General features: G+C 65.7%; 54 protein-coding genes (2 of these 54 running past the window's edge). 31 read left to right on the forward strand and 23 right to left on the reverse strand.

Annotation, left to right across the window (positions count from 1 at the left end; translation table 11 throughout):
* Positions 1-264 carry the 5' portion of a glycine cleavage system protein R gene (locus ACIPK7_RS13940; RefSeq protein WP_045212798.1) on the reverse strand. It extends 255 nt beyond the left edge of the window, so the window shows 264 of its 519 coding nt (coding positions 1-264); the start codon lies at positions 262-264; its stop codon lies beyond the left edge, outside the window.
* Between the two features lie 19 nt (positions 265-283).
* The gene (locus ACIPK7_RS13945) at positions 284-733 is read right to left on the reverse strand and encodes a GNAT family N-acetyltransferase (RefSeq protein WP_192436006.1); all 450 of its coding nucleotides are present in this window, start codon (positions 731-733) and stop codon (positions 284-286) included.
* 294 nt (positions 734-1,027) lie between these two features.
* Between ACIPK7_RS13945 and ACIPK7_RS13950 the strand changes: the two genes are divergently transcribed.
* Complete coding sequence (locus ACIPK7_RS13950) at positions 1,028-3,217, forward strand: malate synthase G (protein ID WP_401088347.1); 2,190 nt, start codon at positions 1,028-1,030, stop codon at positions 3,215-3,217.
* A gap of 456 nt (positions 3,218-3,673) precedes the next feature.
* Positions 3,674-5,203, forward strand: a complete 1,530-nt coding sequence (locus ACIPK7_RS13955) for an NCS1 family nucleobase:cation symporter-1 (RefSeq protein WP_401088349.1) — start codon at positions 3,674-3,676, stop codon at positions 5,201-5,203.
* 46 nt (positions 5,204-5,249) lie between these two features.
* On the opposite strand, the gene pcaD is transcribed toward ACIPK7_RS13955, so the two are convergent.
* On the reverse strand, positions 5,250-6,047 hold the full coding sequence (pcaD, locus tag ACIPK7_RS13960) for a 3-oxoadipate enol-lactonase (RefSeq protein ID WP_401088351.1): 798 nt from the start codon (positions 6,045-6,047) through the stop codon (positions 5,250-5,252).
* Positions 6,048-6,142: 95 nt separating this feature from the next.
* Between pcaD and ACIPK7_RS13965 the strand changes: the two genes are divergently transcribed.
* A complete protein-coding gene (locus ACIPK7_RS13965; RefSeq protein ID WP_192436011.1) occupies positions 6,143-7,018 on the forward strand; it encodes a LysR family transcriptional regulator in 876 nt (291 codons plus the stop codon).
* Here the strand turns inward: ACIPK7_RS13965 and ACIPK7_RS13970 are convergent, their stop codons facing one another.
* Positions 7,019-7,771, reverse strand: a complete 753-nt coding sequence (locus tag ACIPK7_RS13970) for a glutathione S-transferase family protein (RefSeq protein WP_192436012.1) — start codon at positions 7,769-7,771, stop codon at positions 7,019-7,021.
* Positions 7,772-7,958: 187 nt separating this feature from the next.
* Between ACIPK7_RS13970 and ACIPK7_RS13975 the strand changes: the two genes are divergently transcribed.
* From ACIPK7_RS13975 to ACIPK7_RS13985, 3 genes are all read left to right on the forward strand, one after another.
* Positions 7,959-8,462 (forward strand): RNA polymerase sigma factor, encoded by a 504-nt coding sequence (locus tag ACIPK7_RS13975; RefSeq protein WP_401088583.1) that lies wholly within the window; start codon positions 7,959-7,961, stop codon positions 8,460-8,462.
* Positions 8,459-9,421: a FecR domain-containing protein gene (locus tag ACIPK7_RS13980; RefSeq protein WP_192436014.1), complete on the forward strand. Its 963-nt coding sequence runs from the start codon at positions 8,459-8,461 to the stop codon at positions 9,419-9,421. Before ACIPK7_RS13975 ends, ACIPK7_RS13980 begins: the two co-directional genes overlap by 4 nt.
* 226 nt (positions 9,422-9,647) lie before the next feature.
* Positions 9,648-12,056, forward strand: coding sequence for a TonB-dependent siderophore receptor (locus ACIPK7_RS13985; RefSeq protein WP_401088353.1), 2,409 nt, complete (start codon positions 9,648-9,650; stop codon positions 12,054-12,056).
* A gap of 120 nt (positions 12,057-12,176) precedes the next feature.
* Here the strand turns inward: ACIPK7_RS13985 and ACIPK7_RS13990 are convergent, their stop codons facing one another.
* Positions 12,177-13,034: a protein phosphatase 2C domain-containing protein gene (locus ACIPK7_RS13990; RefSeq protein WP_401088355.1), complete on the reverse strand. Its 858-nt coding sequence runs from the start codon at positions 13,032-13,034 to the stop codon at positions 12,177-12,179.
* An 81-nt stretch (positions 13,035-13,115) separates the two neighbouring features.
* Between ACIPK7_RS13990 and ACIPK7_RS13995 the strand changes: the two genes are divergently transcribed.
* The gene (locus ACIPK7_RS13995; protein WP_401088357.1) at positions 13,116-14,066 is read left to right on the forward strand and encodes an SMP-30/gluconolactonase/LRE family protein; all 951 of its coding nucleotides are present in this window, start codon (positions 13,116-13,118) and stop codon (positions 14,064-14,066) included.
* Between the two features lie 31 nt (positions 14,067-14,097).
* On the forward strand, positions 14,098-14,721 hold the full coding sequence (locus ACIPK7_RS14000; RefSeq protein WP_192436018.1) for a glutathione S-transferase family protein: 624 nt from the start codon (positions 14,098-14,100) through the stop codon (positions 14,719-14,721).
* A gap of 291 nt (positions 14,722-15,012) precedes the next feature.
* On the opposite strand, the gene ACIPK7_RS14005 is transcribed toward ACIPK7_RS14000, so the two are convergent.
* The 5 genes from ACIPK7_RS14005 to ACIPK7_RS14025 form a co-directional block, all read right to left on the reverse strand.
* Positions 15,013-15,309: a hypothetical protein gene (locus tag ACIPK7_RS14005; protein ID WP_081519652.1), complete on the reverse strand. Its 297-nt coding sequence runs from the start codon at positions 15,307-15,309 to the stop codon at positions 15,013-15,015.
* Positions 15,310-15,320: 11 nt separating this feature from the next.
* Positions 15,321-16,763, reverse strand: coding sequence for a cell envelope integrity protein CreD (gene creD, locus ACIPK7_RS14010; protein WP_401088359.1), 1,443 nt, complete (start codon positions 16,761-16,763; stop codon positions 15,321-15,323).
* Positions 16,764-16,872: 109 nt separating this feature from the next.
* The gene (gene creC / locus ACIPK7_RS14015; RefSeq protein WP_401088361.1) at positions 16,873-18,288 is read right to left on the reverse strand and encodes a two-component system sensor histidine kinase CreC; all 1,416 of its coding nucleotides are present in this window, start codon (positions 18,286-18,288) and stop codon (positions 16,873-16,875) included.
* Positions 18,288-18,977, reverse strand: a complete 690-nt coding sequence (creB, locus tag ACIPK7_RS14020; protein WP_192436021.1) for a two-component system response regulator CreB — start codon at positions 18,975-18,977, stop codon at positions 18,288-18,290. The genes creC and creB overlap by 1 nt, the downstream gene beginning before the upstream one ends.
* Positions 18,978-19,043: 66 nt before the next feature.
* Positions 19,044-19,565 (reverse strand): ATP-dependent zinc protease, encoded by a 522-nt coding sequence (locus ACIPK7_RS14025; RefSeq protein ID WP_192436022.1) that lies wholly within the window; start codon positions 19,563-19,565, stop codon positions 19,044-19,046.
* A gap of 135 nt (positions 19,566-19,700) precedes the next feature.
* On the opposite strand from ACIPK7_RS14025, the gene ACIPK7_RS14030 reads away from it, so the two are divergent.
* Positions 19,701-20,585, forward strand: a complete 885-nt coding sequence (locus ACIPK7_RS14030) for an acyltransferase (protein WP_192436023.1) — start codon at positions 19,701-19,703, stop codon at positions 20,583-20,585.
* A gap of 6 nt (positions 20,586-20,591) precedes the next feature.
* Here the strand turns inward: ACIPK7_RS14030 and ACIPK7_RS14035 are convergent, their stop codons facing one another.
* Together ACIPK7_RS14035 and ACIPK7_RS14040 are read right to left on the reverse strand one after the other, a co-directional pair.
* Entirely contained in the window at positions 20,592-21,155 is a 564-nt protein-coding gene (locus ACIPK7_RS14035) for a DUF2780 domain-containing protein (protein ID WP_192436024.1), read from the reverse strand.
* A gap of 97 nt (positions 21,156-21,252) precedes the next feature.
* Positions 21,253-21,795, reverse strand: coding sequence for a DUF2780 domain-containing protein (locus ACIPK7_RS14040; RefSeq protein WP_192436025.1), 543 nt, complete (start codon positions 21,793-21,795; stop codon positions 21,253-21,255).
* Between the two features lie 291 nt (positions 21,796-22,086).
* Between ACIPK7_RS14040 and mdtD the strand changes: the two genes are divergently transcribed.
* Positions 22,087-23,523: a multidrug transporter subunit MdtD gene (gene mdtD / locus ACIPK7_RS14045; protein WP_192436026.1), complete on the forward strand. Its 1,437-nt coding sequence runs from the start codon at positions 22,087-22,089 to the stop codon at positions 23,521-23,523.
* On the opposite strand, the gene ACIPK7_RS14050 is transcribed toward mdtD, so the two are convergent.
* The gene (locus ACIPK7_RS14050) at positions 23,524-24,036 is read right to left on the reverse strand and encodes a RimK/LysX family protein (protein ID WP_192436027.1); all 513 of its coding nucleotides are present in this window, start codon (positions 24,034-24,036) and stop codon (positions 23,524-23,526) included.
* Between the two features lie 110 nt (positions 24,037-24,146).
* Complete coding sequence (locus ACIPK7_RS14055; RefSeq protein WP_138213067.1) at positions 24,147-24,356, reverse strand: cold-shock protein; 210 nt, start codon at positions 24,354-24,356, stop codon at positions 24,147-24,149.
* A 321-nt stretch (positions 24,357-24,677) separates the two neighbouring features.
* Between ACIPK7_RS14055 and dbpA the strand changes: the two genes are divergently transcribed.
* Both dbpA and yccS read left to right on the forward strand, forming a co-directional pair.
* Positions 24,678-26,054 carry an ATP-dependent RNA helicase DbpA gene (dbpA, locus tag ACIPK7_RS14060; RefSeq protein ID WP_401088365.1) on the forward strand — a complete coding sequence of 459 codons (1,377 nt, stop codon included), beginning with the start codon at positions 24,678-24,680 and terminating at the stop codon, positions 26,052-26,054.
* A 229-nt stretch (positions 26,055-26,283) separates the two neighbouring features.
* Complete coding sequence (yccS, locus tag ACIPK7_RS14065) at positions 26,284-28,479, forward strand: YccS family putative transporter (protein ID WP_401088367.1); 2,196 nt, start codon at positions 26,284-26,286, stop codon at positions 28,477-28,479.
* 29 nt (positions 28,480-28,508) lie between these two features.
* Here the strand turns inward: yccS and ACIPK7_RS14070 are convergent, their stop codons facing one another.
* The 6 genes from ACIPK7_RS14070 to rpmE all read right to left on the reverse strand — a co-directional run bounded on the left by ACIPK7_RS14070 (position 28,509) and on the right by rpmE (position 34,123).
* Positions 28,509-29,243 (reverse strand): ABC transporter substrate-binding protein, encoded by a 735-nt coding sequence (locus tag ACIPK7_RS14070; RefSeq protein ID WP_192436030.1) that lies wholly within the window; start codon positions 29,241-29,243, stop codon positions 28,509-28,511.
* Between the two features lie 62 nt (positions 29,244-29,305).
* On the reverse strand, positions 29,306-30,079 hold the full coding sequence (locus ACIPK7_RS14075; protein WP_401088369.1) for a phosphatase PAP2 family protein: 774 nt from the start codon (positions 30,077-30,079) through the stop codon (positions 29,306-29,308).
* Positions 30,080-30,258: 179 nt separating this feature from the next.
* Complete coding sequence (locus ACIPK7_RS14080) at positions 30,259-31,527, reverse strand: malic enzyme-like NAD(P)-binding protein (protein WP_401088371.1); 1,269 nt, start codon at positions 31,525-31,527, stop codon at positions 30,259-30,261.
* A 103-nt stretch (positions 31,528-31,630) separates the two neighbouring features.
* Complete coding sequence (locus tag ACIPK7_RS14085; RefSeq protein ID WP_401088373.1) at positions 31,631-33,082, reverse strand: M48 family metalloprotease; 1,452 nt, start codon at positions 33,080-33,082, stop codon at positions 31,631-31,633.
* Positions 33,079-33,831, reverse strand: coding sequence for a thermonuclease family protein (locus tag ACIPK7_RS14090; RefSeq protein WP_401088375.1), 753 nt, complete (start codon positions 33,829-33,831; stop codon positions 33,079-33,081). Before ACIPK7_RS14090 ends, ACIPK7_RS14085 begins: the two co-directional genes overlap by 4 nt.
* 76 nt (positions 33,832-33,907) lie before the next feature.
* Entirely contained in the window at positions 33,908-34,123 is a 216-nt protein-coding gene (rpmE, locus tag ACIPK7_RS14095; RefSeq protein ID WP_276231214.1) for a 50S ribosomal protein L31, read from the reverse strand.
* 175 nt (positions 34,124-34,298) lie between these two features.
* On the opposite strand from rpmE, the gene ACIPK7_RS14100 reads away from it, so the two are divergent.
* The 10 genes from ACIPK7_RS14100 to ACIPK7_RS14145 all read left to right on the forward strand — a co-directional run bounded on the left by ACIPK7_RS14100 (position 34,299) and on the right by ACIPK7_RS14145 (position 47,823).
* Complete coding sequence (locus ACIPK7_RS14100) at positions 34,299-36,560, forward strand: primosomal protein N' (RefSeq protein WP_401088377.1); 2,262 nt, start codon at positions 34,299-34,301, stop codon at positions 36,558-36,560.
* Positions 36,561-36,763: 203 nt separating this feature from the next.
* The gene (gene argS, locus ACIPK7_RS14105) at positions 36,764-38,503 is read left to right on the forward strand and encodes an arginine--tRNA ligase (protein ID WP_401088379.1); all 1,740 of its coding nucleotides are present in this window, start codon (positions 36,764-36,766) and stop codon (positions 38,501-38,503) included.
* 6 nt (positions 38,504-38,509) lie between these two features.
* Positions 38,510-39,322 carry an SPOR domain-containing protein gene (locus ACIPK7_RS14110; RefSeq protein WP_192436035.1) on the forward strand — a complete coding sequence of 271 codons (813 nt, stop codon included), beginning with the start codon at positions 38,510-38,512 and terminating at the stop codon, positions 39,320-39,322.
* 144 nt (positions 39,323-39,466) lie between these two features.
* Complete coding sequence (hslV, locus tag ACIPK7_RS14115) at positions 39,467-40,003, forward strand: ATP-dependent protease subunit HslV (RefSeq protein WP_017520170.1); 537 nt, start codon at positions 39,467-39,469, stop codon at positions 40,001-40,003.
* Between the two features lie 28 nt (positions 40,004-40,031).
* Entirely contained in the window at positions 40,032-41,372 is a 1,341-nt protein-coding gene (hslU, locus tag ACIPK7_RS14120) for an ATP-dependent protease ATPase subunit HslU (RefSeq protein ID WP_045212875.1), read from the forward strand.
* Between the two features lie 92 nt (positions 41,373-41,464).
* Positions 41,465-41,836 carry a gamma-butyrobetaine hydroxylase-like domain-containing protein gene (locus ACIPK7_RS14125; RefSeq protein ID WP_401088382.1) on the forward strand — a complete coding sequence of 124 codons (372 nt, stop codon included), beginning with the start codon at positions 41,465-41,467 and terminating at the stop codon, positions 41,834-41,836.
* Between the two features lie 497 nt (positions 41,837-42,333).
* Complete coding sequence (gene phaC, locus ACIPK7_RS14130) at positions 42,334-44,013, forward strand: class II poly(R)-hydroxyalkanoic acid synthase (protein WP_401088384.1); 1,680 nt, start codon at positions 42,334-42,336, stop codon at positions 44,011-44,013.
* Positions 44,010-45,014 (forward strand): poly(3-hydroxyalkanoate) depolymerase, encoded by a 1,005-nt coding sequence (gene phaZ, locus ACIPK7_RS14135; protein ID WP_401088386.1) that lies wholly within the window; start codon positions 44,010-44,012, stop codon positions 45,012-45,014. Before phaC (ACIPK7_RS14130) ends, phaZ begins: the two co-directional genes overlap by 4 nt.
* A gap of 339 nt (positions 45,015-45,353) precedes the next feature.
* On the forward strand, positions 45,354-47,036 hold the full coding sequence (phaC, locus tag ACIPK7_RS14140) for a class II poly(R)-hydroxyalkanoic acid synthase (protein WP_401088388.1): 1,683 nt from the start codon (positions 45,354-45,356) through the stop codon (positions 47,034-47,036).
* A 172-nt stretch (positions 47,037-47,208) separates the two neighbouring features.
* Positions 47,209-47,823 carry a TetR/AcrR family transcriptional regulator gene (locus tag ACIPK7_RS14145; RefSeq protein WP_192436040.1) on the forward strand — a complete coding sequence of 205 codons (615 nt, stop codon included), beginning with the start codon at positions 47,209-47,211 and terminating at the stop codon, positions 47,821-47,823.
* Positions 47,824-47,901: 78 nt separating this feature from the next.
* Here the strand turns inward: ACIPK7_RS14145 and ACIPK7_RS14150 are convergent, their stop codons facing one another.
* From ACIPK7_RS14150 to ACIPK7_RS14160, 3 genes are all read right to left on the reverse strand, one after another.
* Positions 47,902-48,849, reverse strand: coding sequence for a phasin family protein (locus ACIPK7_RS14150; RefSeq protein ID WP_401088390.1), 948 nt, complete (start codon positions 48,847-48,849; stop codon positions 47,902-47,904).
* Between the two features lie 10 nt (positions 48,850-48,859).
* A complete protein-coding gene (locus ACIPK7_RS14155) occupies positions 48,860-49,270 on the reverse strand; it encodes a phasin family protein (RefSeq protein WP_401088392.1) in 411 nt (136 codons plus the stop codon).
* Between the two features lie 169 nt (positions 49,271-49,439).
* Positions 49,440-49,715: a polyhydroxyalkanoic acid system family protein gene (locus tag ACIPK7_RS14160; protein ID WP_024767449.1), complete on the reverse strand. Its 276-nt coding sequence runs from the start codon at positions 49,713-49,715 to the stop codon at positions 49,440-49,442.
* Between the two features lie 141 nt (positions 49,716-49,856).
* Between ACIPK7_RS14160 and ubiE the strand changes: the two genes are divergently transcribed.
* From ubiE to ACIPK7_RS14205, 9 genes are all read left to right on the forward strand, one after another.
* Positions 49,857-50,639, forward strand: a complete 783-nt coding sequence (gene ubiE, locus ACIPK7_RS14165) for a bifunctional demethylmenaquinone methyltransferase/2-methoxy-6-polyprenyl-1,4-benzoquinol methylase UbiE (RefSeq protein ID WP_192436043.1) — start codon at positions 49,857-49,859, stop codon at positions 50,637-50,639.
* Entirely contained in the window at positions 50,636-51,262 is a 627-nt protein-coding gene (locus ACIPK7_RS14170) for an SCP2 domain-containing protein (RefSeq protein ID WP_192436053.1), read from the forward strand. Before ubiE ends, ACIPK7_RS14170 begins: the two co-directional genes overlap by 4 nt.
* Positions 51,259-52,869, forward strand: a complete 1,611-nt coding sequence (gene ubiB / locus ACIPK7_RS14175) for a ubiquinone biosynthesis regulatory protein kinase UbiB (RefSeq protein WP_401088395.1) — start codon at positions 51,259-51,261, stop codon at positions 52,867-52,869. The genes ACIPK7_RS14170 and ubiB overlap by 4 nt, the downstream gene beginning before the upstream one ends.
* A gap of 83 nt (positions 52,870-52,952) precedes the next feature.
* Entirely contained in the window at positions 52,953-53,366 is a 414-nt protein-coding gene (gene hisI, locus ACIPK7_RS14180; protein WP_138213084.1) for a phosphoribosyl-AMP cyclohydrolase, read from the forward strand.
* Positions 53,356-53,694: a phosphoribosyl-ATP diphosphatase gene (locus ACIPK7_RS14185; RefSeq protein ID WP_401088397.1), complete on the forward strand. Its 339-nt coding sequence runs from the start codon at positions 53,356-53,358 to the stop codon at positions 53,692-53,694. Before hisI ends, ACIPK7_RS14185 begins: the two co-directional genes overlap by 11 nt.
* Positions 53,695-53,721: 27 nt before the next feature.
* Entirely contained in the window at positions 53,722-53,970 is a 249-nt protein-coding gene (locus ACIPK7_RS14190) for a twin-arginine translocase TatA/TatE family subunit (protein WP_401088399.1), read from the forward strand.
* A 3-nt stretch (positions 53,971-53,973) separates the two neighbouring features.
* A complete protein-coding gene (gene tatB, locus ACIPK7_RS14195; protein WP_401088401.1) occupies positions 53,974-54,486 on the forward strand; it encodes a Sec-independent protein translocase protein TatB in 513 nt (170 codons plus the stop codon).
* A complete protein-coding gene (gene tatC, locus ACIPK7_RS14200; protein ID WP_045212907.1) occupies positions 54,483-55,277 on the forward strand; it encodes a twin-arginine translocase subunit TatC in 795 nt (264 codons plus the stop codon). Before tatB ends, tatC begins: the two co-directional genes overlap by 4 nt.
* Positions 55,274-55,686, forward strand: partial view of a 16S rRNA (uracil(1498)-N(3))-methyltransferase gene (locus ACIPK7_RS14205; RefSeq protein WP_401088403.1) — the 5' portion only. Its footprint extends 295 nt past the window's final position; only the first 413 of its 708 coding nucleotides appear in the window; the start codon lies at positions 55,274-55,276; the stop codon falls past the right edge of the window. Before tatC ends, ACIPK7_RS14205 begins: the two co-directional genes overlap by 4 nt.

Consider the following 55,686-nt stretch of genomic DNA (forward strand, 5'->3'; position numbering starts at 1 on the left):
CGGCTTCCAGTTGCAGGCCGGCTCGATGCCGCTCTCCGCCAGCAGCACGCGGATGCCGTGCTCGCTCAGCTCCTGCAGACCTTCCACCAGCTCGTCATAGCCCTCGGCGGGCACTGCTACGCGAAGGATCCCGGCGAACTGCCCGGCCATGCGCGACATGCGGCTTTCCAGCCAGTTGCCGCCGTGGGCGGCGATGCATTTGGCCACGCGCTCCACCAGACCGGGCTGGTCCTGGGCGATGACGGTCAATACGAGGTGGTCCATGAGCAGTCTCCGCGAAGGGCTAGGCCGTGAGGTCCAGCCAATAGGTGTAGAACTTGTCGTCCCGCTTGTAGCCCAGCCGCTCGTACAGCGACTGGCCAGCGTGGTTGGTCTTCGCCGTTTCCAGCATCAGGCCGCAGGCGCCGGTGGCTTCGCCGTGGGCGCGGGCGGCGTTCATCAGCGCCTCGCCATAGCCATCGCGGCGCGCAGCCGGCAGCACGTAGAGGTCACTGACCAGCCAGGAAGCCTGCAGCGCCAGGGAAGCGAAGAACGGGTACAGCTGCACGAAGCCTACCGCCAGCCCATCGATGCTGCGCGCGATGAACACCGTCGACTGCCCGCTGCCGATGCGCGCTCCGAGAAACTCGCGAATCTTCGCGTGGGGCGCGGGTACCTCGTAGAAATCGAGGTAGCCGGAAAACAGCAGAACCAGGTCATCCAGATCGGTGGGGGTGGCAAGCGTCACGGACATGCGGGATTCTCCAGGAGGGAAGAAGCAGTATAGGCACGGCGAGGTTAGCCAGCTGCGACGGGCTGCCACAGGTACCTATTCGGGTAATGCGTGTACAGTTTTAAGATTTATCTGGAACAATCCAGGTGATATTTGCGAACATAAGACCTGCTACGTGACTGAGATGCGTACTTTGGTCTAACCGCGACGCTAGCCCACTGATTTTTCCCACGGCATCATGTAGTATTCCGCGGCTCGGACTACAAGGCGTTTTGCCTGTGTCCAGAGCTGGTCCTGAGCAGAGTGAGGCAAGCAATGACTGAACGCGTTCAAGTCGGTGGCCTGCAGGTCGCCAAAGTCCTTTTCGACTTCGTGAACAACGAAGCCATTCCCGGCACCGGCATTGACGCTGGCAAGTTCTGGGCAGGTGTCGAAACCGTAATCAATGACCTGGCCCCCAAGAACAAGGCCCTGCTCGCAAAGCGCGACGAGATCCAGGCAAAGGTCGACGGCTGGCACCAGGCGCGCGCCGGCAAGCCGCATGACGCGGTCGCCTACAAGGCCTTCCTGCAGGAAATCGGCTACCTGCTGCCCGAGCCGGCCGACTTCCAGGCCAGCACCCAGAACGTCGACGACGAAATCGCCCGCATGGCCGGCCCACAGCTGGTCGTCCCAGTCATGAACGCACGTTTTGCCCTGAACGCCGCCAACGCCCGCTGGGGCTCGCTGTACGACGCACTGTACGGCACCGACGCGATCAGCGAAGAGAACGGCGCCGAGAAGGGCAAGGGCTACAACAAGGTCCGTGGTGACAAGGTGATCGCCTTCGCCCGCGCTTTCCTCGACGAAGCCGCCCCGCTGGAATCCGGCTCCCACGTCGACGCCACAGCCTATGTGGTAAAGAACGGCGCACTGGCCGTGACCCTGAAGAACGGCAGCGAGACCGGCCTGAAGAACGCCGCTCAGTTCCTCGCCTTCCAGGGTGAAGCCGCGAAGCCCAAGGCCGTGCTGCTCAAGCACAACGGCCTGCACTTCGAAATCCAGATCGACCCGACCAGCCCGATCGGCCAGACCGACGCCGCTGGCGTGAAAGACGTCCTGATGGAATCCGCGCTGACCACCATCATGGACTGCGAAGACTCCGTGGCCGCCGTCGACGCCGACGACAAGGTCGTGGTCTACCGCAACTGGCTGGGCCTGATGAAGGGCGACCTCGCCGAGCAGGTTTCCAAGGGCGGCAGCACCTTCACCCGCACCATGAACCCGGACCGCGTCTACACCAGGGCCGATGGTTCCGAGCTGAGCCTGCATGGCCGCTCCCTGCTGTTCATCCGCAACGTTGGCCACCTGATGACCAACCCGGCGATCCTCGACGCCCAGGGCAACGAAGTCCCCGAAGGCATCCAGGACGGCCTGTTCACCAGCCTGATCGCCATTCACAACCTGAACGGCAGCGCCACCCGCAAGAACAGCCGTACCGGCAGCGTGTACATCGTCAAGCCGAAGATGCACGGCCCGGAAGAAGTCGCCTTCGCCGCCGAAATCTTCAGCCGCGTCGAGGACCTGCTGGGCCTGCCGCGCAACACACTGAAAGTCGGCATCATGGACGAAGAGCGCCGTACCACCGTCAACCTGAAGGCCTGCATCCAGGCCGCTGCCGAGCGCGTGGTGTTCATCAACACCGGCTTCCTCGACCGCACCGGTGACGAGATCCACACCTCCATGGAAGCCGGCGCCATGGTGCGCAAGGGCGCCATGAAGACCGAGAAGTGGATCGGTTCCTACGAGAACAACAACGTCGACGTCGGCCTGGCCACCGGCCTGCAGGGCAAGGCGCAGATCGGCAAGGGCATGTGGGCCATGCCCGACCTGATGGCCGCCATGCTCGAGCAGAAGATCGCTCACCCGCTGGCCGGCGCCAACACCGCCTGGGTGCCGTCGCCGACCGCCGCCACCCTGCACGCGCTGCACTACCACAAGGTCGACGTGTTCGCCCGTCAGGCCGAGCTGGCCAAGCGCGCACCGGCTTCGGTGGACGACATCCTGACCATTCCGCTTGCTGCCAACACCAACTGGAGCGCGGAAGAGATCAAGAACGAGCTGGACAACAACGCCCAGGGCATCCTCGGCTACGTGGTCCGCTGGATCGACCAGGGTGTCGGCTGCTCCAAGGTGCCGGACATCAACGACGTCGGCCTCATGGAAGACCGCGCCACCCTGCGTATCTCCAGCCAGCTGCTGGCCAACTGGCTGCGCCACGGCGTGGTCACCCAGGAGCAGGTGCTGGAAAGCCTCAAGCGCATGGCTTCGGTGGTGGATCGCCAGAACGCCGGTGACGCCCAGTACCGCGCCATGGCGCCGAACTTCGACGACAACGTGGCCTTCCAGGCCGCGCTGGAACTGGTCCTCGAAGGCACCAAACAGCCCAACGGCTACACCGAGCCGGTCCTGCACCGCCGTCGCCGCGAATTCAAGGTGAAGAGCAAGGCCAAGAACGGCCTGTAAGCGCTTCGCGTCGCGATGAAGAAACCGCCCTCCGGGGCGGTTTTTTATGGGCGTGGATTGTGGTTTGACGTTGGGGCGGTGCATTCCCCACCCGATCGCGGACGGAGTCCGCTCCTACGCCGATGGGTAATCCTGCGTAGGAGCGGACTCTGTCCGCGATAGACGTCCGCCCGCGCCGAATCGCCCCCGTAACGCCTGTGCACAATTATTGTGTACAAAGTCCCCATTTCGCACACTACTCACCCACAGCCGAGCTGACTCTCAAGTCAATGATTGGCCTGGGAAATTTATTTCCTGTCCGCCTGGACAGGTCTCAAGACCGCACCAAATGAGGGCTTCAGCGCATTCCGCAGGCAAGATAGACAGACCTCCAAGACCGACAGGAAACTGCACTGGCATGGAATTGGCTTTGCACACAAACCACAAAAAGCCGTGCATACAAAAGCCGAGTAGCCCATGACCAGCAGTCCCACGCACCTGTCCGGCGTTACCTCCGTTCCACCTGCCGCTGGCGAGGCCTCCGCGAGCAGTACAGCGCCGACCCTGAGCCCGCGCCTGTACAGCGCCGACCTCGCGCCGACCAAGGCCCAGGGCCGCAGCTGGGGGCGCTACAGCCTGTTCGCGCTGTGGACCAACGATGTACACAACATCGCCAACTACTCCTTCGCCATCGGCCTCTTCGCCCTGGGCATGAGCGGCGCGCAGATCCTCGCGGCATTCGCCCTCGGCGCACTGGTGATCTACGGCCTGATGAACCTGTCCGGCTACATGGGCCAGAAGACCGGCCTGCCCTACCCGGTGCTGTGCCGCATCAGCTTCGGCATCCACGGCGCCCAGGTGCCGGCGCTGATCCGCGCAGTGATCGCCATCGCCTGGTTCGGCATCCAGACCTACCTCGCCTCGGTGGTCCTGCGCGTGCTGCTCACCGCCCTCGCGCCGGGTCTTGCGGCCTACGACCAGGACTCGATCCTCGGCCTGTCGACCCTGGGCTGGATCACCTTCCTCGGCATCTGGTGCGTGCAGCTGGTGATCTTCGCCTACGGCATGGAGATGGTGCGGCGCTACGAATCCTTCGCCGGCCCGATCATCCTCGTGGCCTTCGCCAGCCTCGCCGGCTGGATGTACTGGCGCGCCGGCCTGTCGATCGCCTGGTCCAGCGGCAGCGCTCCGATCGGCTCGGCCATGTGGCTGAAAGTCCTGGGCGCCGCCGCGCTGTGGGTGTCGCTGTACGGCACCATGATCCTGAATTTCTGCGACTTCACCCGCAACTGCCCGGACCGTCGCACCATCAGCGTCGGCAACTTCTGGGGCCTGCCGGTGAACATGCTGGGCTTCGCGCTGATCGCCGTGGTACTGGCCGGCGCGCAGTTCAGCATCGACGGCAAGCTGGTGCAGAACCCCACGGAAATCGTTGCCGCGATCCCCAACACCTTCGGCCTGGTGCTGGCCTGCCTGGCCTTCCTGATCGTCACCGTGGCGGTGAACATCATGGCCAACTTCGTCGCCCCGGCCTACGTGCTCACCAACCTCGCCCCGAACCTGCTGAACTTCCGCCGCGCAGGCCTGCTCAGCGCCACCATCGCGGTGCTGATCCTGCCCTGGCACCTGTACAACAGCCCGGCGGTGATCGTGTATTTCCTCGGCGGCCTGGGCGCGCTGCTCGGACCGCTGTACGGGATCATCGTCACCGACTACTACCTGGTGCGGCGCAGCCGGGTGAACCTCCCTGAGCTTTACAGCGAGAGCCGCGACGCCAGCTACCACTACAGCGGCGGCGTGAACCTGCGCGCCGTGGCGGCGTTCGTCCCGGCGGCGCTGATCGCCATCGTGCTGGCGCTGGTGCCGGCGTTCGAGGCGCTGTCGCAGTTTTCCTGGTTCTTCGGCGCCGGGCTCGGCGCGCTGATCCACTACACCCTGGCCGACCGCAAGCACCGCTACGCGGACGTCTGCGGCGAGCCCATCGCGGTGGATGCGGCGCATCACTGACGCCTGTGGATAAACCGCAAGGCCGCCCCCGGGCGGCCTTGTTCGTTCAGGGCGCCAGCAGGAAATCCAGCACCGCGCCTTCGAACTCACGGGGAAACTCGATGTTCGACAGGTGTACCGCCGGCAGCGTGAACAGGCGCGCGCCAGGGATCGCCTGGGCAATCAGCTCGCTGTGGCTGGCGGCGGTGACCGTGTCGAACTGCCCGGCGATCACCAGCGTGGGCAGGCGCACGTCGCGCAACGCGCTGCGCAGATCGGTTTCCTGCACCGCCGCGAAGGAGCCGGCCAGCCCATGCCGGTTGGTCGCCAGCAGCGTGGCGCGGAACGGCTCCACCTCCGGCCGCTGCGAATCCAGCCAGGCCGCAGGGAACCAGTTGGCGAGAAAAGTCGCCGCGGTGCCCAGCATATCCTCCGCTGCCAGCACCTCGGCGATGCGCGCATCCCACTGATCCTGCGGCCCGATCCAGGCGGAGGTGTTCGCCAGCACCAGTCGCCCGATACGCTGCGGAGCATTCAGCGCCAGCCACTGGCCGACGAAACCCCCGAGGGAAAGGCCGAGGAAATGCGCACGCTGAACGCCGAGCGAATCGAGCAGCTCGATCACATCTTCTCCCAGCCGCGCCAGCGAATAGGGGCCGGCGGGGACACTGGAGGCACCGTGCCCGCGAGCGTCGTAACGCAGCACGCGGAAGTGTTCGCTCAACGCAGCGACCTGCCCGTCCCACATGTGCAGGTCGGTACCGATGGAGTTGGACAGCACCAGCAGGGGCCGTTCGGCGGGGCCTTCCAGGCGATAGGCGATGCGGGCGTTGTCGTGGGTAGTCAGATAGTGCAGCGGGCTCATGGCAGCCTCTCTCCAAGTGGGGTGAAACGAGGCTAGTTGCGGCGGACTCGGGAAGAAATTACAAAGAGCGAACCATCTCTGTCAGGAAAGCTGACATGCACGATTTCACCCTTCACGACCTGCAGTGCTTCGACGCGGTGGTCGAATCCGGTGGCTTCCAGGCTGCAGCCCAGCAATTGCACCGTTCGCATCCGGCGGTTTTCGCCGCAGTTGCCCGCCTGGAGCGTCAGCTCGGATTCGAGCTGCTGGATCGCAGTGGCTATCGCGTCGCCCTGACGGCCGCCGGCGAATCCTTCCACCGCCGCGCCCAGGGCCTGCTGCGCGAACTGGGCAGCCTGCGAGACCACGCTGCGCACCTGGCAGCCGGCGAGGAAAGTGAACTGCGGGTGGTGCTCGGCGACTTCTGCCCGCGCCCTGCCCTGCTGGAAAAGCTCGCGCGCTTCTTCGCCACTCAGCCCCGTACGCGCCTACAGCTGTACTTCGAAAGTGTCAGCGGCCCGCTGGAGCGGCTGCTCGATGGCGAGGCCGAGCTGATCCTGCACCGCGTGGACAAGGCCGACCCGCGCCTGGAGTGGCTGGACCTGGGCGAAGTGGACTTCATCCCGGTGATAGCGCCGGGGCTGCTGACGGACACCACGGACCTCCGCCCGGAGCACCTGCGTTCGCTCACCCAATGCGTGATGCGCGACAGCGCCCGGCACTCGCCGCCGGTGGACTTCTTCACCCTGGAAGGTGCGCCGCAATGCACGGTGGCGGACCAGGCGATGAAGAAGGAGCTGGTGTTGCACGGCCTCGCCTGGGGCCATCTGCCGCGCCACCTGATTGCCGAGGAACTGGCCGACGGTCGCCTGCGCGATCTCAGCGGCCCCCACCTGCCCGGCCGTCGCGAAGAGCTGGTCGCCGCGCGCCTACGCGACCGCGCCCACGGCCCGGTCGCGCAGCGACTCTGGAGCTTCCTTCAGCAGGCCTGATCAGCTGCGACTCATCGGCCCGCGCACTGGCTGTTCGCGCATGTGGCTGACCTCGCTGACCGGCGCTCCTGCGGCGATCAGCGCCTCGCGCTGCTGCGCGATGGGCGTGCGGGCGATGGCACGCTCGAACTGGTTGAGCTTCTGGAACGCCGGCAACGCGAAGGCCGCCGCGAGCATGGCCGCCAGTTTCGGCCAGCGCTGGGCATCCAGCTCGTAGCGGGTGATCTGCGCGTTGCGCATGAAGCAGGCGACGCTGATGTCGGCGATGGACAGCTCGCCGAACAACCAGCCGCTTTCCGGCAACTGCGCCTCCAGGTAATCGAACACGGCCGGCAGGTCCTGCTGGTAGGTCTTCTCCAGCAACGCCGCGTCCGGCTCGCGGCCCCAAACGCCGCGGCCGATCACCAACTGGTCGAACAGTTGCCAGATCACCACTTGGCCCATGCGGCTGTCGGCGAACTCCTCGATCCAGCGCGCGCGGGCGCGCTCGGCAATATTCGCCGGGTACAGCGCCGGCTGTGGATAACGCTCTTCCAGGTACTGGCAGATCACCGAGGAATCGTTCAGCACCAGTTCGCCGTCCACCAGAACCGGCACCTGGCGAAGCGGGCTCAGGCGCTCGAATGCCTCGTTGCCGAAGAATGGCACGACGGAGTCGATGCGGTAATCCACGCCTTTCATTTCCAGCAGGACCAGCGCCTTGCGCACATAGGGCGAGAGGAAGGAGCCGATGATCAGCACGGGGTCGGACATGGCGAGGCGTTCCGCGACAAAGGTCGTCCGATTCTAGAACGACGCCATAAAGCGAGCGACCGGAAGCAAAAGCCGACGGGTGCCGATTGCGCGGGTGACTGCACTTTGCGATCATTTGCGAATAGTTATCGTTTTTGAACTTGATCCCATTCGGGATCATCGGGGGAGTAGCTTGTCGGCCATCCAGATGGGTAGCGGCGAACTCGTTGGCGCCTTGTATCGCGATCACCGCGACTGGCTGAATGCCTGGCTGAATCGCAGCCTGGGCTGTGCGCAGCGCGCCGAAGACTTGAGCCAGGACACCTTCGTCCGCGTACTCGGTCGTCGCGAGCTGCCCTCCCTGCGCGAACCCCGTGCCTTCCTGGTGACCGTGGCAAAGGGCCTGCTGGTGGATCACTGGCGCCGCGTTGCGCTGGAACAGGCCTACCTCGACGAACTGAAATGCCTGCCCGAAGCGGTGCAGCCTTCCGCCGAGGAGCATTGCCTGATCCTTGCGGACCTGCGCGAGATCGACCGCCTGCTGGGCAAGCTGTCCACCCGCGCACGCAGTGCCTTCCTGCTCAACCGCCTGGACGGCCTGGGGCACGCCGAGATCGCCGAGCAACTGGGCGTATCCGTACCGCGGGTGCGCCAGTACATCGCCCAGGGCCTGCGCCAGTGCTACATCGCGCTGTACGGCGAGCCGACGTGAAGGGACCGGTTTCCCTGCAGATACTGGACGAGGCGATCAGCTGGCAGCTGCGCCTGGGCTCCGGCGAATCGCGCCCGGACGATGAGGCTGCTTTCGCCCGCTGGCATTCGGCCCATAGCGAACACGCCCGCGCCTGGAGCCAGTTGGGAATGCTCGACCGCAGCCTCGCCGGCGCCACGCCCAAGGCCGCGCGCAACGCCTTGCTGCGCTCGTCGGGCGAATCCCGGCGCAAGGTCCGCCGCCTCGCCGGCACCGGCTTATCATTGCTGCTGGTCGGTGCGCTGGCGCTGGGTATCGGCAACCGCTACACGCCGGTGCGCTATGCCTTCTCTGACCTGGTCACCGCCACCGGCGAGCAGCGCGAACTGCGTCTGCCGGACAACACCCGGCTGGTGCTCAACAGCCGCACCGCAGTCGATGTGCGCTTCGACGCCGAGCAGCGGCGCATCGTCCTGCTCAGCGGCGAAATCCTGGTGGAAACCGCCCACGGCGACAGCCGCCCGTTCATCGTCGAAACCGACGAAGGCCGCCTGCGTGCCCTCGGCACGCGCTTCCTGGTGGAACGCGACGACGGCGACAGCACCTTGCTGAACGTCCTGCAGTCGGCCGTGGCCGCACGCCCCGAGCAACTGCCGGACGAACGCGTGATCAACCAGGGCCAGCAAGTGCGCGTGCGCGCCAATGGCTTCGGCACGCTGGAGGCCAATAGCGCCACCGCCGATGCCTGGACCCACGGCATGCTGGTGGTGGACAACGTGCGTCTGGGCGAACTGATCGACCAGTTGGCGCGCTACAGCCCCGGCTACCTCGCGCTGGACCCGACGCTGGCGGACCTGCGCATCACCGGCAGCTTCCCGCTGAAGAACATCGACCTGGCGCTCAGCTCGCTGGAGCCGACACTGCCGGTGCGCATCGAGAAGCACGGGCAGTGGTGGTCCCGCGTGGTGCCACGTCGCTGAGATGCCCCAGTAGGAGCGAGCTTGCTCGCGAACAGAGTCTCCCCGAAGCACAGGCATCAAGCGGGTTCGCGAGCAAGAACTAGGCGTCCCCCTCGATCCTACGAAAAGTCGTTCGCATCAACCACTGCGTACATCCGGAAAAAATTTTCCACGCAGCCCTATCACTTTTTGAATCTCGTCCGGCAAGGAGGCATCGAGAAACGTTTTCATTCAGGAGTCGTTTTCAATGCGCCGCCCGTTCGAACTGTCGCTCCGCCCCTGCCTGCTAGCCACCGCCATCCTGCTGGCCACCACTTCGGCCATCGCCGCCGAAGCCGTGCGTGATTACCAGGTCCCCGCCGGCCCGCTGGCCAGCACCCTCAACCGCATCGCCGCCCAAGCCGGCCTGTCGCTCAGCCTCGACCCGGCGCTGGCCCAGGGCCGCAGCGCGCACCCCGTGCAGGGTCGCTACGATGCCGCCAGCGCGCTGCGCCAGGCGCTGCAGGGCAGCGGGCTGGAACTGGTGGAAAGCGAATCGGGCAGCTACAGCCTGCGGCCGGTACCCAGCGACACGCTGTCGATGTCCGCGACCACCATCAGCGGCACCCAGGAAGACCCGGACGGCCCCGCCGTCGGCTACCTCGCCACCCGCACCCGCGCCGGCACCAAAACGGATACCCCGCTGCTGGAAGCCCCGCGCTCCATCTCCGTGGCCACCCGCGAGCAGATGCAGGACCGCAACGTGCAGAGCCTGGACGACGCGGTGCGCTACATGCCCGGCGTAATCGCCAGCAGCTACGGCAACGACACCCGCGCCGAATGGCTGAAAGTGCGCGGCTTCGAGCCGACACAATTCCTCGACGGCCTGCCGCTGCCCAAGGGCTCCTACGTGATGCCCAAGCTGGAAACCTGGGACCTGGAGCGCGTCGCCCTGCTGCGCGGCCCGGCATCCTCGCTGTACGGCCAGACCCCGCCCGGCGGCCTGCTGGACATGACCAGCCGCCGTCCCGAGGCCGAGAGTAGCCACGAAGTGCAGCTGCAGGTCGGCAGCTACGAACACAAGCAGATTTCCTTCGACAGCACCGGCAAGGTCGACGACGCCGGCAACCTGCTCTACCGCGTCAGCGGTGTGGTGCGCGACAGCAACACGCAGGTCGATCACGTCGACAACAAGCGCTACAACATCGCCCCGAGCCTGACCTGGAACTTCGACGAAGACACCAAGCTGACCTTCCTCTCGCAGTTCAACCGCGACGATACCGGCATCACCAGCCAGTTCCTGCCGCTGCAGGGCACCAAGCTGTCGACTCCCGCCGGCGAGGTGAAGTACCACGAGAACCTGGGTGACCCGGACTGGGAGTTCTACGACAAGACTTATTACGCCCTGGGCTACGCCTTCGAGCACCGCATCAACGACGTCTGGCAGTTCCGCCAGAACCTGCGCTACACCAAGAGCGACCTGTCCTTCCAGGGCATCACCGCCGGCGGCAGCGCGACCTCGGTAGCCGATGACGGCACCCTGTCCCGTGGCGCCAACGTGGTCGACGAGGACATCAGCCAGTTCGCCATCGACAACAACCTGCAGGCCGACTTCTCCACCGGCCCGCTCAAGCACACCTTGCTGCTGGGCCTGGACCACCAGCGCGCCAACACCAACTACAAGTGGCTCTACGGCAGCGCGCCGACCAGCAACATCAGCAAGCCGATCTACGGCCAGGACTTCAGCAACGTCGTCTACACCGCGTACAACGACTACAACCAGAAGATGCGTGACACCGGTCTGTACGCCCAGGACCAGATCGCCCTGGACAACTGGCGCCTGACCCTCGGCGGCCGCCAGGACTGGGCCCACACCGGCTCGAAGTTCTACAACGCCAATGGCGCCACCGATACCCGCCGCGACAGCAACTTCAGCGGCAATGCGGCGCTCAGCTACGTGTTCGACAACGGCGTAGCGCCTTACGTGTCCTACGCCGAGTCGTTCCAGACCGAAGCCGGCGGGACCAACGGCGCGGCCTTCGAGCCGAGCACCGGCAAACAGGTCGAACTGGGCGTGAAGTACCAGCCGGTTGGCACCGACCTGATGCTCAGCGCCGCAGTCTATGACCTGACCCGCAAGAACATCGTCCTCACCGGCAGCGACTTCATCAGCCGCCCGGTAGGCGAGGCGCAGGTCCGTGGCTTCGAGCTGGAGGCGGTGGGCACTGTCACCGAGAACCTCAAGGTGACCGCCGCCTACACCTACGCCAACAGCAAGATGACCAAGGTCGCCAACCCGCTGGATAAGAACCGTCCGTTGCCGCTCACCCCGGAAAACCAGGCCTCGCTGTGGGCCGACTACACCTGGCATGACGGCCTGCTCGACGGTTTCGGCCTGGGCTTCGGCACCCGCTACGTCGGCGAGACCCACAACATCGCCATCGGCAGCATGGGCTACGTACGTGACAAGTCGGACGGCGACACAGGTTCCTACACCGTCTACGACGCCGCGGTGCACTACGACCTCGGCCGCCTCGACAACAGCCTCAATGGCCTGAACGTCGCGCTGAATGCCAACAACGTATTCGATAAGGAATACATCTCCACCTGCGACGGCTTCTACTGCTACTACGGCGACCGCCGTAACGTGGTCGCCAGCGTCAATTACAAGTTCTGACGTAACAGGCTCTCGTAGGGCGCATAACGCGCCAGCGTTATCCGCCGAAACAACGGCGGAAAACCTGTTCCAGGTTATTCGCCCTACGGTGTCGACGGCCCGCGCAATGCGGGCCCCTGCTCAGCGCACCACCTCTCCCCACACCACGCTCGCATCGTCGTGGATCTTCAGCCGCGGATACTCCAGCGCCTGGTCATCGGCGCTTTCCAGCGCGCGCAGGTCATCGATCAGCGCCTCCACGCCACGCTCGGGCAACGCCGCGAACAGCGCGTCGAGATCGTACTGGCGGAAATCCAGCAGCCGGTCGAAGCCATCGCTCACCAGCATGAACGCCTTCAGCCCCGCGGGGTCGAGCACCCGGCGCTGCACGTGGGGAATCCAGCGCTCACTCGGGTCGAGGCACCAGTAGCCTTCCGGTGTATTGGCCAGCGCGCGGTTGCGCCGCACCCATTCGCGACTGGCCTGCCAGAGTTGCGCGTGGCTCCAGCCCGGATTCGCCTCGCGTAGCGCCAGCAGGCGCTGCACCGACTGGCGATCGATCTCTTCCAGCGGCGTATCGCCGAAGCTCTCCACACGGCCATCGTCCCAGGCCAGGTGGATGCTGGTGTCGCAGAGATTGAGCAGCTCCAGCGAGCCATCGCCCAGCACCCGCAGCAGGCTCAGGCAAGCGGTGGGCAAGTTGAGATCCAGGCTTGCGGCCACGCCGGAGTCGCGCTGGAAATCCGCGGCGATGCCCGCCTGCAATTGCGCCAGCAGGTCGCCGGTCGGCCGAAACGGTTGCTCTTCCAGCAGACGCTGCAGGTGCGCATTGGCGCTCTGCGCCAGCCAGCGCGCATCGCTCTCGCCGCCCACCAATCCCTGCCCGAGACTGGTCGCGCCATCCAGCACCCAGGCCGCCTGCGCGGTGTAGCCGATGGCATCGTCGTTCACCGGCGAACCCTGGCGGCAGGCCGCCCCACGTACGGAAATCGTCGTCACAAGCCGCTCTCCTTCGTTTCGTCGGCCACACTGACCGGCGTACAGTCTCACCTGAATCCGGACTCTGCCAAGGAGAGCCCCATGCTTCGCGTCCTGCCGCTGTTCCTCGCCAGCCTGCTGCTGGCCACCGGCGCCCATGCCGCCGAGGTGAGATACTTCGACCTGCCCAAGGACTCCGGCCCGCACGATGTGGCGCCCACCGAGGACGGCAAGGTCTGGTACACCGCGCAGAAGCTCGGCGTGCTCGGCCGGCTCGATCCGCAGACCGGGCAGACCGAGCAGATCAGCCTGGGCAAGGGCTCCAGTCCCCATGGCGTGATCGCCGATGGCAACGGCGACGCCTGGATCACCGACAGCGGCCAGAACGCCATCGTCCACGTGGACGCACAACGCCTGGGGGTGGAAGTCATACCGCTGCCCAAGGAGGCGGCCGACGCCAACCTCAACACTGCGGTATTCGATGACGACGGCGTGCTGTGGTTCACCGGGCAGAACGGTTTCTACGGCCGCCTCGACCCGAGCAGCCGCGACCTGAAGGTCTGGCCGGCGCCGCGCGGCAAGGGCCCGTATGGCATCGCCGTGGCTCCGGATGGTGGCGTCTGGTACGCCTCGCTGGCAGGCAATTACATCGGCCAGATCGACGGCATCCAGGGCAGCGCCACCGCCTTCGATGCACCGAGCAAGGATGGCGGCCCGCGCCGCCTGTGGGCGGATTCCGTGGGGCGGCTCTGGGTCAGCCAGTGGAACGCCGGGAGCCTCGCACGCTTCGACCCCAGCGACAACCAGTGGAAAACCTGGAAACTGCCGGGCGATCATCCGCAGCCTTATGCGGTCTACGTCGATGCCATGGACCAGGTGTGGCTGAGCGATTTTTCCGCGAATGCGCTGCTGCGCTTCGACCCGCAGAGCGAGACATTCACGGCCTTCCCCAGCGACCACGCAAACGCCAATGTCCGCCAATTGCTTGGCCGGCCCGGCGAGGTGTGGGGGGCCGAATCCGGCACCGATCGCCTGGTGCTGATCCGCGATTGAACCGATGACCGAACCCCAGGAGTTGCTGCCGATGAGTACCCGCCCCGTCCTGTTCCACGCCGCCGCTTCGCCCTTCGTGCGCAAGGTCATGGTCCTGCTGCACGAGACCGGCCAGGTGGACTCCGTGGAGCTGTACGCCGCCGTCCACACGCCCATCGCGCCGGACGCCGGCGTACTGCACGACAACCCCGCCGGCAAGATTCCCGCGCTGCGCCTGGCCGACGGCCAGACCCTGAACGACAGCCGGGTGATCCTCGAATACCTCGACCAACAGCACGCCGGCGAACCGCTGATTCCCCGCGAGGGCGCAGCGCGCTGGCGTCGTCTCACTCTTGCTTCGCTGGCCGACGCAGTGCTCGACGCGGCCGTGCTGATCCGCTACGAAACCGCCATGCGCCCACAGGAAAAACACTGGGATAAATGGCTGGACAACCAGCAGTTGAAGATCGTCCGCACCCTCGCCTACTTCGACGGCCCTGCCCACGCCGAACTCGCCGGGCGCTTCGACATTGCTGCCATCGGCGTGGCCTGTGCCCTGGGCTACCTGGACTTCCGCCAGCCGCACTGGGACTGGCGCGCCGAGTATCCGCAGCTGTCCAAGTGGTTCGCCGAAGTCAGCCAGCGGCCTTCGATGCAGGCCACGGTGCCGGCCTGAAGCTCCCGCTACAGAGAACAACGCCAGCTTCGATCTATCGAACGTTCAGGCGAAGGCCACACTCTCCAGCCGGCACCGCCCAGCTCCCTCTCCCTATGGGAGAGGGTTGGGGTGAGGGCATAGCCAGCGCGCCAGAACTTCGTCTCGCACAAGCCGCGCCGCACCACTCGTCGCTGAAAGCGCTCATCACGCACCACTCGCCGCTCAAGCCCTGCTCGAACAACCCGGCGATCCGCTGCGCCAGCCGCCGCCCCACTTCACGCTCCTCGCGCAATCCGCTCCAGGCACTCATCACTTCTTCCCCAGTCGGTAGATCGGCAACGCCAGCAGCAGGCCGAGCTGTGCCACGCCCATGCACATCTCCAGGAAGGAGCGCACATGGGGATTGTTCGCCGCATCCTCGACTCCGGTGAGTTGCGTCCACAGTTCGCCCGGCAGCAAGAGCGCGAGGTGCGCCAGCGGCTTGCCGGTGGCCACCAGCAGAGCGATCCAGTCGAAGCGGCCGAGCAGCATCAGCACCGGCAAGCACAGGCCACTCACCAGAAGGCCGGCGAACAGGCACAGAGAAAAACGCATCAGGTTAGGCATATCCATTCTCCTCAGCGCGCCGCGCGCACGTCTTCCAGGGAAAATTCCAGTTCATCGCCACGGGGCTTGCCGATGCCGTACCAGTCCAGGTGACGGGTCAGGACCATCACGCCGCCGAGCACGCCGAACAGCAGCAGCGAACCCATCAGCAGCGCGTAGTCCTCGGCACTGAGCAGCGCGTAAAGCATCCCGTAGAGCCCGGCCAGCCCGAGGCTGAACCCGGCTCCGCGCCACAGGCTGCGCAGCACATGGCAGAGGTAGAAGCCGATCAGCCCGACACACGCGCCAGCGGACAGCAGGTAGGCCAGCTCGAAGCCGACATGCTCGGAGAGCGACAGCAGCAACAGGTAGAACAGCGCCAGCGCCATGCCCACCAGGGCGTACTGGATCGGGTGCACCGACAGGCGCTTGAGCACTTCGAAGAGGAAGAAGCCAGCGAAGGTGAGGACGATGAACAGCAGCGCGTACTTCACCGCGCGGTCGGTCTTCAGGTACTGGTCCACCGGGTCCACTAGCGCCACGCCGAAGCGGTGCTGGCCGAACTCGTTGCACTCGGCGGAGTTGACGCGGAAGGCATCCGCATCGACCGCGTCGACCGCGCGGGCGACATCCACCTGGGCCGGGGCGGTGCAGGCACGCAGCTGGTCCTCCAGATTCGTGGCGAAGAAGCTGGTGCGCCAGCGGGCGCTGAAGCCCTGGTCGCTGACGCTGCGCTCGGTGGGCAGGAACTCGCCGCCGAAGCTGGGGTGCGGCCAGTCCGAGACCAGGTTGACCTGGCTGTCGCGGCCGATCGGGGTGATGTCGAGGCGGCTGCTGCCCAGCAGCGACAGTTCGAAGGCGTAGTCAAATCGCTGTTCGTGATCGCTGGCCTTGAGTGGCAGCACCGCATGCACGCCGTTGCCGAGGAACTGGCTCTGGGTGCCCGGCTGGAAGTCGCGCAGTTCGTCACCGACCTTCAGCTTCGGTGCGTTCTCGATGCCGCGCACGTCGCTGATGCCCACCGCCAGCAGCGGGTCGTCGAAACGGTAGCTGCCCAGGTCGCTGGTGATGCCGTAGTTGGCCGGCAGGACGAAGCTGCCGCTGACCTGGCTCTCGGCATGGAACAGGCGCGCCTCGTAGATGCCGCGATGACGCAGCTCGGTGCGCATCTGCCCATCGAGGCTGAAGACTTCCGGCAGGAAGTACAGCCGCCCGCGCACCTCGCGCTCCTGCAGCACGCGCTGCTGGCTCGCCTTGTCCAGGCGCCAGCTGCGAATGGTGCGGGTGTAGGGCACGACCACCAGCGGGCCGGTGAGCTGCTGACGGTAGCTGGCGCTGCGGGCGATGTCCTCCAGGACCTCGTCGCGGTAGTTCTGACGCTCGTCGACGAGGCCGTCGATCATCAGCAGGGGTATCAGCAAGAGGACGATCAGCAGCGCAATGGCGCCGAGCTTGATGCCGAGGTGGCGATTCATCGAAGGCTTCTCCGTAGGTGGACGACGGGGCAAGCCTGGGGCCCGTACGTGGGGGCGCTCGGGGCGAAGTGTGGAGAGTGTGTGGGTTTTATGTGGCTTCGGCTCGCTCCTACAAGGGCAAAAGCAGGCTCGCGCGCACGCCGCCCTCGACGTTCTCCACGCGCAACTCACCGCCATGCAGCGCTGCCACCTCAGCGACGAAGTTGAGGCCAAGACCAGTGCTCTTGCGCCCACTCACCGGGCGCGGCAGCGAATAGAAGCGCTCGGTCAGGCGCGGCAGGGCAAACTCCGGAATCGCTTCGCCCTGGTTGAACAACTCCACGCGCCAACCATCGCCGTCAGGCTGCGCAACGAAGCGAATCACGCCACCGGCCGGGGTGAAATCCAGCGCATTGTCCAGCAGGTTACCCAACGCCTGGCGCAGCAGGAAACGCTCACCCACCACGCTTGCCTGCGGTGGAATCGCATTCTCCAGTTGCACGTCCTGCACACGAGCCATGCGCTCATCGATCAGCTCATTCGCCAGCTCATGCAACGCCACCGGCACATGCTCCTCCAGCCCCTGACGCTGCTCCACCTGGGCGAGGTTCAGCAGGCGCTCGATCAGTTGCTGCAGGCGCTCGCTTTCCCCGGCGATGTTGCCGACGAAGCGCGCGCGCTGATCGGCGGGCATCTCGCCCTCGAGCAGTTCCGCGGCTCCGCGAATTGCCGCCAGCGGGCTCTTCAATTCGTGGGTCAGGGTATGCACGTAGCGCTCGACGTAATCCTTGCCTTCCAGCTGCACGCGCATGTGCTCCACCGCGCCGGCCAGCTGCGCCATCTCGCCGCCCCGGTATTTCGGCAGCTCCGCGCGGCGGCCCTCGCTCACCGCCTGGGCGTAGCGGGTCAGGCGATCCAGCGAGCGGCTCAGCCACCAGGACAGCCCCGCGCCCACCAGCAGGCCGAGCACGATCAGCCCGGCGCCGAGCCAGGCCAGGCGCCGCTGCGAGCGGTCGATGTAGGGCTGCAGCGTGCGATTGGGCTTGGAGACCGAGACCACGCCGATGATCTTGTCGCCGTCGCGGATCGGCGCGGCGACGTACATCACCGAGGACTCCGGATCGTCCGCCGACTCGCGGCTGGAGCGCGCCCCGTACTGGCCGTTGAGGGTCCGATAGACGTCATTCCAGCGCGAATAATCCTGGCCTACCGCCTTGCCGAGGGAGTCCAGCAGGACGACGCCGCGCGCGTCGGTAACGTAGATGCGGTGGTTCACCGCGGTCTTGTTCACGCCCCAGATGTCCGCCTGCGGGCTGCGCGCGCCGTATGCGCGGAGCATGTCGGGCAGCCGACTCTGGTCGAGGGTGCCGCTCTTCACGTCGGCCTGGAGAATCTCGGCGAGCAGGTTGGCGGTATCCACCAGCGTCTCTTCGCTGGACTGCCGCACGCCGGGGCGGATCTCGTCCATCACCGTGCGCAGGACGAACCAGCCGGTCAGCCCGACGAAGAAGAAGTAGACCAGGAAGATCCGCAGCGACAGGCGCATCAGGCCTTGTCCGGCGCGTAGCTGTAGCCCAGGCCGCGATGGGTCTGGATCGGTTCGGCGGCGGGGGCGACCTGGCGCAGCTTGGCGCGCAGGCTCTTGATGTGGCTGTCGACGTTGCGCTCATAGCCGGCATCGGCGGCGACGCCCAGCGCATCGAGCAACTGCTCGCGACTGAAGACGCGCTCGGGGCGCGCCAGCAATGCTTGCAGCAGTCGGAATTCGTGGCGGGTCAGGGCCAGCGAATGGGCGTGGTAGCGAATCTGGAAGCGCTCCTCGTCCACCTCGAACGGGCCGTTGTTGGCAGGTGCCGTGGCCGGCGCTTCACGCGGCGCGGTGCGCTTGAGGATGGCCTTCACCCGGGCGGCGACTTCGCGCGGGCTGAAGGGTTTGACCACATAGTCGTCGGCGCCGATCTCCAGTCCCACCACGCGGTCGATCTCGGCGTTGCGCGCGGTCAGGAAGATTACCGGCACCTCGGAGAAGCGCCGCAGTTGCTTGCAGGCTTCGAAGCCGCTGATGTCGGGCAGGCCGACATCGAGAATGACCAGGTCGAACACCTCACCCTGCAGGCGTTCCAGGGCGGGGCCGGCGAGGTTCAGCCAGGTGGTCTCGAAACCTTCGGCCTGCAGGGCATAGAGCAGTGTGTCGGCGATGGCGGCTTCATCTTCGACAATGAGGATGTGGGGCATGGGATTCCGATTCCCGGGATGGTCCGCAGAAGGGTCCATCATGCCCCGCGCCGCGTCAATCGAGGATCAGGAGCAGCTCGGCTTGCCGGCGACGAAACGCTCGCCCGAGTCGACGGCGACGTGGAACTTGCGCAAGCCCTTGGCGCCCATCAGGAAGGGGTAGTTGAAGTGGCTGCGGTCGGTGAGGTTGACTTCGATGGTGCGCTGGTCGCCTCCCAGGCACACCGGCAACTCGATCACCGGACGCTGGCTTAGGCCGGGAGTGGAAGCTTCTTCGTCCTCATCGCCCGCGCCGTCAGAGCGGTTCTTGATCTTCGAGATGCGCGACAGCTTGTGCTCGTACACCGAGTCGCCGCCATCCTTGGTGGCCAGCTTGAAGCGCACCCAGTCCTCGCCGTCGCGCTGGAATATCTGGATGTCCTTGGCCGACAGCGACGAGGTGTAGGCGCCGGTGTCCATCTTGGCCTGCAGGGTCTGGTTCAGTTCAGGCAGGCTGACCCATTCGTAGCGGCCGTACAGCTTGGCGTCTGCGGCCAGTGCGAGGCCGGGGAGCGCAATAAGGGAAAGCAGGGCGAGGACGCGTTTCACGCGGAATCTCCGGGGGTGGAATATGTCGCATAGGACTAGCACGGCGGCCATTGGTTCGCCATACCCACGCCGCTTGGGCCAGACCAATTGTCTGCGTATCATGGCCGCGCCACCGTCGCACAAGGAATGGACCCCATGCCGGCAGTCAAAGGCGTCATCGCCAGCCTCCTGCTGTTGCTCAACACGCTGATCCTGATCGGGCCGATGATGCTTATCGCGCTGCTCAAGCTGGTCGTCCCCGGTCAGGGGGCTAAGGATGCGTGCTCGCGCGGGGTGATGTGGATCGCCGAGACCTGGGCGGAGATCGACAAGGCCATCTTCGCCCTGATGACCCCGACCGTCTGGGAAATCCGCGGCGCCGCCCAGCTACGCGGCGACACTTCGTATCTCGTGATCAGCAACCACCAGTCGTGGGTCGACATCCCGGCGCTGGTGCAGGCCTTCAACCGCAAAACGCCCTACTTCAAGTTCTTCCTGAAGAAGGAGCTGATCTGGGTGCCCTTCCTCGGCCTGGCCTTCTGGGCGCTCGACTACCCCTTCATGAAGCGCTACAGCAAGGCCTTCCTGGAGAAGCACCCGGAACTCAAGGGCAAGGACCTGGAAATCACCAAGGCCGCCTGCGAGAAATTCAAGCGCATGCCGGTGACCGTGGTGAACTACCTCGAAGGCACGCGCTTCACCCCGGCCAAGCAGGCCCAGCAGCAGTCGCCCTACCAGAACCTGCTGCGCCCCAAGGCTGGCGGCGTGGCCTTCGTGCTGGCAGCGCTGGGTGAACAGCTCGATACCCTGCTGGACGTCACCCTGGTCTACCCGAAAGGCCCGCGACCGGGCTTCTGGGACCTGCTGTGCGGACGCGTGCCGCGCGTCATCGTCGACATCCAGGCGCGCGAGATCGACCCCGCGCTATGGCAGGGCGATTACGAGAACGACCCGGAGTTCCGCCAGTACGTGCAACACTGGGTATCGCAGCTGTGGGAACAGAAGGATGCGCGAATCGAACAGCTGCGCCAGGAGTTCTGACGCTCCCTACGCGCCCCGTCCGGCGACCGGCGCAGCCGGCGTCAGCGGGGCTATCGGAGTGCCCCAGAGGCCGCCGAGTGTCCCCAGCAGTTGGCTGCTCAGGCCCTGTTCGGTGAAGTAGTCGAGGATCACCCCGGCGAAGAGGCCGATCATCGACTGGTCCATGCCCAGTACGCCGAATATCTGGTCGACGTCCTGGAGGTTGTTGATCCCTCCCAGCAGCGCTGCAGCGTTGCCCAGTCCACCGAAACCGCCCAGCGCCCCGCCTAGATCGCCCAGCGAGCTGTTGCCGGCGAGTTGATCGAGGTTCGGCAGGGATTTCTGCAGCTGCGCCGTGTCGGTTTCCTTCAGGCTGTTCATCGCCATCGCCAGCATGGCGCCGGTACCGCCGATCGCCTGCTGCTCGCTGACGCCCAGTTGCCTGGTGAGATTGCCCAGCAACGCGCTGGCCGCCGGCGGCACGCTCTGCGTCTCGGCAACGGGCTCGCGGGTGTCGGTGAAGGTAGCGGCGAACACAGGGGAAGCGGCCAGCCACGCGGCAGCCAGGAAGACGACGGAACGGGGGGGCATCGACGGCTCCGGAAAACGGATGTCCGGCCCCAGGACGGGGCCCGATCGTCGATAGGACCGGAGCGCGGCGCGGCGGTTCCGCGCCGCCCGGCGGATATCAGGCGCCGGTGCCCCAGAGGCTGCCCAGGGTGCCGAGCAGGTTGCTGTTCAGGCCCTGCTTGCCGAGGTAATCCAGCAGCACGCTGGAGAATTTTCCGGTCATGTCCTGGTCCATGCCCAGCGCACCGAAAGCCTTGCTCACATCGCCCATGCTGCTGACGTTGCCCAGCAGGCCGCTGGAAGCGCCACCGCCCAGGTTGCCAAGCTGGCCGCCGAGGCCGCCCAGGGCGTTGCTGCCGGTAAGCTTGTCGAGTCCGGGAACGGTCTTCGCCAACTGCGAATAATCGGCGGTGCTCAGCTTGTTCTTCGCCAGGCCCAACAGTGCGCCGGTACCGCCGAGCGCCTGTTCGTCACTGACACCGAGCTGACCGGTCAGGGCATCGAGGAGGCCGCTGGTCTGCGGCGTTGAAGCAACGCGCGAGGTGTCGGATCCGGTCGCGCCGGACACCGCCTTGGCGGCGTCGCCCAGGTTGAAGGCAAACGCAGAGGAAGCCGCCAGCAAGGCGGCCAGTGCGAGGGTGACACGGGGTTTGACGGACATCGCTGTCTCCTGGGGGTGTACCGGACGCCATATCGACCGGACGAGCAGGGCATTGTTCCTCCATGGCCGCCGCCAGAAGAAATCCGGTACCCCCCACGAAACTGCCGGAAAAGCCGTTTCAGCGCCTGAGGAGGGGGATCTCGCAGCGCCTGCATGGCGGCGATGAAGAGGCATGCGTCCAATCCTTCCCGGTGTCACGGCGGCTACTTTCCGTTTCGCGAGCGCGCCGATTTCCCCCACGCCTGCCAAAGTTTCCCTAAGCTAGAGCCATTCCCGCCCGACGGACCGACCATGAGCGAACCCTTCATCCTCACGCCCCGAGTGGCCCGCCTGCTGCCCTGGCTGGTAGCCATCGCCTTCTTCATGCAGGCCCTGGATGGCACCATCCTCAATACCGCCCTGCCAAGCATGGCCCGCTCTCTGGCGGAGGACCCGCTGCGCATGCAAGGCGTGGTGATCGCCTACCTGCTCACCGTGGCGCTGCTGATCCCCTCCTCCGGCTGGATTTCCGACCGCTTCGGCACGCGCCGGGTATTCCTCTTTGCGATCTTCCTGTTCAGCCTCGGCTCGCTGCTCTGCGCGCTCTCCACCAGCCTCGGCACCCTGGTCGGCGCGCGGGTGGTACAGGGTATCGGCGGTGCGCTGATGATGCCGGTCGGGCGCCTGGTGATCCTGCGCGTGTACCCGCGGACGGAGCTGGTGCGCATCCTCAGCTTCGTCACCATCCCCGGCTTGCTAGGCCCGCTCGCCGGCCCGACCCTGGGCGGCTGGTTGGTGGAGTACGCCAGCTGGCACTGGATCTTCCTGATCAACCTGCCGGTGGGGCTGGTCGGCTTCATCGTCGCCCTGCGCCTGATGCCGGACCTGCACGGCGTGCGCGCAACGCGCTTCGACTCGATCGGCTTCCTGCTCTTCGGTGGCGCCATGGTGCTGATCACCATCGCCCTGGAAGGCCTGGGCGAGCTGCATATGCCCCACGTCCGCGTGGTCCTCCTGCTGGTCGGCGGGTTGGTACTGCTGGCGGCGTATTGGCTGCGCGCACTGCGTATCGAATCGCCGCTGTTCCCGCCGGCGCTGTTCCGCACCCGCACCTTCGCGGTGGGGGTGCTGGGCAACCTGTTCGCGCGTCTGGGCAGCGGCTCCCTGCCCTTCCTCACGCCGCTGCTGCTACAGGTTGGCCTCGGCTTCTCGCCGTCGCGTGCGGGGATGACCATGATCCCGATGGCGCTCGCGGCCATGCTGATCAAGTCGTTGGCAAGGCCGCTCCTGGACCTGTTCGGCTACCGCAAGCTGCTGGTGAGCAACACGCTGCTGCTGGGGGCGATGATCGCCAGCCTCGGGCTGGTGGACCAGAACACCTCCTACATCCTGCTGCTGGTGCAACTGGCGGTGCTGGGCGGGATCAACTCGCTGCAGTTCACCGCGATGAACACCCTGACCCTGATCGACCTGCGCGACGACAACGCAAGCGCGGGCAACAGCCTGCTCTCGGTGGTCATGCAATTGTCCATCGGCATGGGCATCGCCTGCGCGGCGGCACTGCTGGGCGGCTTCACTGGCGATCAGGAAAGCGTGCAGGATGACGTGCTGTCAGCCTTCCACGCGACCTACTTCAGCGTCGGCATCCTCTCGATGCTGGCGGCGGCGATCTTCTTCCAGCTCAACGCCGAAGACGGTCGTACCACGCCACGCCGAGTCGAGCCGGAGCATGGCGTCGACGAGCACTGATCAGGGCTTGCAGGTGGGCGCGACAGTCTGCGTCTTCGAAGCGTCCACCGCGCCCAAGTGTTCCAGGGTACGGCGGCCGAGCAGTACCGGGTAATCCAGGGTCTGGCGGTCACGGAGGGTGAACTGTTCGCGGTAGACCTTGCCGCCCAGGCATACGTCCATCAGCACCACCGGGCTGCGCTCGACGCCGCTCTCATTCTTGAACTTGAGCACACGCTCGACGCGCCGCTCGAAGGGCAAGCGCTGCTCCTTACCCGTGGCAGGATCGGTGAGCATCACGTCGTACTGCACCCAGCGCTCGCCGTTCTTCTTGATCCGGACGATGTTGCGCGCATCCATCACCGACGTCTGCGCACCGGTATCCAGCTTGGCCTTGAGCGGCGCCTGCTCGGGCATGAGCATGAGCGTTTCCACCCAGCCCCAGGTGGTGGGCTGCGTGGGGGCGTCGGCGGCAAGGGCGCTGCCCGAGAAGAGCAGGGCGGCGAGCAGCAGTCGGAAGGCGGGCGATGGCATGGATGGCGGCTCCGGAAAAACGATGGCGGCACTATAGGCATTCAGAACATAGGCAATAAAAAACCCCGGATGTTTCCACCCGGGGTTTCTTGGCTGACGCCAGGAAGCGCTTAGGCTACCTGTACGCGCTCGGCCTGCATGCCTTTCTGGCCCTGCACGACTTCGAAGGTGACCTTCTGGCCTTCGGCCAGGGTCTTGAAGCCGGTACCTTCAATGGCGCGGAAGTGTACGAACACGTCCGGGCCGCTTTCCGGGGTAATGAAGCCGTAGCCTTTGGTCTCGTTGAACCACTTGACGGTGCCGTTCTGACGATTCGACATGGTGTTCTCCTTGGAACGTATTTTTGAAATTAGCCACGAATGGCCAGGAACTGAGTTGCAAGGAGTTACAAGGAGTCGAGCAGGACGGGGTGGAAGAACCGACCGCATCAGGTCACGATCGACGGCGACCCATGCAAACACAGTGCAGAAACTCTACGACAAAAATCTGAGGAAAGCGAATCTCTTGAAAAAACCGCGGAGCACCACCTGGAGAAAATCGGACGAGCGGCCTCAAACCCTTGCCATATCGGCTTCTCAGCCCTGCTGGCGATGCTCTCCTGCTACACTGCGCGGCCATATGGATTCACCCGGGTTCCCTTCGTGACCACCTCTGCATTTTCCAGCCTCGCGCTGTCGGCCGACCTGCTGGCCAACCTCGACTCTCTCGGCTACCGCGAGATGACGCCGATCCAGGCCACCGCCCTGCCGGCGATCCTCAAGGGCCGCGATCTGATTGCCCAGGCCAAGACCGGCAGCGGCAAGACCGCTGCCTTCGGCATTGGCCTGCTCAGCCCGCTGAATCCGCGCTACTTCGGTTGCCAGGCGCTGGTGCTGTGCCCGACCCGCGAGTTGGCCGATCAGGTCGCCAAGGAAATCCGCCGCCTGGCCCGCGCCGCCGACAACATCAAGGTACTGACCCTTTGCGGCGGCACGCCTTTCGGCCCGCAGATCGGCTCGCTGGAGCACGGTGCCCACGTGGTGGTCGGCACGCCCGGTCGCATCCAGGAACACCTGCGCCGCGGCACCCTTAAGCTCGAAGGCCTGAACACTCTGGTACTCGACGAAGCCGACCGCATGCTCGACATGGGCTTCTACGACAGCATCGCCGACATCATCGGCCAGGTACCGGCGCGCCGGCAGACCCTGCTGTTCTCCGCCACCTACCCCGAGGGTATCGACCAGTTGGCGGCGAAGTTCCTGAAGAACCCCGAGCGCGTGGAAGTGGAAGCACTGCACGACGACAGCCAGATCGAACAGCACTTCTACGAGATCGATCCCAAGCAGCGCCTCGATGCCGTCGTCCGCCTGCTTCAGCATTTCCGCCCGCAGTCCTGCGTCGCGTTCTGCCATACCCGCCAGCAGTGCATGGAAGTGGTCGAGCAGCTTAACGCCCGCAAGATTTCCGCTTTGGCCCTGCATGGCGATCTGGAACAGCGCGAGCGTGACCAGGTGCTGACCATGTTCGCCAACCGCAGCTGCAGCGTGCTGGTGGCCACCGACGTGGCCGCACGCGGGCTGGACATCGCCGCATTGGAAGCGGTGATCAACGTCGAACTGTCACGCGATGCGCAGATCCACATTCACCGTATCGGCCGCAGTGGCCGCGCAGGCGAAAAGGGCCTGGCGCTGTCGCTGGTCACTCCCGCCGAAGCCAATCGCGCGCAGGCCATCGAAGACCTGCAGGGTAAGCCGCTGAACTGGGAGCGCATCGATTTCCTCAAGGCCAACGACACTCCGCTGCTGCCGGCTATGACAACCCTGGCCATCGCCGGCGGGCGCAAGGACAAGCTGCGTCCCGGCGATATCCTCGGCGCGCTGACCGGCGACGCCGGACTCAAGGGCACGCAGGTCGGCAAGATCGCCATCTTCGATTTCCAGGCCTTCGTCGCGGTCGAGCGCGACATCGCCAAGCAGGCGCTGAAGCATTTCAACGAAGGCAAGATCAAGGGTCGCTCGTTCAAGGCGCGGATTCTCTGACACCGATGCCCTGTTTGATTGGGGCATCCTGCAGGAGCGAGGGGAACGCCTAGTTATTGCTCGCGAACGTGCCATCCGGCAGCGCCAGAATTGGGAGTTCGCGAGCATGCTAGCTCCTGGAAAAAGCCTCTCTGCGCAGCCAGGACACTTGCGTGTCGCCCTCGCGATAGCCGCGCCCGGAGCGATCCGCTAGTCTGAGCGGCAGACACCCGGAAGTCCCGCCACGCGCATGTTCTCCTCCCCACTGCTCCAGTCTCTGCGGCGCCTCTGGGCGCTGGACAAGTTCGCCTACAGCCTGCGGGTGTTCGTCGCCCTCAGCGGGGTCATGCTCGCGTGCTGGCTGCAGGGTCGCCCGGAGCTGGTGATCCCGCTGTTCCTCGGGGTCATCGCCAGCGCCCTGGCGGAAACCGACGACCACTGGCTGGGCCGCCTGCAGGCGCTGCTGGTGACCCTGGCGTGCTTCACCATCGCCGCGCTGGCGGTCGAACTGCTGTTCCCCTACCCACACTTGTTCGTCGCCGGGCTCGCGCTCTCGACCTTCGCCATGACCCTGCTTGGCGCCCTGGGCGAGCGCTATGCGGCGATCGCCTCGGCCACCCTGATCCTGTCGATCTACACCATGATCGGCGTCGACCAGCGCGGCGGCACGCCCACCGACTTCTGGCGCGAACCCCTGCTGCTGGTGGCCGGTGCGCTCTGGTACGGGCTGCTGTCGGTGCTGTGGAACGCGCTGTTCGCCAATCAGCCGGTGCAGCAAAGCCTCGCCAAACTGTTCCTCGAACTGGGCGAGTACCTGAAGATCAAGTCGACCCTGCTGGAGCCGCTGCGTCAGCTCGACGTCGAGGCCCAGCGTCTGGCGCTGGCGCGGCAGAACGGGCGGGTCGTGGTGGCGCTCAACCAGGCCAAGGAAACCATCCTCGCCCGGCTGTCCCACGGCAGGCCGAGCCCGAAGATCAGCCGCTACCTGAAGCTCTACTTCATCGCCCAGGACGTCCACGAGCGCGCCAGCTCCTCGCACTACCCATACAACCAGCTGGCCGAAGCCTTCTTCCACAGTGACGTGCTGTTCCGCTGCCAGCGCCTGCTCAATCAGCAGGGCAAGGCGTGCAAGGCGCTGGCGAAGGCGATCCAGTTGCGCCAGCCGTTCGATTACAACGACAGCGAACTGGCCCTGGCCGACCTCAACGCCTCGCTGGAGTACCTGCGCCAGCAGGGCAACCCGGCCTGGCGCGGGCTGCTGCGCTCCCTCGGCGCGCTGGCGGCCAACCTCACCACGCTGGACCGCAAGCTCAGCGGCGCGAGCAACCCCGACATGCTCGACGACGAGCAGGACAGCACGCTGCTGGACCGCTCGCCGCGCTCATTCAAGGACGCGCTGGAGCGCATCCGCCTGCAGGTCTCGCCGACCTCACTGCTGTTCCGCCACGCCCTGCGCCTGTCGCTGGCGCTGGCCGCCGGCTACGGAATGCTGCACCTGATCCACCCGACCCAGGGCTACTGGATCATGCTCACCACGGTGTTCGTCTGCCAGCCGAACTACGGCGCCACGCGCATCCGCATGGTGCAGCGGATACTCGGCACGCTGGTCGGCCTGGTGGCTGGCTGGGCATTGATCGACCTGTTCCCCAACCCGCTGATCCAGTCGCTGCTGGCGGTGGTCGCCGGGGTCGCCTTCTTCGCCACGCGGAGTACCCGCTACACCCTGGCGACGGCGGCGATCACGCTGCTGGTGCTGTTCTGCTTCAACCAGGTGGGCGACGGCTACGGGCTGATCCTGCCGCGCCTGTTCGATACCCTGCTCGGCGCGCTGATCGCCGGCATCGCGGTATTCCTGATCCTGCCCGACTGGCACGGACGCAGCCTGCACCGCCTGGTCGGCGGCACCCTGGCGTGCAACAGTCGTTACCTGCGGGAAATCATGCAACAGTACGCCAACGGCAAGCGCGACGACCTCGCCTACCGCACCGCCCGGCGCAACGCGCACAACGCCGACGCGACGCTCTCCACCACGTTGTCGAACATGCTGCTGGAGCCCGGCCACTTCCGTAAGGACGCAGAGATCGGCTTCCGCTTCCTGGTGCTGTCGCACACCCTGCTCAGCTACCTTTCCGCCCTCGGCGCGCACCGCAACCAGCTGCCGCCGGACGTCAACGACGACCTCATCGCCGAAGCCGCCGAACGCCTGACCAGCAGCCTCGACGACATCGCCGCGCGCCTCAACGAGAGACGCCCGGTGGATATCTACAGCGACGAGGAAGACGCGCTGGCCAAACGCCTGGAAGAACTGCCGGAGGAACAGGACGACGCCCACCGACTGGTGCAGACCCAGTTGGCACTCATTTGCCGACAGCTCACACCATTGCGCACCCTGGCGGCGCACCTGCTGAAGAAGGATCTCGGCGCGGAACAGATCGAAGCCGCCTGACGCACTTCTGCAGGGAAATGCAGCGACCGCTACAGCCCGTGCTCGCGCATCAACTCGTCGTAGCTGCCGTCCTGGTGCATCTCGCCGATCGCTTTGTTGAACGCCGCGATGATCGCCGCGTGGTCGGGCACATGCCGGCCGACCAGGATGTGCAGGCCATTCTCGGTCAGCGGCACCGGCAGGAAATCCAGCTGCCCCTTGAGTTCGGCGAGGTCACCGTTGAAGTGCACTCGCGCGGTGATCTCGTCTTCCAGCGTCAGGTCCACCCGCCCGGCCTGCAACATCAACGCTGCGTTGACGAAACTGAACACCGGTACCCGCTGCAGTTTCGGATCGTTGTCGAATGCCTGGGAATAGGCATATCCGCGCACCATGGCGATGCGATACGGGTAGAGGTCGGCCAGTTTGGCGAAGGTGATGGATGAGCCCTTGCGCTTGATCAGACGTACACGATTGACCAGGTAGGGCTCGGAATACACCCCGAAGGATTCCCGCTCCGGCGAATACCAGGCATCCGCCACCAGATCGTACTCACCGTTGGCCACGCCGTGCAGCACGCGCGGCCAGGGCACTTCGATGTACTCGCTGGCATAACCGGCACGCTTGAGCGCCGCCTGCACCAGGTGCACCGCCACGCCGTTGCCGGGCAACTGGCGATCCGCGTAGGGCGGCCAGCGATCCGCCGCGATGCGCAGCACTTCCCCGGCCCGCGCCGCGCCGGTAACGCACAGGAACAAGAGGATCAGCAACAGGCGCAACGGCATCGGGTTTGTCGTCCAGAGAGAAGCTTTCAAGACTAGACGCTGCCCACGGCGTCGCGCCAACCTCAGAACAGCATCGCCGCGCGCAGGCTCATGCCGCCGCCGGTTTCCGGCACCACTGTCACGTTGTAGCGTTCGCTTTCCGGGCCTTCGAGGAACAGGTTGTAGGTGAAGTTGGCGAAGAAGTTGCCCACCGCCATCCCGACCAGCACATCGGTGGGATAGTGCTTGTCGCCTTCCACGCGCGACAGCGCGGTCAGCCCGTCAAGGGTGTAGAGGCCAGCCTTGGCGGTGTAGCGCCAGGTCGGGTCCATGTCGATGTAGTCCAGGTTGCGGCGGGTGAAACTGGTGTGCACGGCGGTCACGGCGGTGTGCTTGGAGGGGAAGGAGTCGTCGGGAATCCCGTCCGGCCGCTCACGCCCGGACCATTCCTTGGCCTCCTCGACGAAGCCGGTCACCGCGTAACGGTCCGCCGCCAGCAGCGTCAGATTGCGCCCGCGCCAGCTCCACTTCTCCTCGCTGCTCACGTCCTTGGGCGAAGCCACCAGGGCGGTGACGACGCTCAGGCCGGTGGCGAGGTTGAGCATGCGGTCGGCCGCCTGGTTGGCGTCGCCGCCGAAGAACCAGTCGTGGTTGCTCGCCGACTTCTGCCACGAGTGGTCCCACCCGCCCGCGGCGATGACCGCCGCACCGGCCACCGGCGCCCAGACATCAGCACTGGTGACGGCGCGCTGCGCCGAGTTCCCCACGCGCTCCCAGCTCATTGGCGGTGCTCCTGCGCAACCGATGAGCGCGGCGCTGGCCGCAAGAGTGGCGACTGCCAGCAAAGTCCGATTCATGATTTCCCCCATGCGCCCGGCCCGCTCCAGGGCAGCGGACGCGTCAATGCATGAGCGGGGAAGGATAGTCCGGTACGTTCTGAAGGCCCCTGCCTTCAGTCATTAATCGGTAACTCTTCGTTTCCTTCAGCGGAAAAAGAAAAACCCCGCCGAGGCGGGGTTTTTCGAATCAGACGGAATCAGCCTTTGAAGACGTCTTCCACCGACTGCAGCGGATAGTGCTTCGGATACGGCAAGGTCGCCACGCCGGTCTCGATGGCGGCTTTGGCCACGGCGTCGGAAACGACGGTGATCAGGCGCTTGTCCATCGGCTTCGGAATGATGTACTCGCGGCCGAACTCGATGGCGCTCACGCCGTAGGCGTCGCACACGTCCTTGGGTACCGGCAGCTTGGCCAGGTCACGCAGGGCCAGGGCGGCGGCGATCTTCATCTCTTCGTTGATGCGGGTGGCGCGCACGTCCAGGGCACCGCGGAAGATGAAGGGGAAGCCCAGTACGTTGTTGACCTGGTTCGGGTAGTCCGAACGGCCGGTGGCCATGATCACGTCGTCGCGGGTGGCGTGGGCCAGTTCCGGCTTGATTTCCGGGTCCGGGTTGGAGCAGGCGAAGACGATCGGGTTCGGCGCCATGCGCTTGAGGTCGTCCGGGCTCAGCAGGTTGGCGCCGGACAGGCCGACGAATACGTCGGCGCCTTCCAGGGCGTCAGCCAGGGTGCGCTTGTCGGTCTCGGTGGCGAACACGGCCTTGTATTGGTTCAGGTCGTTACGGCCGGAGTGGATCACACCCTGGCGGTCGATCATGTAGATGTTCTCGACCTTGCCACCCATGCTCACCAGCAGCTTCATGCAGGAGATGGCGGCGGCACCGGCGCCCAGGCAGACGATCTTCGCGGTTTCCAGCTTCTTGCCGGCGATTTCCAGCGCGTTGAGCATGCCGGCGGCGGTCACGATGGCGGTACCGTGCTGGTCATCGTGGAAGACCGGGATGTCGCACTGCTCGATCAGCGCGCGCTCGATCTCGAAGCACTCGGGTGCCTTGATGTCTTCCAGGTTGATGCCGCCGAAGGTGATGGAGATGCGCTTGACGGTATCGATGAAGGCCTGCGGACTCTCGGCGTCGACTTCGATGTCGAACACGTCGACACCGGCGAAGCGCTTGAACAGCACGCCCTTGCCTTCCATGACCGGCTTGGAGGCCAGCGGGCCGAGGTTGCCCAGGCCGAGAATGGCGGTGCCGTCGGAAATGACCGCGACCAGGTTGCCCTTGCCGGTGTACTTGAAGGCCAGTTCCGGATCACGCGCGATTTCGCGCACCGGCTCGGCAACGCCCGGGCTGTACGCCAGCGACAGGTCGCGGGCGGTGGCGGTCGGCTTGGTCAGCTCGACGCTCAGTTTACCGGGGCGGGGTTGGGCGTGATATTCGAGGGCAGCGGTCTTGAGATCAGACATTTGGGCACTTCCGCTTTTGTTGCTTGTTGGACAGACGGGGGTCCGAGCATACGCACAAACCCCGCACCTGCCAAGGTAGCCCAAGCCCCTGCTGTCAAGACCTCTAGCGTACGACTTTCAGCCAGTCGCCAGCTTTTGGCTGACCAGTTGGATACAAGTCATTCAATAAACGTATACGATTTATCGAGTCAGATTCCGGACCGGATTCGGCCTTCGCGAACTGCTCGACAGTCTGCCCGGATTTGACCTGAATGACGGCGATCCGGCGGGGTTGTGCGAGTTTCTGCTCGTCGGCGCGCATCGGCCGGAAGCTGCGGATGACCTGCATGAAGTGATCGTCTTCGCTTTCCAGCGAGGCGCGACCTTTGACCACACCGATGAACAGGTAGGCGCGGTCCTTCTGGTAGATCACGGCGGCGCGGCGGGCCGGCGAGCCGGGCACGACACCGGTGGCCACCTCCAGGCCGGCCTGCTGGAAACTTTCTTCGTTCGATAACCGCCCGCCGGCGCCCTTGCGCAAGTATTCCGCCGGAGTCAGCTGGCCTTCGCGGGGCACCAGCTTCATGCCGATGTAGGCCTGCTGGTCGGCGGTGTAGCCCACCAGCGCGGTCGGCTGGTTGAGGATGCCCCAGCCCGACGGGTAGGTCAGGGTGAAGTCCAGCTCGGAGTGGTAGAAGCTCTGCCCGCGGCGCACGCCGCTGGAGGCTGAGTCGCCGAAAGGCATGCCGTCGATGGCCTTCAGGTAACGCTCGGCGCCGATCTCGTGCTGGCTGTTGGCGGCCAGGGTCTGGGCGGGGCCGATGACCTGCTTGAGGCGCTGGTCGTTGTCCGGGTGGGTATCGAACAGCCCGTGGTAGCCGACCGGCTGGGTCGCCTGGCCCTTGCGCGCCGCCTCGTCGCGGGCGAAGTCTTCCTGGTTCTTCAGCACCCGCACCACCTGGATCATGGCGGTCGGGTCATAGCCGGCACGGGCCAGGTACTTGGCGCCCAGGCCGTCGGCCTCCAGCTCCATGTCGCGGCCATAACCGCGCACGAAGGCAGTGCCGAGCACGTTGGTGAGGTCCGCGGCGGCGCCGACGCCGGTGCCGATGGCCACGGCCTGGCCGAGGATGTTCCAGGCGCTGGACTGGCTCTGCTGGCGCACGCTGTGGCGGGCAGTGACGTGGCCGACCTCATGGCCGAGCACGGCGGCCAGCTCGGCTTCGGAGCCCAGGTAGGCCATCAGCCCGCGGTGGATATAGATGTAGCCGCCGGGCAGGGCGAAGGCGTTGATGTCGGGGGTGTCGATGACCGTGAAGTGATATTGCAGGTTCGGCCGGTCGCTGGCGCGGGCAACCCGCTCGCCGACCTGCTGGACGTAAGCCTGCAGCTTGCCGTCTTCATAGCGCGGATACTGCTGGGAGATCTGCTGGCTGTACTTCTGCCCCATTTCCAGCTCGCTCTGCTCGCTCATCATCACGAAGTCAGACTTGCCGGTGGCCGGGTTGGTGGCGCAGCCGCCGAGGACACTCAGCAGCGCCAGCAGGGTCAGAATTCCGAACGAGCGCAAGCTCATGGCAATACCTCCATCATCGCCGGGTCGGTCACAGGCAGCATCCAGCGCGCCTGTCCGGGTTTTACGCCACCACGCTCGGCGCGGTCGATGACCCAGCCGCGCGCCTCCACCTGTCGACCCTTGAGATCGCGCAGGGTTGCATCGTCAAAGCGCTTCACGAGTCTGGCCTCGATCCGCAGCACCAGCGGGCCGTCGAGATCGATCCACAGCCCGCCGCGATTGCGTTGTACCTGCTCGACCCGTCCGCGAACCACTGCGAATCCGCTTTCGTGAAGTTGTTCCGCCGTCTGCACCGGCGAGCGCTTCCACAGGCCGAGCCCGGCGCTGCGCGCTTGCCGCTCGGCAGCCTGCTGGCAGGCAGTGAGGTCGGTGTTCGGAGCGATAGCTACAAGGTAGCCCAGGCCTTCGGCGAGCAGGCGGGATTCGAGGTTGTTGCCGTGGGCGTCATAGGCGTGGGCCAGGGTGCGGCCGTACTTGTCCTTGCCCTGCTGGCCGGCAACCAGGCCGACCTCGCCGTCATTGGCCGCCACCAGTTGCTGCAGACGGCGCTGGGCTGCCACCGCGAAGGGCTCTTCGGAGCGGCCGCGATGGGCCAGTTCCGGGGCGTTGACGCCAATCAGGCGGACGCTGCGACCGTCCGCCAGCTTGAGCGTGTCGCCGTCCACCACCCGCGCCACGCGCACCGTTTCCGGCGACGAAGGCTGCGGGCAGGCAGCGGCGCTGGTGTCCAGGGGAAAAAGGACGGCCATAAAAAAGGCGCCCACAAGGGACGCCTTTTTCGAATTACCGTGAAAAACCATCGTGGGCCTTTCCCGGAAATCGATCTTACTTCTTGCCGCCGAACATGGCGAAGCGCTGGTTGAAGCGGTCGATACGGCCGCCGGTGTCCAGAACTTTCTGCTTACCGGTGTAGAAGGGGTGGCACTCGGAGCAGACGTCCAGGTGAATGCCCTTGCACAGGGTGGAACGGGTCTTGATCACGTTGCCACAGCTGCAGGTAGCTTCGATTTCTTCGTACGCGGGATGGATTTCCGGTTTCATGGTCTCTTCCTCTCAGTGGTGTGCCGCCACCCAGTCTCTGGCAGAAGCCGAGCCACGGTCATCGAGGACCGCGGGCGGGATCTTTTACCGGGCACCGCACGGAAATTAAGGGCGTGGATCATACCAGAGAACGCTTTCAACGCAAGATCAGGCATGACCGACCGTCGCATCGCCCATGCTACCATCCGACGCTCCCCGCCGCCCCGGAATCCGTCGCGTGCCGTCACCGTCCATCCTGCGTCTCGCCCTGCCCTCGCCGCTGCGCCGTCTATTCGATTACCTGCCTCCGCGCGGGGTCGACGTGGCGCGCCTGCAGCCCGGCGTGCGCCTGCGCGTGCCATTCGGCCGTCGCGAGATGGTTGGCGTGCTGGTGGACAAGGTGGAAAGCTCCGAGGTCCCGGCAGACAAGCTGCGCCCGGCCCTGGCCGTACTCGACCGCGAGCCGCCGATGCCGGCGCATCTGCTGGAGCTGTGCCGCTGGACGGCGCAGTACTACCAGCACAGCCTGGGCGACACCTTTTCCTGGGCGCTGCCCAACCTGCTGCGCCAGGGCGACCCGGCCGAGGCGCGCCAGCAGCGCTTCTGGCATGCCGAACCCGGCGCCCGCGAGGAAGACCCGCGTCTGGCCCGCGCGCCGCGCCAACGCGAGACGCTGAAGATCCTCAAGCAGCATCCCCACGGCGTCGCCCACGACCTGCTCAGCCAATTGCAGATCAACAAGGACAGCCTCGACCTGCTGCAGGAAAAGGGGCTGGTCACGCTGGAGGTGCGCGTCCACAGCGTGGCGCCGCACCACGGCCCGTGGCTGGCGCAGGCGGAACTGCCGCTGAACGCCGAGCAGCGCGCCGCCTTCGAGGCCGTCCGCGCCGGGTTTGGCAGTTTTCACAGCTTTCTCCTGGCTGGCGTCACCGGCAGCGGCAAGACCGAGGTCTACCTGCAGCTGATCCGTGAGACCCTGGAAGCCGGCAAGCAGGCGCTGGTGCTGATCCCCGAGATCAACCTCGGCCCGCAGACCCTGAGCCGCTTCGAGCGCCGCTTCAACGCGCGCATCGCCCTCCTGCACTCCGCGCTGACCGACCGCGAGCGCCTCGACGCCTGGCTGGCGGCCCGCGACGGCGAGGCGGACATCGTCATCGGCACTCGCTCGGCGCTGTTCACCCCGATGAAGAATCCGGGGCTGATCATCATCGACGAGGAGCACGACGCTTCCTATAAACAGCAGGAAGGCCTGCGCTACCACGCCCGCGACCTGGCCATGGTGCGCGCGCGGCTGGAGAACGTGCCGATCCTGCTGGGTTCCGCCACCCCCGCGCTGGAGAGCCTGCACAACGCCCAGAGCGGCCGCTACGACCTGCTGCGCCTGACCCAGCGCGCCGGCGGCGCGCACCAGCCGAAGTTCCACCGCCTGGACGTGAAGAGCCTGCCGCTGGACTCGGGCATCTCCATGCCGCTGCAGCGTTCGATCAAGGAAACCCTGGCCGCCGGCCAACAGGTGCTCGTCTACCTGAACCGCCGCGGCTTCGCCCCGACCCTGCTGTGCCACGACTGCGGCTGGATCAGCCAGTGCCCGCGCTGCGACGCGCGGATGACCGTGCACCAGGGTAGCGGCGAGCTGCGCTGCCACCACTGCGACCACCGCGAGCGGCCGCCGCGCAACTGCCCGAAATGCGGCACGGTAGACCTGCGCCCGGTCGGCGCCGGCACCGAGCGCGCCGAGGAGCGCCTGCGCATTCTCTTCCCGGATTACCCGGTGCTGCGCATCGATCGCGACAGCACCTCGCGCAAGAACGCCATGCGCGATTTGTTCGCCACTATCAATAAAGGTGAGCCATGTATCCTGGTGGGCACGCAGATGCTCGCCAAGGGGCACCATTTCCCGCGCGTCACCCTGGTGGCGATCCTCGATGCCGACGGCGGGCTGTTCTCCGCCGACTTCCGCGCCAGCGAGCGCATGGCCCAGCAGATCGTCCAGGTCGCCGGCCGCGCCGGACGCGCCGAGGAACCGGGTCGCGTGCTGATCCAGACCCACCTGGCCGACCACCCGTTGCTGGTGCAGCTCACCGAGCAGGGCTATTTCGCCTTCGCCGACCAGGCCCTCACCGAGCGCCGCTCCGCCGGCCTGCCGCCCTTCTCGCACCTTGCCCTGCTGCGCGCCGAGGCGCACAAACCGGGGCAGGCCGAAGGCTTCCTCGACGAAGCCTGCGCCGAGGCCGAGCGCCTTCAGGCGACCCTCGGCCACGAGGTCGACCTCCTCGGCCCGGTGCCCGCGCCCATGGAACGCCGTGCCGGCCGCTACCGCGCGCAGCTGCTGCTGATGAGCACCGCCCGCGCGCCGCTGCACCGCCTGCTGACGCCCTGGCTGCAAATACTCGAAGGCATGCCCAGTGGGCGCCAGGTGCGCTGGTCGCTGGATGTGGACCCGATCGACCTCTTCTGACAGATGTCCCGTACGGATAAAACCGTCCGGGCTTGCGCATCCGTCCTACATTGACTTCCATCAGCCGCGACGGATGGCGCAGCGGCGAGACTGAACAAGGAGCGCTCCGCGGTTGGCAAGCCATGCCCGGCCACGGATAATGCACGGTTCTGAGCCCGATAACCGGTCGCGCGCGCCGGATGCACGCGAGCACGGAGAAAACCATGAAAGACACGATTCGCCACCTGATCCAGCAAGCCCTTGTCAGCCTCACCGAAGACGGCACCCTGCCGGCCGGCCTGACGCCCGACATCCAGGTGGAGAACACCAAGGACCGAACCCACGGTGACTTCGCCAGCAACATCGCCATGATGCTGGCCAAGCCGGCCGGCATGAAGCCGCGCGACCTCGCCACCAAGCTGGTCGCCGCCCTGCCGCAGAGCCCGGAAGTGGCCAAGGTCGAGATCGCCGGCCCCGGCTTCCTGAACTTCTTCCAGGACCAGGCCTGGCTCGCCGCCAGCCTCGACAAGGCCCTTGCCGACGGCCACATCGGCGTACGCAAGGCCGGCGCCGCCCAGCGCGTGGTGGTGGACCTGTCCTCGCCGAACCTGGCCAAAGAGATGCACGTCGGCCACCTGCGCTCGACCATCATCGGCGACGCCGTCAGCCGCGTGCTGGAGTTCCTCGGCGACACCGTGATCCGCCAGAACCACGTGGGCGACTGGGGCACCCAGTTCGGCATGCTGCTGGCCTACCTGGAAGAACAACCGGTGGACGCCCAGGCGGAACTGCACGACCTGGAAGTCTTCTACCGCGCCGCCAAGAAGCGCTTCGACGAATCCCCAGAATTCGCCGACCGCGCCCGTGAGCTGGTGGTGAAGCTGCAGGCCAACGACCCCAAGTGCATTGCCCTGTGGACCCGTTTCAACGACATCTCCCTGTCGCACTGCCAGAAGGTCTACGACCTGCTGGGCGTGAAGCTGACCATGGCCGACGTGAAGGGCGAGAGCGCCTACAACGACGACCTCGCGCAGGTGGTGGCCGACCTGACCGCCAAGGGCCTGCTGGTCGAGAGCGACGGCGCGCTGTGCGTGTTCCTCGACGAGTTCAAGAACGCCGAAGGCGAACCACTGCCGGTGATCGTGCAGAAGGCCGGCGGTGGCTACCTCTACGCCACTACCGACCTCGCCGCCATGCGCTACCGCCACAAGGTGCTGCACGCCGACCGCGTGCTGTACTTCGTTGACCAGCGCCAGGCCCTGCACTTCCAGCAGGTGTTCGAAGTCGCCCGCCGCGCCGGTTTCGTCCCGGCCAGCATGGAGCTTGAGCACATGGGCTTCGGCACCATGAACGGCGCCGACGGCAAGCCGTTCAAGACCCGCGACGGCGGCACCGTGAAGCTGATCGACCTGCTGATCGAAGCCGAAGAGCGCGCCTATACCCTGGTGAAAGGCAAGAACCCCGACTTCAGCGAACAGGACCTGCGCCAGATCGCCCATGCAGTCGGCATCGGCGCGGTGAAGTACGCCGACCTGTCCAAGCACCGCACCAGCGACTACAGCTTCAACTTCGACCTGATGCTGAGCTTCGAGGGCAACACCGCGCCGTACCTGCTATATGCGTACACCCGCGTGGCGAGCATCTTCCGCAAGCTGGGCAAGACCTATGACGAAGTGGGCGGCAGCATCCACCTGCAGCAGCCCCAGGAAATCGCCCTGGCCGCGCAGCTGGCGCAGTTCACCGATCTGCTCAACAACGTCGCCGTAAAGGGTGTCCCGCACATCCTCTGCGCCTACCTGTACGAGCTGGCCGGCCTGTTCTCCAGCTTCTACGAGCACTGCCCGATCCTCACCGCCGAAGACCCGGCGCAACAGGAAAGCCGCCTGCGCCTCGCCGCGCTGACCGGCCGTACCCTCAAGCAGGGCCTGGAGCTGCTGGGCCTGGAAACCCTGGAGCGTATGTAAGCACCCATGGCGAAGAAGAAACCCGCTCCCAAGCGCGGCGCCAGCCGCTACCAGGCCCCGGCCAAGAAGACGTCGGTCCCCGGCTGGGTCTGGCTAGTCGCCGGCCTGGCCATCGGCGGCTTCATCATGTTTCTGATGAAGCTGGAGCCGGGTCGCAACGACGTCAAACGCGAGAAGCCGGAAGCGCCCAAGACCATGGTCGGCTCCAACAAGCCTTCCGGCACCGTGCAGCCGCAACAACCGGCCGCGCCCACCGGCGTGAAGCCCAAGTACGACTTCTACACGCTGCTGCCGGGGTCGGAAGTCGCCGTGCCGCCCGAAGCCGTGCCGCCGCCGGCCAAGCCGCAGCAACCGGCGACCGTGGTTGCAACCAAGGAAGAAGCCGAGAAGATCGACACCCAGCGCGCCCTGGCGGCGCTGAGTGGGCAGAATCCGCCTCCGCCCGCAGTGGTCAAGCCGGCAACGCCCGCCACGCCGCCCGCGACCCAGGTGGCCAGCGCGCAGAAGCAGGCGCTGCCGCAGGCCCCGGCCAGCGATACCGTGCCAGCCAAGCCGACGCCGCCACCGGCGGTGGCCGCAACCCAGTACTACCTGCAGGCCGGCTCGTTCCGCAAACAGACCGACGCCGACCACCTGCGCGCGCAGATCATCATGATGGGCCAGAACGCCCGCGTGGAGTCCGGCACCGTCCGCGACGAAACCTGGTACCGCGTCATGGTCGGCCCCTATGGCGACCGCGCCAAGGCCTCCGCCGCGCAGAAACAACTCGCCGGCAACGGCTTCAGCAACCTGCTGTTACAGCAGCGCCAGACCCGCTGAACCCCGGCCACTCCAAGGCTTGCGCCGACGGGCGGCGCGCGAAATGCGCGCTACTCGTCCGGCGCAGGACTTGAACCCCGCCTTTCCAGTCCCCATCTGACTCTGCATTCGGGCACATCGCCCCGCTAGTGTGGAGTAAGACCCTTGACCACCATCGTATCTGTCCGCCGTAACGGCAAAGTCGTCATGGGCGGCGACGGCCAGGTTTCCCTGGGCAACACCGTGATGAAAGGCAACGCGAAGAAAGTCCGCCGCCTGTACCACGGTGAAGTACTGGCCGGCTTCGCCGGCGCCACCGCCGATGCCTTCACCCTCTTCGAACGCTTCGAGCAGCAGCTGGAAAAACACCAGGGCCACCTGGTGCGCGCCGCTGTCGAGCTGGCCAAGGACTGGCGTACCGATCGCTCCCTGAGCCGTCTGGAAGCCATGCTGGCGGTAGCCAACAAGGACGCCTCCCTGATCATCACCGGCAACGGCGATGTGGTCGAACCCGAGCACGGCCTGATCGCCATGGGCTCGGGCGGCGGCTTCGCCCAGGCGGCGGCCCTGGCTCTGCTGCAGAAAGGCAGCGACGACATGAGCGCCCGCGAGATCGCCGAGACCGCACTGAACATCGCCGGCTCCATCTGCGTGTTCACCAACCAGAACCTGACCCTTGAGGAGCTCGACAGCGCTGTCTGAGCGCTGTCGTTCCGGAGTAGCACGTCAAATGTCCATGACTCCCCGCGAGATCGTCCACGAACTCAACCGTCACATCATCGGCCAGGACGATGCCAAGCGCGCCGTCGCCATCGCCCTGCGCAACCGCTGGCGGCGCATGCAGCTGCCGGCCGAGCTGCGCGCCGAAGTGACGCCGAAGAACATCCTGATGATCGGCCCGACCGGCGTCGGCAAGACCGAGATCGCCCGTCGCCTGGCCAAGCTGGCCAACGCCCCCTTCATCAAGGTGGAAGCGACCAAGTTCACCGAAGTCGGCTACGTCGGCCGTGACGTCGAGTCGATCATCCGCGACCTCGCCGATGCCGCGATCAAGATGCTCCGCGAGCAGGAAGTGCAGAAGGTGAAGTACCGCGCCGAAGACGCCGCCGAAGAGCGCATCCTCGACGCCCTGCTGCCGCCCGCGCGCACCACCGGCTTCGGTGACGAACCGGCGCGCGAGGATTCCAATACCCGCCAGCTGTTCCGCAAGCGGTTGCGCGAAGGCCAGCTGGATGACAAGGAAATCGACATCGAGGTCGCCGACATTCCTTCGGGCGTGGAAATCATGGCCCCGCCCGGCATGGAAGAGATGACCAACCAGCTGCAGAGCCTGTTCTCCAACATGGGCAAGGGCAAGCGCAAGAGCCGCAAGCTGAAGGTCGCCGAGGCCATGAAGCTGATCCGCGACGAGGAAGCGCAGCGCCTGGTCAACGAAGAAGACCTCAAGGCCCGCGCCCTGGAAGCGGTGGAGCAGAACGGCATCGTCTTCATCGACGAGATCGACAAGATCGCGAAGCGCGGCAACGTGGGCGGCGCCGACGTCTCCCGCGAGGGCGTGCAGCGTGACCTGCTGCCGCTGATCGAGGGCTGCACCGTGAACACCAAGCTGGGCATGGTGAAGACCGACCACATCCTGTTCATCGCCTCGGGCGCATTCCACCTGTCCAAGCCCAGCGACCTGGTGCCGGAACTGCAGGGCCGCCTGCCGATCCGCGTCGAGCTGAAAGCCCTGAGCCCGAGCGACTTCGAGCGCATTCTCAGCGAGCCGCACGCTTCGCTGACCGAGCAGTACACCGCGCTGCTGAAGACCGAAGGCCTGGACATCGAGTTCGCCGCCGACGGCATCAAGCGCCTCGCGGAGATCGCCTTCCAGGTCAACGAGAAGACCGAGAACATCGGTGCCCGTCGCCTGCACACCCTGCTCGAGCGCCTGCTCGAAGAGGTGTCCTTCGACGCCGCCGACCTCGCCAGCGAGCACAGCGACAAGGCCATCGTGATCGATGCGGCCTACGTCAACGGCCACCTGGGCGAACTGGCCCAGGATGAAGACCTGTCCCGCTACATCCTCTAAGCGATCCACATCGCTGCGACGGGGCGCCTCTGGGCGCCCCGCTGTTTTTCCGCCGGCGCTACAATGCCGGAATCGCCGTTCAGGAGCCGTCCATGCGCATCCCTTCCGCCATCAAGCTGCACAAGGCCTCGAAGAAGCTTTCGCTGACCTACGGGGAACAGTCCTTTGATCTGTCCGCCGAGTTCCTGCGCGTACATTCGCCATCGGCGGAAGTTCAGGGCCACGGCAATCCGGTACTGCAGGTGGGCAAGCTGAATGTCGGCCTGAGCGACCTGGAGCCGGCCGGGCAGTACGCGCTCAAGCTGACCTTCGACGACGGCCACGACAGCGGCCTGTTCACCTGGGACTATCTCTATGAGCTGTGCGTGCGTCACGACGATATGTGGGCCGACTACCTGGCGCAGCTGGAGAAGGCCGGCAAGTCACGCGATCCGTCGGAGTCCGTCGTCAAACTCATGCTGTAAACCTCCCCGCCCACTGCTTCTCTGTAGGAGCGAGCTTGCTCGCGAACAGCCCCGCAAAGGGGTTCGGTTCGCGAGCAAGCTCGCTCCTACAAGTTGTTCCCCGCCTCTCCCTCCACACCAACCTTCGTCGGGCAATCGCTCCAGGGCACGCCATTTGCAACATTCCCGTTGCAGACTGTCGCGTGCGTGGCTGCCGTCAGGGGATTGGCGAGATGCCCCCGCTCTAGGGCGCGTTTTCTAACTTTTCCCGACATACTCCGAGGAGTTGGCCCACGCTGCACCAGCTTGCGCGGCGAAGGAAACTCGGGTAACCAAGGCAGTGCAATGTACGGAGCTACAGTGCATAGAGCGTGGTTTCCTGATCTTCCAGTGATACCGCCAAGTAGATGAATCGCGTGGAGCCCTCTCCACGTTCCGCAACCCCGAGAAGTACTTGGCCATACGTCACGAAAGGTGAGCCCCGCCAGTATGTGTCTCAGGACAATGGAGCGTCGCCGATGACCCAGAAGAACAACAGCGATCTACCCCAGCAAGCCGCGGAAAACACACTCGCCCTGAATCCGGTGATCGGAATTCGCGGCAAGGACCTGCTCACTTCTGCCCGGATGGTGCTGCTGCAAGCGATCAAGCAGCCCTTCCACAGTGCCAAGCACGTGACCCATTTCGGCCTGGAGCTGAAGAACGTGCTGCTCGGCAATTCCGAACTCAAGCCCTCGGACGACGACCGTCGCTTCAACGACCCGGCCTGGAGCCAGAACCCGCTCTACCGCCGCTACCTGCAGACCTACCTGGCCTGGCGCAAGGAGCTGCACACCTGGATGGGCGAGAGCGACCTGTCGCCCCAGGACATCAGCCGCGGTCAGTTCGTCATCAACCTGATGACCGAGGCCATGGCACCGACCAACACGCTGTCCAACCCGGCTGCGGTCAAACGCTTCTTCGAGACCGGCGGCAAGAGCCTGCTCGACGGTCTCACCCATCTGGCCAAGGACCTGGTGAACAACGGCGGCATGCCCAGCCAGGTGAACATGGACGCCTTCGAGGTCGGCAAGAACCTGGCCATGACCGACGGCGCGGTAGTGTTCCGCAATGACGTGCTGGAGCTGATCCAGTACAAGCCGATCACCGAGAGCGTGCACGAGCGCCCGCTGCTGGTGGTGCCACCGCAGATCAACAAGTTCTACGTCTTCGACCTGTCGCCGGAGAAGAGCCTGGCGCGCTTCTGCCTGCGCAACCAGGTGCAGACCTTCATCGTCAGCTGGCGCAACCCGACCAAAGCGCAGCGCGAGTGGGGTCTGACTACCTACATCGAGGCACTCAAGGAAGCCATCGATGTGGTCCTGAAGATCACCGGCAGCAAGGACCTGAACATGCTCGGGGCCTGCTCCGGCGGCATCACCACCGTCACCTTGCTCGGCCACTACGCCGCCCTGGGCGAGAACAAAGTGCATGCCTTTACCCAGATGGTCAGCGTGCTGGACTTCGAGCTGGACACCCAAGTCGCCCTGTTCGCCGACGAGAAGACCCTGGAAGCCGCCAAGCGCCGCTCCTATCAGGCCGGTGTGCTCGAAGGCAAGGACATGGCCAAGGTGTTCGCCTGGATGCGCCCCAACGACCTGATCTGGAACTACTGGGTCAATAACTACCTGCTGGGCAACGAGCCACCCGCCTTCGACATCCTGTTCTGGAACAACGACACCACGCGCCTGCCCGCTGCGCTGCACGGCGAGCTGGTGGAGATGTTCAAGACCAACCCGCTGAGCCGCTCCGGCGCGCTGGAGGTGGGTGGTACGCCGATCGATCTCAAGCAGGTGACGTGCGACTTCTATTGCCTGGCAGGTCTCAATGACCACATCACCCCCTGGGAAGCCTGCTACCGCTCCGCGCGCCTGCTGGGCGGCAAGTGCGAATTCGTCCTCTCCAACAGCGGGCACATCCAGAGCATCCTCAACCCGCCGGGCAACCCCAAGGCGCGTTTCATGACCGGCCCGGAACTCTCGGTCGATCCGAAGACCTGGCAGGAAAACGCCAGCAAGCACGCCGACTCCTGGTGGCTGCACTGGCAGAACTGGCTCGCCGAGCGCTCGGGCAAGACGCGCAAGGCGCCGACTGCCCTGGGTAACAAAACCTATCCGGCTGGCGAAGCTTCCCCCGGAACCTACGTGCACGAACGATGAAAACAGAACTCCTCCCGCAAGCTGGCGCCGTGGACGACGCCAATACCCCAGAATCGTCGCTGGCCGTGGAAGTGGCTGCGCCGACGAGCCGGCGCGCGCGCAACAAAGCCAGCGCGGAGGAGATCCTGCCGAGCAAGGCGCCGGCGGCGCAGCGCTTCGAGTTCCGCACCATCGAACTCGACGGGCAGACCATCCGCACCGCCGTGCGTCCGGGCAAGAAACACATGACGCCGCTGCTGATCTTCAACGGCATCGGCGCCAACCTGGAACTGGTCTTTCCCTTCGTCGCCGCGCTGGACCCGGACCTGGAGGTGATCGCCTTCGACGTCCCCGGCGTCGGCGGCTCATCCACGCCCAGCACGCCCTACCGCTTCCCCGGCCTGGCGAAGCTGGCCGCGCGGATGCTCGACTACCTGGACTACGGCCAAGTGACCGCCATCGGCGTGTCCTGGGGCGGCGCCCTGGCGCAGCAGTTCGCCCATGACTACCCCGAGCGCTGCAAGAAGCTGATCCTCGCCGCCACCGCCGCCGGTGCGGTGATGGTACCGGGCAAGCCGCGGGTACTCTGGCGCATGGCCAGCCCGCGGCGCTATATCCAGCCATCCTATGGCGTGCATATCGCCCCGGACATCTATGGCGGCGCCTTCCGCCGCGATCCGAAGCTGGCCATGGCCTTCGCCAGCAAGGTGCGCTCGTCCGGCAAGATGGGCTACTACTGGCAGCTGTTCGCCGGCCTTGGCTGGACCAGCATCCACTGGCTGCACAAGATCCGTCAGCCGACGCTGATCCTGGCCGGCGACGACGACCCGATCATCCCGCTGATCAACATGCGCATGATCGCCTGGCGCATCCCCAACTCCGAGCTGCACGTGATCGACGACGGCCACCTGTTCCTGGTGACCCGCGCGGAAACCGTGGCGCCGATCATCATGAAATTCCTCCAGGAGGAACGGCAGCGCGCGATCATCCACCCCCGACCTTTCGCTCCGAAAGCCAGCTGAGGCCACCTCAAGCATCACCGCTTCGTCACAGTCGTTAGGCATCCTGCCTTGACCGATCGCTGCGCAGGCACTTTTTTAAAGAGCCGAACAACAAACAGGCGTGTTCACGGGTATCGACACGTAACGCCTGACTCGGGAACGGCGCTGCGGCTACCTTCTGGTGACCGCAGGGCAACCCCGCTGCTGATCGACTGCCCTGTTTTCGTGCAGTGGTCCTCTCGCGTCGATACCCGTGCATCCCCCTCGAACCGGCGACAGGCGTCTGGACCGGGAGTTTCCCGACTCCGGTACAGCCCTTGCTTCGCCCTTCACAGGTCGGAACTTTACGGAGTGCTGTTCATGCGAGAGAAAGCAGAGCCTGGTAGCGTCCCTGCCCCCACCCAGTACATGAACGTGCAGAGTGCGATGGTCGGCCTGCGCGGCAAGGACGTGCTGTCCACCCTGCGCATGCTGGCGCTGCAGGGCGTGCGCCGGCCAGTCCATTCGGCGAAGCACCTGGCGGCCTTCGGCAAGCAGGTGGGCAAGGTGCTGATTGGCGACTCGCCGCTGCAACCCAACCCGCAGGACGCACGGTTCCAGGATCCGTCCTGGCGCTTGAACCCGTTCTACCGGCGCACCGTACAGGCCTACCTGGCCTGGCAGAAGCAACTGCTGGCCTGGGTCGACGAAAGCGACCTGAGCAGTGACGACCGCGCCCGCGCGCGCTTCCTGCTGTCGATCCTCACCGACGCCGCCTCGCCGTCGAACACCCTGCTCAACCCACTGGCAGTGAAGGAGCTGTTCAATACCGGCGGGCAGAGCCTGCTCAAGGGCACGCAGCACCTGCTCGACGACCTGATGCACAACGGCGGCATGCCCAGCCAAGTCAATCGCAGCGCCTTCGAGATCGGCCAGAACCTGGCCACCACGCCCGGCGCGGTAGTGTTCCGCAACGAGGTGCTGGAACTGATCCAGTACAAGCCGATGGGCGAGCACCTACATGCCAAGCCGCTGCTGATCGTGCCGCCGCAGATCAACAAGTTCTACATCTTCGACCTATCGCCGGAGAAGAGCTTCGTCCAGTACGCCCTGAAGAACAATCTGCAGGTATTCATGGTGAGCTGGCGCAACCCCGACGCACGCCACCGCGAGTGGGGTCTGTCGACCTACGTGACCGCGCTGGACGAAGCTATCGACGTCTGCCGCTCCATCAGCGGCAGCCGCAGCGTCAACCTGATGGGCGCATGCTCCGGCGGGCTGACCATCGCCGCACTGCAGGGCCACCTGCAGGCGCGCCGGCAGCTGCGCAAGGTCGCCAGCGCCACCTACCTGGTGAGCCTGCTCGACAGCCAGGTGGAGACCCCGGCCGCGCTGTTCGCCGACGAACAGACCCTGGAGAGCAGCAAGCGCCGCTCCTACCAGCACGGCGTGCTGGACGGCCGCGACATGGCGAAGATATTCGCCTGGATGCGCCCCAACGACCTGATCTGGAACTACTGGGTCAACAACTACCTGCTGGGCAAGCAGCCGCCAGCCTTCGACATCCTCTACTGGAACAACGACAATACGCGGCTGCCCGCCGCGCTGCACGGCGACTTCCTCGACTTCTTCAAGCACAACCCGCTGGCCCGCCCCGGCGCGATGGAAGTCAACGGCAGTGCCATCGACCTGAAGAAGGTGGCGGTGGACAACTTCCATGTCGCCGGCATCACCGACCACATCACCCCGTGGGACGCGGTGTACCGCTCGGCCCAGCTGCTGGGCGGCGAGACCCGCTTCGTGCTGTCCAACAGCGGGCATATCCAGAGCATCCTCAATCCGCCGGGCAACTCCAAGGCCTGCTACTTCGAGAACGGCAAGATCAGCTCCGATCCGCGCGCGTGGTACTACGACACCAAGCGCCAGGAAGGCAGCTGGTGGCCGCTGTGGCTGGAGTGGATCCAGGAGCGCTCGGGCGAGCGCCGGCCGGTGAGCTTCGAACTGGGCAACGCCGACTACCCGCCCAAGGAGGCCGCACCGGGCACCTACGTGCACGTGCGCTGAGGCCAGCATGGAGCGGGCAACCCGTTGCGGGTTGTTCGCTCCGCGCCCCCACTGGCACTGTTCTGATTTCCTACAGGCCTGCCAACACCTCGAAAGTTTGCGCGTCGGCAATTGCGGGCCACCGCTCAGCGAAGCTATCGTCGGCCCCACTGCGGCTGGAAACTGAACACGGATGAAAACGCGCGACCGGATTCTCGAATGCGCCCTGCAGCTGTTCAACGAGCAGGGCGAGCCCAACGTTTCAACCCTGGAGATCGCCACCGAACTAGGCATCAGCCCCGGCAATCTCTACTACCATTTCCACGGCAAGGAGCCATTGGTACTGGCGCTGTTCGAGCGCTTCCAGGACGAACTGGCGCCGCTGCTCGACCCACCGGAAGACGTACGACTGGGTGCCGAGGACTACTGGCTGTTCCTGCACCTGATCGTCGAGCGCCTGGCGCACTACCGCTTTCTCTTCCAGGACCTCTCCAACCTAGCCGGGCGCCTACCCAAGCTCGCCCGAGGCGTGCGCGCCTGGCTCAACCAGCTCAAGCGCACCCTGGCCACCCTGCTGGCGCAACTCAAGGCGCAGGACGAGCTGGCCAGCGATACCGAGGCCCTCGGCCAGTTGGTGGAGCAGATCACCCTGACGCTGCTGTTCTCTCTCGACTACCAGCGCATCCTCGGCCACGAAGGTGACGTCCGCCAGGTGGTGTTCCAGGTGATGATGCTGGTGGCGCCGCACCTGCGTCCGGACTCGCAGCTGATCGCCGAGCGGCTCGCCAGGCGCTACCTCGCGCCCTGACTTATCCCTGCAGGCTTTTGTCTTGAGAGAATGAAAACGCCCGGCGCGAGGCCGGGCGTGGGTGTTGCAGCAGACCGATCAGGCCTGGGACAGCGGCGGCGTCGCCGGAGCAGCGGCGGACGGCGTCACAGCCGGTGCGGCGGCGGGAGCCGACGGTGCCGGAGTGGCGGCCGGAGCGGCTGCCGGCTTCGGAGCTACCGGCTTGGCGGCGGCCTTGGGCGCGGCGGGCTTCTTCACGGCAGGCTTCTTCGCCGCGGCAGGCTTGGCTGCAGGTTTCGCAGCGGCAGGCTTGGCGGCGGCAGCCGGTTTTGCAGCGGGTTTGGCAGCAGGCTTCGCGGCGGCTTTCGCTGCAGCGGGCTTGGCGGCCGGTTTCGCGGCGGGCTTGGCCGCAGCCTTGGCAGCCGGCTTCGCAGCAGGCTTGGCAGCGGGTTTTGCGGCAGCCTTGGCAGCCGGTTTGGCGGCGGCTTTGGCAGCGGGCTTGGCGGCCGGCTTCGCTGCAGGTTTGGCAGCAGCCTTGGCAGCCGGTTTGGAAGCCGCGGTCTTCACAGCGGGTTTCGCGGCCGGCTTGGCGGCGGCTTTCGCTGCGGGTTTGGCGGCGGCTTTGGCGGCCGATTTGGCGACGCTGACGCCAGTGAGCTTCTCGATCTGCTTGGTGAGGCTGTCGACCTTGCTGTGCAGGTCCTTCACTTCACGGCTGCTCGGTACGCCTAGGCGCGAGATCGCGCTGTTCAGGCGCTTGTCGAAAGCCTCTTCCAGCTCGCCCCACTTGCCGATCGCGGCGCCCTTGACGGCATCGACGCGCGCCTTCGCGGAACGGGTGGAAGTCTTCACCGCACCCTCGACTTCGGTCTTGGCCAGTTTTTCAGCCTTCTCGCCGTCCTTGACCAGGGTCTCGAACACCTTGCTGCCGTCCTTGCTGACCTTCGAGTAGGCCCCCAAGCCAGCCAGCCAGATCTGCCGCGAGTATTTCTCGATCTCGCCGATCCAACTGGACTCTTTTTTATCGGTAGTTTTTTTGCCAGCCATCCTGCTCTCCTTATTGGGTTCTCGCGACACGCTCGAGCACTGCGCTCAGCTCATCCAGCTTAGCAGAGAGCGCCTCCACATCACGCCTGGAGGGAATCCCGATTCGATTGAGGGCGGAGGACACGCGCGCATCGAACGCTTCTTCGATCTTCTCGAAGTTCAGCTTGGCCTTGACGCTGTGCAGACGGCCCTTGACGGTGTCGTTGGCGGCATCGATCTGGGTGCTCACCAGGTTACGGCCCTTCTTCTCGACGGACTCGCCGGACTTGACCAGCTCCTTGAAGTACTCGCTGCCTTCGGCGCCCACGCGAGCATAGGTACCCAGGCCGGCGAGCCAGATCTGCCGGGCGTAGTGCTTGGCATCGGAGTAGAGGGAGGATTCGAGTTCTGCGACTTTCTTCTTGCTGACAGCCTTGGCCATGGTGGCACCTCACAGGGTTCAGATTCGATGATGTCGAAAGCTGCCCGCATCAGGCGGGACTGTGAGCCAAGGTATCGGGGAAAATTAGAAAACACATACCAGGCTTTGCAGGAAGACTGGCGCCACCCGAAAACGGCAAGGCCCCGCGGGGAACGGGGCCGGTAGGGAGTCAGGCCAGGGCCTTGTCCAGCGCGCGCTCGATCTCGCCCTTGAGCAGGCCGCCCATGGCCGAGAGCATCAGGCCCAGCTTCACGTCCACCGCGACCTTGTCCGCGCCCACTTCAATGCGCCCATCCACGCCGCTGCGCTTGAACAGCAGGGTGTCGCCCTGCCACTCGCTGCTCACGCCGTGCTCGCGGCCGAGCTTGTCGGCAAGCTTTTCCGCCTTGGCGCGAGCGGCTTCGAGGCCGAGGGAGTGGGAACGTTCGACGTGGATACGGGACATGCTGGAACTCCGCGATTGACTGACCCTGCCGATCATACGCGCCGCGCCGTATCGCCGCACCCCGCTGCCCGGGTGACCGGGGCGGCGTTTTCCGTGCTTCCTGTTAGAATGCCCGCCACTGACTTCCAGGGTACAAACGCCATGAGCGAACCGCGCAAGCCCCAAGCCGGCCAGGACGGCGCCGATCCCACCACGCACTTCGGCTACAAGACCGTGCGTGAGAGCGAGAAGGCCGAGAAGGTCGCCGAAGTATTCCACTCGGTCGCCGCCAAGTACGACCTGATGAACGACCTGATGTCCGGCGGCATCCACCGTCTGTGGAAGCGCTTCACCATCGAGCTGTCCGGCGTGCGCGCCGGCAATCGGGTGCTGGACATCGCCGGCGGCACCGGTGACCTGACCCGCCAGTTCTCCCGCCTGGTCGGCCCGACCGGCGAAGTGGTGCTGGCCGATATCAACGCCTCGATGCTCAAGGTCGGTCGCGACAAGCTGCTCGACAGCGGCGTGGCCGGCAACGTCAACTTCGTCCAGGCCGACGCCGAGAAGCTGCCGTTCCCCGACAACTATTTCGACGCGGTCACCATCGCCTTCGGCCTGCGCAACGTCACCCACAAGGACGCAGCCATCCGCTCCATGTTGCGGGTGCTCAAGCCCGGCGGCCGCCTGCTCGTGCTGGAATTCTCCAAGCCCACCAGCAGCCTGCTGTCCAAGGCCTACGACGCCTACTCCTTCACACTGCTGCCGCTGATGGGCAAGCTGGTGACCAACGATTCCGAGAGCTACCGCTACCTCGCCGAATCGATCCGCATGCACCCCGACCAGGAAACGCTGAAGTCGATGATGGTGGAGGCCGGCTTCGACCGCGTTACCTACCACAACATGACCGGCGGCGTGGTCGCCCTGCACCGCGGCATCAAGCCCTGATGAGCCTGCTCCTGCAGGCCGCCCTGGCCAGCGCCGAAGCCACCGTCAACCGCGTGCTGCGGCTCGACGGCGTGGCCCTGCGGCGTCTCGGCCGGCTCGCCGGCAAGGTGCTGGAAGTGGACTGCCAGGCGCCCGCGCTGCGGCTGTTCATCCTGCCCGACGCCGACGGCCTGCACCTGGCCGCGCACCATGAGGCGCCAGCCGACTGCACCCTGGTCGCGCCCGCCGGCAGCCTGCTGCAACTGGCCCTGGCCAAGGACAAGACCCGCGTCCTGCACAGCCCGGAAGTGACCATGGGCGGCGACAGCGCGATGCTGCTGGAGCTGGCCGACATTCTCCAGAGCCTGGAGCTGGACTGGGAATACGAAGTTTCCCGCTGGCTCGGCCCGGTGCCCGCGCACCTGCTCGGCGCGCGTCTGCGCGGCGGCATGGCCTGGGCCGGCGACAGCCTGGAAAGCCTGCGCCTGAGCCTCGCCGACTACCTCGCCGAGGAAAGCCGCAGCCTGGTCGGCCAGCACGAAGCCGAAGCGCGCTTCGCCGAGCTGGACCAGTTGAAGATGTCCCTCGACCGCCTCGACGCGCGGATCAACCGCCTGACCCAGAAGATCAAGCCTGACGCATGAAGCTGCTCGCCATCCGCCGCCTGCTGCGCATCCAGCGCGTAGCCATCCGCTACCGACTGGACGACATGGTCCTCGAACTGCCCTTCCTGCCCTGGTGGCTGCGCCTGCTCGGCGGGCTGCTGCCCTGGCGCTGGCTGCCGCGCAAGCCGCTGGACCTCAGCCGTGGCGCGCGCATCCGCCTGGCGCTGGAGGACCTCGGGCCGATCTTCATCAAGTTCGGCCAGATACTCTCCACCCGCCGCGACCTGCTCCCCGACGACATCGCCCTGGAGCTGGCCTTCCTGCAGGACAAGGTGCCGCCCTTCCCGCCGGAACAGGCCGTGGCGCTCATCGAGCAGCAGCTGGGCGCGAAGATCGAACAGGTGTTCTCCCGCTTCGAGCGTGAACCGCTGGCTTCCGCTTCGGTGGCGCAGGTCCATACCGCGCAGCTGAAGAGCGGCGAAGAAGTGGTGGTTAAGGTCATCCGCCCGAACCTGGAGCCGGTGATCCGTTCCGACATCGCCTGGCTGCACATCCTCGCCCGCACCGCCGAGCGCATCTCCGCCGACGCCCGCCGCCTGCACCCGGCCGAGGTGGTCAGCGACTACGAGAAGACCATCTACGACGAGCTGGACCTGCTGCGTGAAGCGGCCAACTCCTCGCAGCTGCGCCGCAACTTCGAAGGCTCGCCGCTGCTCTACGTACCCCAGGTCTACTGGGACTGGTGCCGCCCCAAGGTACTGGTGATGGAGCGCATCTACGGCATCCCGGTGACCGACCTGGAAACCCTGCGCGACCAGCGCACCGACTTCAAGGCGTTGGCCGAACGCGGCGTGGAGATCTTCTTCACCCAGGTGTTCCGCGACAGCTTCTTCCACGCCGACATGCACCCCGGCAACATCTTCGTCAGCACCCGCACACCTTGGAGCCCGCAGTACATCGCGGTGGACTGCGGCATCGTCGGCAGCCTCACCGACGAGGACCAGGACTACCTGGCGCGCAACCTGATCGCCTTCTTCAAGCGCGACTACCGCAAGGTCGCCCAATTGCACATCGACTCGGGCTGGGTGCCGGCGGAAACCAAGGTCAATGATTTCGAAGCGGCGATCCGTACCGTGTGCGAGCCGATCTTCGAGAAGCCGCTCAAGGACATTTCCTTCGGCCAGGTGCTGCTGCGCCTGTTCCAGACTGCGCGGCGCTTCAACATGGAAGTGCAGCCGCAACTGGTGCTGCTGCAGAAGACCCTGCTGAACATCGAGGGCCTCGGCCGCCAGCTCTACCCGGAGCTGGACCTGTGGACCACCGCGCAGCCCTATCTGGAGCGCTGGATGCGCGAGCGCATGAGCCCCGGCACCCTGCTGCGCAATGCCCAGCAGCACATCGAACAGTTGCCGCATCTGGCTCAGATGACCCGCGAAACACTGGAGCGGCTGTCCCATGACCCCGATCCGAACAAGCGCCTGGTCATCGAGACGCAGGGCGCTGGCACCGCCGCCTGGCCGGCGCGGCTGATAGGCGCGGTACTGGTCGCCGGCGCCGCCGAGACCGGCCTGGCCACCCACAGCCTCGCGGCCTGGCCGGCCTGGGCGATGCTGGCCGGCGGTCTATATCTGATTCTGCGCCGATAGCCAGTCGCCGCGGTGGCTGGCACACTTGACCGCTATACGAAGTGGCTCCGGGCATCCCACATGCCCGCTGTACGGAACCCGAGATGAAAGACTGGCTGGACGAAATCAACTGGAATGCCGATGGACTGGTGCCGGCGATCGCCCAGGACCATCGAACCGGCCGCGTGCTGATGATGGCCTGGATGAACCGCGAAGCCCTCACCCTCACCGCCGCCGAGAATCGCGCCATCTACTGGTCGCGCTCACGCGGCAAGCTCTGGCGCAAGGGCGAGGACTCCGGCCACGTGCAGAAGCTGCACGAACTGCGCCTGGACTGCGACGCCGACGTGGTGATCCTGATGGTCGAACAATTGGGTGGCATCGCCTGCCACACCGGCCGCGAGAGCTGCTTCTACCGGGTGTTCGAAAACGGCGCCTGGCAGACCGTCGACCCGGTCCTGAAGGACCCGGATGCCATCTACTCCCACGTAGGTACAGGAAAACCCCATGAGCACTGATACCCTCGCCCGTCTAGCGGAAGTCCTCGAAGCGCGCAAGAATGCCGCACCGGACAGCTCCTACGTGGCCAGCCTGTATCACAAGGGCCTGAACAAGATCCTGGAGAAGGTTGGCGAAGAGTCGGTGGAAACCATTCTCGCCGCCAAGGACGCCGCCACCAGCGGTGACTGCACGGACCTGATCTACGAAACGGCCGACCTCTGGTTCCACTCCCTGGTGATGCTCTCCGCCCTCGGCCAGCACCCTCAGGCGGTACTGGACGAGCTGGATCGCCGCTTCGGCCTTTCCGGGCACGACGAGAAAGCCGCGCGCCAACCGTCTGCCTGAACCCGACAACTTTGCGAGGAAAACAAGATGGGCATCTTTGACTGGAAACACTGGGTCGTCATCCTGATCGTCGTGGTCCTGGTCTTCGGCACCAAGCGCCTGAAGAACCTCGGTTCGGACGTCGGCGAAGCCATCAAGGGCTTCAAGAAGGCGATGAACACCGAGGAAGACGAGAAGAAGGACCCGAACGCTGCCGCTGGTACCCCGCCGCTGAATCAGCCGCACACCATCGATGCCCAGGCGCAGAAGGTCGAAGAGCCGGCGCGCAAGGACTGATTCATGTTCGGTATCAGCTTCAGCGAACTGCTGCTGGTGGGCCTCGTCGCCCTGCTGGTGCTCGGCCCCGACCGGCTGCCGGGTGCCGCACGCACGGCCGGCTTGTGGATCGGCCGACTCAAGCGCAGCTTCAACGCCATCAAGACGGAAGTGGAGCGCGAGCTGGGCGCGGATGAAATCCGCCGCCAGCTGCACAACGAGCACATCCTGCAGATGGAACAGGAAGCCAAGAAGCTGATGGCGCCGCTGACCGACCTTCAGGACCAGGCGCGGGAAACCTTCAACCCGCAGCAGCCGGCCCAGCCCGACGGCCAGAACGCGCCTGTCGAGCCGCCTGCGGCGCCGAGCATCGCGCCCAACAGCCGCCTGAACAGCCTGCCGGGCGCGGGCCTCGCGCCTGCCCCCGCGGAGGCCGCCGCACCGCAGGCACCGGAAGCCGGCCGCCCGAGCCAACCGACTGAACCGACTGGCGCGAGCCAGCCGCCCGCTTCGTCCGAGACGCCGCGTACCCCATGAGCGCCGAAAAACCCGACCAGCCCGAACACGACCAGGAAATGCCCCTGGTCTCGCACCTGACCGAGCTGCGCACGCGCCTTCTGCGCTGCGTAGTCGCGATCTTCGTGATCTTCATCGGCTTGCTGTACTTCTCGCAGAAGATCTACGCGTTGGCCTCGGAGCCGCTGCGCCGCTTCCTGCCCGAAGGCGCGACCATGATCGCCATCGACCCGGCGTCGGCCTTCCTCGCGCCGCTGAAGCTGACCATGATCGTCGCCGTGCTGTTCGCCATGCCGGTGATCCTCGCCCAGGTCTGGGGTTTCATCGCACCGGGCCTGTACAAGCATGAGAAGCGCGTTGCCCTGCCGCTGCTGGCCTCCAGCATCGTGCTGTTCTACGCCGGCATGGCCTTCGCCTACTTCCTGGTGTTCCCGTTGATGTTCCACTTCTTCCTCGGCTCCGCCCCGGAAGGCGTGACGCCGATGACCGACATCAACAGCTACCTGGACTTCCTCACCCTGCTGTTCGCCTTCGGCGTGGCCTTCGAGATTCCCGTGGCCACCGTGCTGCTGGTGTGGATCGGGGTGGTCAACGTGGCCTACTTGAAGAAGATCCGCCCCTACGTGATCATCGGCTGCTTCGTCGTCGGCATGATCCTCACCCCGCCGGACCCGCTGTCGCAGACCCTGCTGGCCGTGCCGATGTGGTTGCTGTTCGAGGCCGGCGTGCTGTTCAGCCACCTGATCCGCAAGCGCGGCCCGGAAGAGGAAGAAGAGTCCAAGGGCGACCAGCCTCCGGCCACCCGCTCGTGAACCTGCTGCTGCTCGACGACGCCGACTTCGTGGCGGCGGACCGCGTGATCCTGCGCGACCGCCGTCTGACCCATATGCAGGAAGTCCACCGCGCCGAAAACGGCGACCGGATGCGCGTCGGCCGCCTCGGCGGTCTGATGGGCGAAGGCCGCCTGCTGCGCCTGGAAGCCAACGAGGCCGAGTTGCAGGTCAGTTTCGACCAGGCCCCGCCGGCCAAGCTGCCGCTCACCCTGCTGCTTGCCCTGCCCCGCCCGAAGATGCTCCGCCGCGTGCTGCAGACCGTTGCCGCCATGGGCGTGCCGCGCCTGGTGCTGCTCAACAGCTACCGGGTGGAAAAGAGCTTCTGGCAGACCCCCTTCCTCGACCCCGAGGCCGTGCGCGAGCAACTAGTCCTGGGTCTGGAACAGGC

It is taken from the genome of Pseudomonas sp. NPDC086581 (assembly GCF_044746165.1).
Classification (GTDB): Bacteria; Pseudomonadota; Gammaproteobacteria; order Pseudomonadales; family Pseudomonadaceae; genus Pseudomonas.

What these genes read in the sequence shown, in the direction of transcription:
- ACIPK7_RS13945 (WP_192436006.1), bottom strand. Translation starts at nt 733, where the DNA reads ATGTCCGTGACGCTTGCCACCCCCACCGATCTGGATGACCTGGTTCTG.
- ACIPK7_RS13950 (WP_401088347.1), top strand. Translation starts at nt 1,028, where the DNA reads ATGACTGAACGCGTTCAAGTCGGTGGCCTGCAGGTCGCCAAAGTCCTT.
- ACIPK7_RS13955 (WP_401088349.1), top strand. Translation starts at nt 3,674, where the DNA reads ATGACCAGCAGTCCCACGCACCTGTCCGGCGTTACCTCCGTTCCACCT.
- pcaD (WP_401088351.1), bottom strand. Translation starts at nt 6,047, where the DNA reads ATGAGCCCGCTGCACTATCTGACTACCCACGACAACGCCCGCATCGCC.
- ACIPK7_RS13965 (WP_192436011.1), top strand. Translation starts at nt 6,143, where the DNA reads ATGCACGATTTCACCCTTCACGACCTGCAGTGCTTCGACGCGGTGGTC.
- ACIPK7_RS13970 (WP_192436012.1), bottom strand. Translation starts at nt 7,771, where the DNA reads ATGTCCGACCCCGTGCTGATCATCGGCTCCTTCCTCTCGCCCTATGTG.
- ACIPK7_RS13975 (WP_401088583.1), top strand. Translation starts at nt 7,959, where the DNA reads ATGGGTAGCGGCGAACTCGTTGGCGCCTTGTATCGCGATCACCGCGAC.
- ACIPK7_RS13985 (WP_401088353.1), top strand. Translation starts at nt 9,648, where the DNA reads ATGCGCCGCCCGTTCGAACTGTCGCTCCGCCCCTGCCTGCTAGCCACC.
- ACIPK7_RS13995 (WP_401088357.1), top strand. Translation starts at nt 13,116, where the DNA reads ATGCTTCGCGTCCTGCCGCTGTTCCTCGCCAGCCTGCTGCTGGCCACC.
- ACIPK7_RS14000 (WP_192436018.1), top strand. Translation starts at nt 14,098, where the DNA reads ATGAGTACCCGCCCCGTCCTGTTCCACGCCGCCGCTTCGCCCTTCGTG.
- ACIPK7_RS14005 (WP_081519652.1), bottom strand. Translation starts at nt 15,309, where the DNA reads ATGCCTAACCTGATGCGTTTTTCTCTGTGCCTGTTCGCCGGCCTTCTG.
- creD (WP_401088359.1), bottom strand. Translation starts at nt 16,763, where the DNA reads ATGAATCGCCACCTCGGCATCAAGCTCGGCGCCATTGCGCTGCTGATC.
- creC (WP_401088361.1), bottom strand. Translation starts at nt 18,288, where the DNA reads ATGCGCCTGTCGCTGCGGATCTTCCTGGTCTACTTCTTCTTCGTCGGG.
- creB (WP_192436021.1), bottom strand. Translation starts at nt 18,977, where the DNA reads ATGCCCCACATCCTCATTGTCGAAGATGAAGCCGCCATCGCCGACACA.
- ACIPK7_RS14030 (WP_192436023.1), top strand. Translation starts at nt 19,701, where the DNA reads ATGCCGGCAGTCAAAGGCGTCATCGCCAGCCTCCTGCTGTTGCTCAAC.
- ACIPK7_RS14035 (WP_192436024.1), bottom strand. Translation starts at nt 21,155, where the DNA reads ATGCCCCCCCGTTCCGTCGTCTTCCTGGCTGCCGCGTGGCTGGCCGCT.
- ACIPK7_RS14040 (WP_192436025.1), bottom strand. Translation starts at nt 21,795, where the DNA reads ATGTCCGTCAAACCCCGTGTCACCCTCGCACTGGCCGCCTTGCTGGCG.
- mdtD (WP_192436026.1), top strand. Translation starts at nt 22,087, where the DNA reads ATGAGCGAACCCTTCATCCTCACGCCCCGAGTGGCCCGCCTGCTGCCC.
- ACIPK7_RS14050 (WP_192436027.1), bottom strand. Translation starts at nt 24,036, where the DNA reads ATGCCATCGCCCGCCTTCCGACTGCTGCTCGCCGCCCTGCTCTTCTCG.
- ACIPK7_RS14055 (WP_138213067.1), bottom strand. Translation starts at nt 24,356, where the DNA reads ATGTCGAATCGTCAGAACGGCACCGTCAAGTGGTTCAACGAGACCAAA.
- yccS (WP_401088367.1), top strand. Translation starts at nt 26,284, where the DNA reads ATGTTCTCCTCCCCACTGCTCCAGTCTCTGCGGCGCCTCTGGGCGCTG.
- ACIPK7_RS14070 (WP_192436030.1), bottom strand. Translation starts at nt 29,243, where the DNA reads ATGCCGTTGCGCCTGTTGCTGATCCTCTTGTTCCTGTGCGTTACCGGC.
- ACIPK7_RS14075 (WP_401088369.1), bottom strand. Translation starts at nt 30,079, where the DNA reads ATGAATCGGACTTTGCTGGCAGTCGCCACTCTTGCGGCCAGCGCCGCG.
- ACIPK7_RS14080 (WP_401088371.1), bottom strand. Translation starts at nt 31,527, where the DNA reads ATGTCTGATCTCAAGACCGCTGCCCTCGAATATCACGCCCAACCCCGC.
- ACIPK7_RS14085 (WP_401088373.1), bottom strand. Translation starts at nt 33,082, where the DNA reads ATGAGCTTGCGCTCGTTCGGAATTCTGACCCTGCTGGCGCTGCTGAGT.
- ACIPK7_RS14090 (WP_401088375.1), bottom strand. Translation starts at nt 33,831, where the DNA reads ATGGCCGTCCTTTTTCCCCTGGACACCAGCGCCGCTGCCTGCCCGCAG.
- rpmE (WP_276231214.1), bottom strand. Translation starts at nt 34,123, where the DNA reads ATGAAACCGGAAATCCATCCCGCGTACGAAGAAATCGAAGCTACCTGC.
- ACIPK7_RS14100 (WP_401088377.1), top strand. Translation starts at nt 34,299, where the DNA reads ATGCTACCATCCGACGCTCCCCGCCGCCCCGGAATCCGTCGCGTGCCG.
- argS (WP_401088379.1), top strand. Translation starts at nt 36,764, where the DNA reads ATGAAAGACACGATTCGCCACCTGATCCAGCAAGCCCTTGTCAGCCTC.
- ACIPK7_RS14110 (WP_192436035.1), top strand. Translation starts at nt 38,510, where the DNA reads ATGGCGAAGAAGAAACCCGCTCCCAAGCGCGGCGCCAGCCGCTACCAG.
- hslU (WP_045212875.1), top strand. Translation starts at nt 40,032, where the DNA reads ATGTCCATGACTCCCCGCGAGATCGTCCACGAACTCAACCGTCACATC.
- ACIPK7_RS14125 (WP_401088382.1), top strand. Translation starts at nt 41,465, where the DNA reads ATGCGCATCCCTTCCGCCATCAAGCTGCACAAGGCCTCGAAGAAGCTT.
- phaC (WP_401088384.1), top strand. Translation starts at nt 42,334, where the DNA reads ATGACCCAGAAGAACAACAGCGATCTACCCCAGCAAGCCGCGGAAAAC.
- phaZ (WP_401088386.1), top strand. Translation starts at nt 44,010, where the DNA reads ATGAAAACAGAACTCCTCCCGCAAGCTGGCGCCGTGGACGACGCCAAT.
- phaC (WP_401088388.1), top strand. Translation starts at nt 45,354, where the DNA reads ATGCGAGAGAAAGCAGAGCCTGGTAGCGTCCCTGCCCCCACCCAGTAC.
- ACIPK7_RS14145 (WP_192436040.1), top strand. Translation starts at nt 47,209, where the DNA reads ATGAAAACGCGCGACCGGATTCTCGAATGCGCCCTGCAGCTGTTCAAC.
- ACIPK7_RS14150 (WP_401088390.1), bottom strand. Translation starts at nt 48,849, where the DNA reads ATGGCTGGCAAAAAAACTACCGATAAAAAAGAGTCCAGTTGGATCGGC.
- ACIPK7_RS14155 (WP_401088392.1), bottom strand. Translation starts at nt 49,270, where the DNA reads ATGGCCAAGGCTGTCAGCAAGAAGAAAGTCGCAGAACTCGAATCCTCC.
- ACIPK7_RS14160 (WP_024767449.1), bottom strand. Translation starts at nt 49,715, where the DNA reads ATGTCCCGTATCCACGTCGAACGTTCCCACTCCCTCGGCCTCGAAGCC.
- ubiE (WP_192436043.1), top strand. Translation starts at nt 49,857, where the DNA reads ATGAGCGAACCGCGCAAGCCCCAAGCCGGCCAGGACGGCGCCGATCCC.
- ubiB (WP_401088395.1), top strand. Translation starts at nt 51,259, where the DNA reads ATGAAGCTGCTCGCCATCCGCCGCCTGCTGCGCATCCAGCGCGTAGCC.
- hisI (WP_138213084.1), top strand. Translation starts at nt 52,953, where the DNA reads ATGAAAGACTGGCTGGACGAAATCAACTGGAATGCCGATGGACTGGTG.
- ACIPK7_RS14185 (WP_401088397.1), top strand. Translation starts at nt 53,356, where the DNA reads ATGAGCACTGATACCCTCGCCCGTCTAGCGGAAGTCCTCGAAGCGCGC.
- ACIPK7_RS14190 (WP_401088399.1), top strand. Translation starts at nt 53,722, where the DNA reads ATGGGCATCTTTGACTGGAAACACTGGGTCGTCATCCTGATCGTCGTG.
- tatB (WP_401088401.1), top strand. Translation starts at nt 53,974, where the DNA reads ATGTTCGGTATCAGCTTCAGCGAACTGCTGCTGGTGGGCCTCGTCGCC.
- tatC (WP_045212907.1), top strand. Translation starts at nt 54,483, where the DNA reads ATGAGCGCCGAAAAACCCGACCAGCCCGAACACGACCAGGAAATGCCC.